The following is a 56,672-nucleotide window of genomic DNA, read 5'->3' as shown; positions in this document are numbered from 1 at the left end:
CGCCACCTGCTCAACACCCCTGAACAACCGCGCCAGCTTGCTGTGGTAACCCAGGTGGCGGTTACCGACGATATACAGCGCCCCGCCCACCACCAGCGCCTCGCGGGCCTGCTGGAACATGCGCCAGGCGAGGAAGTCGCCGACCACCTGCTGCTGGTGGAACGGCGGGTTGCACAGCACCACATCCAGCGACTGCTTGTCGATGCCGGCCAGGCCATCGGCGGCGTGGATGTTGGCTTCACGAGCGCCCAGCGCCGCCTGCCAGTTATCCCGCGCCGACTGCACCGCCATGTACGACTCGTCCACCAGGGTGTAGTGGGCATCGGGGTTGGCCAGGGCGCTGGCGATGGCCAGCACGCCGTTGCCGCAGCCAAGGTCTGCCACCCGGGCGTTGCCCAGGCCCTGGGGCAGGTGCGGCAGGAAGGCACGGGTGCCGATGTCCAGGCCTTCGCGGCAAAACACGTTGGCGTGGTTGACCAGCTCCAGTGCCGGCTTGTCCAGGCGGTAGCGGCTGGGGTAGGGCGACTTCACCTGCGCGCGCTCGGCCACAGTCGCCGTGAGCAGGCGGGCCTTCTTTTGCGCAAGCGAGGCCTGCACCGGGCCGATGTATTTCTCCAGCAGGTCGCCGGCGGCCCGTGGCAGATGCTTGATCATAGCCCCGGCAATCACCTCGGCGCCGGGCGCCAGCTGGCCCTGCAGGCGAATCAGTTGCTCTTCGAGCAGGGCCAGGGTCTTGGGTACGCGCACCAGCACGCGGTCGAACGGGCCCTGCCAGGTTTCGTTGGCGGGCACGAACGGCACGGCGTCGAAGGCCTTGCCGTTGCGCGCCAGGTTTTTTTCCAGGGCCATGCGTGCCAGGTGCGAGTCGCCGCTGCTGGTGACCTCCAGCGTGCCGGCCAGGCTGGCGGCCAGGGCGCCGAAGCTGTCGTTGAGCACCAGCACCCGCCAGCCCGGCTGCGGCGCCTGGGTGGCCAGGTGCTCCAGCAGGTACTGGTCGGCGGCGTCGAAGGCCAGCAGCGGGTCATTGGCCTGCTCCGGCTGGCGGATCAGGTCGAGGTCGGCGAAGGGGCTGTTGAACGAGGGCATGGCGTGGCTCTGTTGCGAATCTGCCCGGCGCGCGGTGCGGCGGGCTTGAGGCGGGCGATTCTACAGGGGTTTGCCGGTTGCCGGGGCGCGGGCTGTCAGAGCAGGCCGCGCAAGGCGGCAATGGCGATGGCACCGGCCTTGTTGGCGGCGTTGGTCTTGCTGATCACGCTGCGGATGTGGAAGTTCACGGTGCTGGTGGACAGCGACAGGATGGTCGCCACATCCGAGGCGGTCTTGCCGGCGGCAGACCATTTGAGCACTTCCAGTTCGCGGTGGCTCAGGTGCGGGGCGGGGCTGAGCCTGGCCAGGTGATGTTCGCTGAGCACGGCGTGCAGGGTGTGGCACAGCCACATCACCTGGGCGCCTTTGGCGTAGAGCTCGCCCGAATCGACTGCGCCGTGCCGGCGGCTGACGCTGAGCTGGCTCTCGTTGTGCCGCAGGTCGAGCACCGACTGGGTCCAGCCATGGGTCATGCCATGGGCGCAGGCTGCCTCGCGCAGGTGGGGCACTTCCTCGAACAGTGCATCGCTCCACAGCAGCGGCAGCGTGCTTTGGTGGCACTTTGATACTGTCGGGTCTATCTTGATGAAATGGTCCTGGCGGTAGCGATCATTCCACTCACGCGGGTAGTTGTTATAGCTGATGATCTGTGGCGCATGGACGGCGGCGTGCAGGTGCAAAGTCAGGCCGACGAACTCCATGTCCAAGGCTTGCACCAGTTCAACAGCGCGGGCAAAAAGCTGCTGCGGCTCGGCGTGCTGTGCAAATTGCTCGAGCTGCTCACAAGTCCACTGTGTCATCGATGAAACTCCGTCTGCTTCCTTGGATCCGATTTCCTGAATGCACGGGCGAAGTGTAGGAAATGTCCTCACCCTGCGCTCGGTTTTTTTGCTATAGCGCGTAGGTTTTTTTAGCTGCCTGTCGTCTGAGTCTGGCGATGCCCTACAAACCGGCGGTTTTTATCCGCGGCGCTTTGCGCGACACTTGGCGCATCTGATTCCAGGAGCCCGAGATGACCGCCAGCGCCGACAAGTTCACCCGCCAGACCCTGCTCGATGTCCAGCCGCTGACGCCGAACCTGTTCAGCCTGCGGGTTACCCGCGACCCGGGCTTTCGCTTTCGCTCCGGGCAGTTCGCCCGCCTGGGGGTGACCAAGGCCGACGGCAGCGTGGTGTGGCGCGCCTACTCGATGGTCAGCGCCCCCCATGACGAGTACCTGGACTTCTTCTCCATCGTGGTGCCTGGGGGCGAGTTCACCAGTGAGCTGAGCCGCCTGGGGCAGGGCGACACTTTGTTGATCGACCGTCAGGCATTCGGCTTCCTGACCCTGGACCGTTTCGTCGGCGGGCGTGACCTTTGGTTGCTGGCCACCGGCACGGGCATTGCGCCGTTCATGTCGATTCTGCAGGACTTCGAGGCCTGGGAGCGTTTCGACAACATCAAGCTGGTGTACTCGGTGCGCGAAGCCAGGGAGCTGGCCTACGTGAAGGAAATCGCCGAACTGGAACAGCGCGAGTACCTGGCCGAGTTCGCCGGCAAGTTGCAGTTCATTCCGGTGGTCACCCGCGAGCAGCACCCGGGGGCGTTGAATCAGCGCATTACCACGCTGATCGAGAATGGCGGGCTGGAGAAAGCCGCAGGGCTTGAGCTGTCGCCGGAGCATTCACGCATCATGCTGTGCGGCAACCCCGAGATGATCGACGAGACCCGCAAGGTGCTCAAGGCCCGTGACCTGCAACTGAGCCTGAGCAAGCGGCCCGGGCAGGTGGCGGTGGAGAACTACTGGTAAACCCCAATGCTCACGCAAACCCTGTAGGAGCCGGCCGGCGATAGGGCCGTAACAGGCATTGCGCGTGTGATGGCCTGCACTGGCCCCATCGCCGGCAAGCCGGCTCCTACAGGCGATGAGAGCGATACCTTTCAATCAGGGCAAGCGGTCCTGATTCTGCGCCTTGAGCAAGTCGCGAATCTCGGTCAGCAGGGTTTCCTGCGGGGTAGGCGCTGGCGGCACGCTGGGCGCCACGGCCTCTTCGCGCTTGAGGCGGTTGATGGCCTTGACGCCCATGAAGATGGCGAAAGCGATGATCACGAAGTCGATCACGGTCTGGATGAACTTGCCGTAGGCCAGTACCACCGCCGGTACATCGCCTTCGGCCGCCTTGAGCACGATGGCCAGGTCGCTGAAGTCGACGCCGCCGATGATCAGGCCCAGTGGCGGCATCACCACGTCGCCCACGAACGACGAGACGATCTTGCCGAAGGCCGCGCCGATGATGATACCGACGGCCATGTCGACGACATTCCCCTTGACCGCAAAGGCCTTGAATTCATTGAGCATGCCCATGTTCGATTTCCTTGTAACAAATGGTGAGGTAGAGGCAGTGTAAGCCACTGTAACGCTTCATGCGCTGGGTACAGGGCTGTTGACTTCGGTTAGATCGAATAGTTTTGTCGCATCCCAGGGCGTCCGGGGCACGTGCCAGTTCGGCTATCATGGCGGTTTTTCCTGGAGACCCCGCCCATGGCCAAGGCCAAGCGCTTGTATGGCTGCACCGAGTGCGGCGCGACCTTCCCCAAATGGGCTGGCCAGTGCGGCGACTGCGGTGCCTGGAACACCCTGGTCGAGAGCATGATCGAAAGCGGCGGCGCTGCGGCCCCCAGCGGGCGTGCCGGCTGGGCCGGGCAGCAGGCGCAGATCAAGACCCTGGCCGAGGTCAGCGTCGAAGAGATCCCGCGCTTCACCACCAGCAGCACCGAGCTCGACCGGGTGCTCGGCGGCGGCCTGGTGGATGGCTCGGTGGTGCTGATCGGCGGCGACCCTGGCATCGGCAAGTCGACCATCTTGCTGCAGACCCTGTGCAACATTGCCACCCATATGCCGGCGCTGTATGTCACCGGCGAAGAGTCGCAGCAGCAGGTGGCCATGCGTTCGCGGCGCCTGGGCCTGCCCCAGGACCAGCTCAAGGTCATGACCGAAACCTGCATCGAGGCGATCATCGCCACCGCCCGCCAGGAAAAGCCCCGGGTGATGGTGATCGACTCGATCCAGACCATCTTCACCGAGCAGTTGCAGTCGGCCCCGGGCGGCGTGGCCCAGGTGCGCGAGAGCACCGCGCTGCTGGTGCGCTACGCCAAGCAAAGCGGCACGGCGATCTTCCTGGTCGGCCACGTCACCAAGGAAGGCTCGCTGGCAGGCCCGCGGGTGCTGGAGCACATGGTCGACACCGTGCTGTATTTCGAAGGTGAATCGGACGGGCGCCTGCGCCTGCTGCGCGCGGTGAAGAACCGCTTCGGTGCGGTCAACGAACTGGGCGTGTTCGGCATGACCGACCGCGGCCTGAAAGAGGTCTCCAACCCCTCGGCAATCTTCCTCAATCGCACCCAGGAAGAAGTACCCGGCAGCGTGGTCATGGCCACCTGGGAGGGCACCCGGCCAATGCTGGTGGAGGTGCAGGCGCTGGTCGACGACAGCCACCTGGCCAACCCCCGGCGGGTCACCCTGGGCCTGGACCAGAACCGCCTGGCCATGCTGCTGGCGGTGCTGCACCGGCATGGCGGCATCCCCACCCACGACCAGGATGTATTCCTCAACGTGGTTGGCGGGGTCAAGGTGCTGGAGACTGCCTCCGACCTGGCGCTGCTGGCGGCAGTGATGTCGAGCCTGCGCAACCGCCCGCTGGCCCACGACCTGCTGGTGTTCGGCGAGATCGGCCTGTCGGGCGAAGTACGCCCGGTACCCAGTGGCCAGGAGCGCCTTAAAGAAGCAGCCAAGCACGGCTTCAAGCGCGCCATCGTGCCCAAGGGCAACGCGCCAAAAGAGCCGCCCGCCGGGCTGCAAGTGATTGCCGTGACGCGCCTGGAGCAGGCCCTGGATGCGCTGTTCGAGTGACCCTGCCGAGCCACCCCGCTTGAGGGGGACCTGATATTTTTGCCAGTTTTGCGCATGCAGGCCGCATGCGACGCTTGGGCCTCATTATCGGGTGCAAAGGCGGGTGGCCAAGATGCGTATGCTCTGGGGAGTTTTGCTTTCGCTGTTGCTGGTAGCGGGTGGGGTACAGGCCGAAGCGTTGCCGCAGGAGCCGGTGTTCACCCTCGACCAGGCCCAAGGCGGTGAGCTGGATATCGACCAGCTTGCCGGCGATGCGACCTTGACCTTGTTCTACCCGACGATGGCGGCGGGGGACACGGTGGGGGCCAGGCTCGCCGGGGTGGTCATCCGCGATACCCAGATCAAGACCGTCACCTCGCCCGGCATGCTCCGCTTCAGCCTGGCGCGGCCATGGTTGCGCGAGAACCTGGGGCGCTCGATCGCGCTGACCTACAGCCGCAAGGTCAAGGGCGCTGGCAGCCTGCTGACGTCTGCGGTGTTGCCGATCAAGGTGGTCAGCTCCCGTGGGGAACAGTTCGCGGTGAACGAGGCGGCCCAGGGCAGGCTGCAGGTCGATGCTCTAGGTAGCGATGCCAAGGTCAGCGTGCTGTTCCCTGGCATGTCTGTGGCGGATACCGTTGGCCTGCGCCTGGTAGGTGTGGCCACCAGGGACGCCCCGATCCAGACCGTGTCCGGCGCCGCGCCACTGACCTTCAGCACGCCGCTGGCCTGGTGGCTGGAGAACATCGGCCGCTCGGTCAGCCTGTCCTACAGCTACAAGGTTGCCGGCCAGGGCGCGGTGGTGCTGTCCAAACCCTTGGTGATTGAAGTGGTGTCCGCCGTCGTCAGTGCCTCGCCGCCCGCAGCAGCGGTAGCCGAGCGCTTGAATGCGCGCTTCAGGAACACCGACCCCTGCCCGGGCGAGCAGGCTGATTACCAGTGCAACGGCGTGTTCATCCGGGTGGTCGATTATTCGCCGTCCTTCCGGGCCTGGAACCCAAGCCCCGGGGCACAGAAGCTCGGTGGTGTGTCGTTCAGCTACATTCGCCGCGACCTGAAGATGTCCAAGCTGCAGGAAAACCGCAGCCATGGCTTGATCCTTTCCGAGGGTAGCCGCTGGGCGCCGCCGTTCTACCCCTTGCAGGTATTGTGTGCCTTCCCTTATGACGCCGGTACGGCGACACGCGTCGGCAGCGGTTGTGGCGAAAACAAAGGCTATGCCGGTACCGGCAGGTGTACCACTGCCAGCCTCGAGGACTGGCACAACAGGTTCGTCCAGTACCCGCCAGAGGAAGCGCGCTACGACCACCAATGCAGCTTCGACCCCGACAAGGCGGGCTTCGACCTTAGCCTGAAGGCACGGGAAAACCCGGACCAGGAAAACGTTCGCTGGCGGCAGAACGAGGTGGTGATCAAGACCTGGGACCAGAACCTGCGCAACCTGCCGGTAGAGGCGTTCTTCTACACCAGTGCGGCTGGCCTTGAGCCTGCGAAGAGCATCCAGCGGGATTTCTACAAGGAAACCGGGCGGGTTGTGCCAGTGGTGGGTGTGTCGTTGTCGGCAGAGCAGGTGTTCACCTACAAGGCGACTGATCAGGCGGTGCAACAGCGCTGAAAGCAACAGGGGTTGCGGTGGAGTTGCAAGTGATTCTCAATAGCCAGTAGCATAGCCGCCACCTTGCGACCACCCCATGGAGTGCGTGTGGCGGAGTTCGACCTCAAGCGGCTGTTTCTCAAGCACGCGAAAAACCTGCAGGCCATGCTCTCGCGCAAGGTGCGCGACCCGCAACTGGCCGCCGACCTGGTGCAGGACAGCTTCCTGCGCCTGGCCGAGCAGCAGCACCTCGACCAGATCGACAATGCCCAGGCCTACCTGTACCGCACGGCTCACAACCTGATGGTCGACCACGTGCGCCAGCAGCAGCGGCGCAAGACCGACCTGGTGCCCCACGAAGCGCTGGAAGGCATTGTCGAAGAGCGCCCAGGGCTCGACGAGCAGGCCGCCCGCGAACAACACCTGCGCCGCCTGCAGGCGATTCTGGGTGAGCTGCCCGAGCGCACCCGCCAGGTGTTTCGCCTCAACCGCCTGGAAGGCATGACCCACGCCGAGGTCGCCCGCTACCTGGGTATTTCCGACAGCTCCGTGCAGAAGCATCTGGCCAAGGCCCTGGCCTATGTGATGCAGTGCCTGCAGGAAACCGAATGACCAACGGTTTACTGAAAAACCCTGCCTCAGACGTCAGCCCAGACATAACCAGATCACGAGAGAACCGTGTGAGCAGCCAGAACGAGCAAGCCATCCGCGAGCAGGCCGCCGAATGGGTGGTGCTGCAGGGCGCCGGCCCCTTTAGCAGTGCCCAGCAGCAGGCGCTGGAGCAGTGGTGCGTAGAGGACCCGCGCCACGCCCAGGCCTATGCGTTCGCCCAGGCGACCTGGGCCGACCTCGGCCAGCTGGCGAGCCTGCCGATGCCTGCGCCCGCCCGGCGCGGGCCGGTGGCGCAGATGGCGCCGCCCGTCACCCGCCGGCGCAGGTCGCGGCTGCGCCAGGCCGTGGCCTGTTGTGCGCTGGTGCTGGTGGCAGTGCTGGGGGGCGAGCAGGGCCCGCAGCTGTTGTTGAGCTGGCGTGCCGACTACCTCACTGCGGCGGGCGAAGTGCGGCGGGTCACGCTGCCAGACGGCAGCCAGGTCGACCTCGACAGCCGCAGCGCGCTGCAACTGGCCTTCGATGGCCAGCAGCGGCGGGTGCGCCTGCTGGCTGGTGACGCGGTGTTCAGCGCCGCCCCGGTCACGGCGGCAGAGCCAAGGCCGTTCGTGGTGGAGTATGCCGGTGCCAGCAGCCAGGCCCTGGGCACGCGTTTCGTGGTCGGCGCGGCGGGCGAGGGCGGTTGGGTCGGCATGCTCGAGCACAGTGTCGAGGTGACGTTGCAGACACCGCCCGATCAAGGCAGCGCCCGCCAGTTGCTGCGTGAAGGCCAGGCGCTGCGTTATGACCAGGCCCAGGGTATTCGCCTGTGGCCTGGCCGCGACCTGCAGCGGGCCACCGACTGGCAGCGCGGCGTGCTGGTGTTCGAACGCCAGCCGCTGGCTGAGGTGGTCGAGCGCCTGAACCGTTACCGCGCCGGCCGCCTGCTGGTGATCGATGGTGCGTTGGCCCGGCGCGAGGTCAGTGGCGTGTTTCGCCTCGACACCCTCACCGCAGCCCCAGCGGTACTGGCCGCCGAGCTCAAGGCCGAGCGCCTGGAATTGCCGGGCCTGACGCTGATTTACTGATCGAGCGAAAAAATCTGCAATTTGCGTTACTGACTTTGTGTGGCTTGCTCGTCTGATTGTTGAGATTGATTTTCATTACTAGAAATCGCCAACAAAAGACGAGACGCGCAGTGAGCACGCAAACCCTTCAACCTCGCAGGCCCCTGGGCCGCATCGCCCTGGCCGGCAGCCTGGCCTTGGGCGCCTTGGCCCTGCCGATGGGGATCGGCATGGCCCAGGCCGCCACCCCCGGCAACACCGCCAGCCAGCAACTGGTGCAGTTCGACATTCCCGCGCAGCCGCTGGACCGCGCCGTGCTGGCCTACGCCGAGCAGTCCGGGGTGCAGGTGTTCTTCGACAGCCGCAAGCTGGCCGGGCTGCACAGCGAAGGCCTGCGCGGCAGCTACAGCGCTGAGGGCGGCTTGCGCCAGCTGCTGCTGGGCATGCCGGTACGCTACCACTTCAGCGCCCCCGGGCAGGTAGGCCTGGAGCGCCTGGAAGCGTCCGGCGAGGCCATGGAGCTGGGGGCCACCCATGTCGAGTCCAGCCGCGGCGCCGACTGGGTGTACCAGACGCCACGTTCCACCAGCGTGATCACCCGCGAGCAGATCGACAAGCGCCCGCCGCGCCACGCCGCCGACATGCTCGAGGAAACCGCCGGCGTGTACACCGCGGTGGACCAGCGCGACCCGGGCCTGTCGGTGAACATCCGCGGCGTGCAGGACTACGGGCGGGTCAACATGAACATCGATGGCATGCGCCAGAACTTCAACGTCAATGGCCACCAGCAGCGCAACGGCGTGATGTTCATCGACCCCGAGTTCATCAGCAACGTCGAGATCGAAAAGGGCAGCCAGTCGGGCATGGGCGGTGCTGGTGTGCTTGGCGGCATCGCCAGCTTCAACACCGTGCAGGCCAGCGAGTTTCTGGGGCCGGGCAAGGAGTTCGGCGGGCGCATCCGTGCAGGCCACGGCATCGGCGAGCTGGGCAACGGCACCTACTTCAACGGCAGCGGCGTGTTTGCCTTCGGCAACGAGGTGGGCGACGTGCTGCTGGGCATGAGCGAACGGCACTTTGGTGACTACCGTGCCGGCACCAACGATGCCGACAACCTGGGCACCAACATCCGCAACAAGAACTTGTTCCCCGAGGCGTGGAAGGACTGGCTGGAGTCCGAGGTGGGCGACATGAGCAGCGTCACCCGCTCGCAGATGATCAAGCTTGGCCTCAACCTGCCCCAGGACCAGCGCGTGCAGCTGAGCTACATGGCCACCGACACGGACAGCAAGGACGCCTGGACCTACCAGGACGAGAACAACCGCTACTACTACATGCGCTCGGCCAGCAATGACATTACCGCGAAGAATGTCGCGCTCGACTACAGCTACACACCCGACGACGATCTGATCGATTTCAAGGCCAAGCTCTATTACGTCACCACTCGCCAGGACCGCTGGAACGCCGGCAGCACCGCAAGCCTGGCCAGCGGCAACTACTACGGCCCCTACCAGGACCGCTTCCAGACCGACACCTGGGGCCTGCAGTTGCAGAACACCTCGCGCTTCTACTTCGGGCAGCACGATACCCTGAGCTTCAACTACGGCACCGAGCTGTTCCAGGACACCTTCAAGCCTTCGAGCGAGCGGATTCCGGCGCGCAACGAGCACACCAACCCCTATGCCAGCGGCGCGACCCCGGAAGGCAAGCGGGTCATGGCCAGTGTGTTCGGCGAGTTGAAATTCGAGCACGGCGACTGGCTCACCCTGGACGCCGGCTTGCGCTACGACCGTTACCGCCTCAGCGGGCAGACCGGTTTCACCGCCTTCATGCTGCCCACCGGCGGCCCTGCGGTGGACCCGGAGTACGTGAGCACCGACCTGTTGTTCGACGTGAACCAGGAGGCGGGGCGCTTCTCGCCGACCTTCGGCATTGGCGTGAAGCCGGGCCTGGACTGGCTGCAGTTGTATACCCGCTGGGGCCGCGGCTGGCGCCCGCCGTCGGTGACCGAGGCGTTCATGAGCGGCAAGCCCCACGGCGGTGGCAACGAGATGGTCTACCCCAACCCGTTCCTCAAGCCGGAGACCTCGCACAACTGGGAGGCGGGCTTCAACATCTTCAAGGAGTCGCTGTTTCGCGACGGCGATCGGCTAGGCGCCAAGGTGGCGTACTTCGACACCCGCATCGACAACTTCTCGTTCCTCGACATCAACGTCGATCTGCCCGGCACCGCTGGCGTGATCGGTACCTCGCTGGGCCGCAATGCCTACCAGAACAACCTTGAAACCACGCGTTTTCGCGGGGTCGAGTACTCGCTGGATTACGACGCCGGCGGCTTCTACAGCCAGCTCAGCTACACCCACATGATCGGCAGCAACGACTTCTGCTCCAAGCAGCTGTACATGGGCGGTGCACAGTCGCGCACCCAGGTCGGCACCGAGTTGCGCCCGGTGGACTTCGGCGGCGTGATCATCATGCTGCCGTTCCCGGTGTACCAGGTCGGCGGCGACCCGGCCCTCGATGCCCGGGTGATGTGTGGCCACGTCATGGGCAACGCCAGCTACATGCCGGCCGACCGCGGGGCGCTGACGGCCGGCCTGCGCTTCTTCGACAACACCCTGGATGTCGGCATGCGCCTGCGTTTCAGCAAGGGCAATGGCGAGAACCTCAACGCCCAGGGCTACAACCAGATCGATCAGGCGCTGTGGCCCCGGTACGAGGTGTACGACCTGTATGCAAGCTACTGGATGACCGAAAACCTGAACATCGGCCTGTCCATGGAAAACGTCACCGACCAGGCCTACTTCGTCGCCATGGGCGACGCCAACAACCTTTCGCTGGCCCGTGGCCGCACGCTCACCGGCATGTTCGAGTACCGCTTCTGATGCACCCCGGGTTCGCCCTTTCCGGGCAACACGAAGGCAGGGAATACGCCTTCGTCCAATGCTGTAACGTCAACGAGGAATTGAAATGACTCTGTCCGTCAACTATGCCGCCACCTTCGCCAACGTCTCTGTCGACAGCTACCTGGCCTTCTGGTCCACCAGCTTCAAGACTGCCGACCACGGCTCGAGCAACACCGGCGGCTTCAGCAACGGCACCTTCTCCGGTGACCAGTACGCCATCAGCGGCTCCGGCTCCAGCTACGCCTTCATCGCCGACAGCGATACCAGCAACGGCCTGAACTACGTGTTCAACCCGGCCCTGCCGGCCAGCAGCACCCAGAACCACTACCTGTGGGGCGAGCTGGACAACGTCTCGCTGGGTCAGCAACTGGGTGGCGGCGGTGGCAGCGACTACAGCCTGAGCAACTTCGTGGTCACCTTCGGCGGCCTGGACCTGAGCTCGGCCCTGGGTGATGGCCGCGTGGCCGGTGCCAACGACGTGCACGACGTGATCTACGGCCTGATGCAGGGCAACACCAGCGCGCTGGAGTCGGTACTGGACAACCTGCTGGCCGACTACGGCGTGTCCACCAACAACACCTTCGCCGACATCAGCGCCGCCCTGGCCGCAGGCCCGGTCAGCACTGTTTCGGCCGACGCCGTTGGCGTGCAGGCGCTGCCTGAGGACCTGGCCCTGGCGGCCTGAGCCCAGGCATGAAAAAGCGAATGGCAGGTCACCCTGACATTCGCTGATCTGCTGCATTACCCCGCAGCCCGTGTCTTTGCCGGGCCCAGGCTGCGGTGGTGCGAATTTTGTGGCGTAGGTGGCGCGAACGCAATCGCCCGCCTGCGCCTTGTGCGAGGTTTCCAACAAATGCGAACCGCTCCCGCCGCAGTCAACGAAGTGCTGCTGGCGCTCAAGGCCTGCCGTGCAGGCCTGGGTAACGTCGCCCTGTTCACCGCCGTGATCAATCTGCTGATGCTGGCGCCGGCGCTGTACATGCTGCAGGTCTACGACCGGGTGTTGTCCTCGCGCAACGAGATGACCCTGCTGATGCTCAGCCTGATGATCATCGGGCTGTTCGCCTTCATGGGGCTGTTGGAGTGGCTGCGCAGCCAGGTGGTGATCCGCCTGGGCACGCACATGGACATGCGCCTGAACCCGCGGGTGTTCGAGGCCGCCTTCGAAGCCAGCCTGGCCGGGCACAAGGGCGCGGCCGGGCAGATGCTCGCCGACTTGACCAGCCTGCGCCAGTTCGCCACCGGCCAGGCGCTGTTCGCCTTCTTCGATGCGCCGTGGTTTCCGGTGTACCTGCTGGTGATGTTCCTGTTCAGCCCCTGGTTGGGGCTGATGGCGGTGGTCGGCGCGGTGCTGCTGATCGTGCTGGCCTGGGCCAACGAGCGCCTGACCCAGGCGCCGTTCGCCGAAGCCGGGCAGCTGTCGCAGCAGGCCGGCCAGCAGGCCAGCGGCAACCTGCGCAATGCCGAGGTGATCGAGGCCATGGGCATGCTGGGCGCGGTGCGCCAGCGCTGGGCGCAGTTGCACCATGGCTTTCTTGCCCGGCAGAGCCTGGGCAGCGAGCGCACCGCAGCGGTGACTGCGGTGTCGAAGAGCGTGCGCCTGGCCTTGCAATCGTTGGTGCTGGGCCTGGGGGCGTGGCTGGCCATCGAGCAGCTGATTACCCCGGGCATGATGATCGCAGGCTCTATTTTGATGGCCCGGGTATTGGCGCCGATCGACCAGTTGATCGGCGCCTGGCGCCAGTGGGGCGCGGCGCGCCAGGCCTACCAGCGGCTCAACGAGCTGCTGCGGGCGCAGCCGCCGCGTCCGGCGGGCATGCCGCTGCCGGCGCCCAGCGGGCGGCTGAGTGTCGAGGCGCTGGTGGCGCTGCAGCCGGGCAGCAACCGCCCGTGCCTGAGCAACCTGGGCTTCGAGCTGGCGGCCGGCGAGTCGCTGGGCATGCTCGGGCCGTCCGGCTCGGGCAAGTCGACCCTGGCCCGGGTGCTGGTGGGGGCGCAGCGTGCCGCCAGCGGCAAGGTGCGCCTGGATGGCGCCGAAATGAGCCAGTGGGACCGCCAGGCGCTGGGCGTGCACATCGGCTACCTGCCGCAGGACGTGCAGTTGTTCGCCGGCAGCATCGCCGAGAACATCGCCCGCCTGGGGCCGGTGGACGCCCAGCAGGTGGTGGCCGCCGCGCAACTGGCCGGGGTGCATGACATGGTGCTCAAGCTGCCGGCCGGCTACGACACCCAGTTGGGCGAGGGCGGCATGGGGTTGTCTGGCGGCCAGCGTCAGCGCATCGGCCTGGCCCGGGCGCTGTACGGGCTGCCGGCGCTGATCGTGCTGGACGAACCCAACTCCAACCTCGACGAGGCCGGCGAGCGGGCCCTGGTCGAGGCCATCGCCAAGGTGCGCGAACTCAAGCGCACCTTGATCCTGATTACCCACAAGCCGGCACTGCTGGCCGGGCTGGACAACCTGCTGATGCTGCAGGCCGGCCAGTTGCAGGCCTTCGGCCCGACCGCGCGGGTGCTGCAGGACGTGCAGCGCAGCGCCCGCCCGGCAGCACCGGCACCGGCCCGGGCGCCGGTGGGGCTGAGCATGACCTTTGGCCAGCCGAGAGCGTGAAACCATGACCGTACACCCCGTAATTCCCCAGGCCGCGCCTGGCAATGTGCTGCGCCTGGACGCCCATCGCCCGGCGCGCGTTGGCCGCTGGCTGGTGCTGGCAGGCTTCGGCGGCTTTCTGCTGTGGGGCGCCCTGGCGCCGCTGGACAAAGGCGTGCCGGTCAGCGGCACGGTGATGGTCGCTGGCAGCCGCCAGGCGGTGCAGCACCCCACCGGTGGGGTGATCGAGCAACTGCTGGTGCGTGATGGCGACCGGGTTACCGCCGGCCAGGTGCTGGTGCGCCTGGACTCGACCCAGGCCCAGGCCCAGGTCGGTTCGCTCGAGGTGCAGTACCTCAATGCCCGGGCCGGTGAGGCGCGCCTGCTGGCTGAGCGCGACGCTGCCAGCAACCTGATGTTCCCCGAGGACCTGCTGGCCCAGGCCGGTACCCCCTGGGTCGCCACGGCCCTCGACGCGCAACGCCAGTTGCGCACCAGCCGCGCCCAGGCCCTGCGCATGGAGCTCGACGGCCTGCGCGAAAACATCGCTGGCGCCGAGGCATCGCTGGCCGGGCTGCAAGGCTCGATGGCCAGCAAGCAGGCCCAGCGCGATGCCCTCGACGAGCAACTGCACGGGCTGCGCGAACTGGCCCGGGATGGCTACATCCCGCGCAACCGTCTGCTCGACAACGAACGGCTGCTGGCCCAGGTCAACGGCTCGATCGCCGAGGACCTGGGCTCCATCGGCCGCACCCGGCGCCAGGTGCTGGAGCTGAAACTGCGCATCGGCCAGCGCCAGCAAGAGTTCCAGAACGAGGTGCGTCAGCAGCTCGCCGAACTGCAAGCCAACGCCGAAGACCTGGGCAACCGCCTGCGCAGCGCCCGCTTCGAACTGGCCCACAACCAGGTACGCGCCCCCGCCGATGGCACCGTGGTCAACCTGAGCGTGTTCACCAACGGCGGGGTGATCGCTCGCGGCCAGCAATTGATGGAGATCGTGCCCAGCGAGGCGCCACTGCTGGTGGATGCCCGGGCGCCGGTGGAGATGGTCGACCGCTTGCACCCGGGGCTGCCGGTAGAGCTGATGTTCTCGGCCTTCAACCAGAGCACCACGCCGCGGGTGGATGGCGAGGTGACCCTGGTGTCGGCTGACCGCCTGCTGGATGAAAAGACCCAGCAGCCGTACTACCAGCTGCGCATCAAGGTCAGCCCCCAGGGGCTGGAACAGCTGGCTGGGCTGGACATTCGCCCGGGCATGCCGGTGGAGGCCTTTGTGCGCACCGGCGAACGCTCGCTGCTCAACTACCTGTTCAAGCCGTTGGCCGACCGGGTGCACATCGCCCTGGCGGAGGAATGAATGCAATGCTGATTGCCCGCCTGACCCTTGCCGCGCTGCTGTGTGGCAGCGCCTCGGCACACGCCCTGGACCTGGGTGACGCCTACGCCCTGGCCCTGCGCAACGACCCCACCTGGCAGGGCGCGATCGCCGAGCGCGCCGCCGGCATCGAAAACCTGGCCATCGGCCGCGCCGGCTTGCTGCCCAAGCTTTCGTACCGCTACAACCGCGCCCGCAATGATTCTGAGGTGACCCAGTACAGCCAGTTCGGCGATGTCACCACCCAGCGCGACTACCGCAGCTACACCTCGACCCTGACCGTCGAGCAGCCGCTGTTCGACTATGCCGCCTGGGCCCAATACCGCAGCGGCGTGGCCCAGGCGGCGCTGGCCGACGAGCGCTTGCGCGGGCGTGGCCAGGAGCTGGTGGTGCGGTTGTTCCAGGCTTACAGCGAGGCGCTGTTCGCCCACGAGCAGATCAGCCTGGCCCAGGCCCAGCGGCGCACCTACGCCGAGCAACTGACCCTCAACGAGCGCCTGCTCAAGGGCGGCGAGGGTACCCGCACCGATGTGCTGGAAACCCGTGCCCGCCTTGAGCTGGCCCAGGCCCAGGAGATCGAGGCCGGCGACAACCTGGATGCCGCACTGCGCACCTTGCAGGCCATCGTCGGCGAGGCGGTGGGGGTCGAAGACCTGGCGCCGCTGGCTACGGGCTTCAAGGTGCAGCAGTTGAGCCCGGCGCGTTTCGAACCCTGGCGTGACCTGGCGGTGGCGCACAACGCCGAGCTTGCCAGCCAGCGTCACGGCCTGGATGTGGCCGAACAGAACATCGAGCGCCAGCGCGCCGGGCACCTGCCGTCGCTCAGCGCCTACGCCAGCAAGGGCATTTCCAGCTCAAGCTCCGAGAGCACCTACAACCAGCGCTACGACACCGACAGCATCGGCCTGCAGCTGAGCCTGCCGTTGTTCGCCGGTGGCGGGGTGTCGGCAGCGGTACGCCAGGCCCGGGCCCAGCGTGATGCGGCAGGCTTCGAGCTGGACGCGCAGCTGCGCGACACGGTCAACCAGCTGCGCCGGCAGTTCAATTTGTGCGCCAGCAGTACGGCGAAGATCCGCGCCTACGACCTGGCGGTGAACTCGGCGGGGGCCTTGGTTGAGGCCACGCGCAAGAGCGTGGCCGGGGGCGAGCGGGTCAACCTGGATGTGCTGGATGCCGAGCAGCAGCTTTACAGCGCCCGGCGCGACCTGGCCCAGGCGCGCTATGACTACCTGCGGGCGTGGTTGCAGTTGCGCTATCTGGCGGGGGTGCTGGATGCGCGGGACTTGCAGGTGTTGAACGCCTATTTCGAGGGCCCTATCGCCGGCAAGCCGGCTCCTACAGGCTGATGCGATTGCTGTAGAAGATCGCATCGCCATCAACACTGCGCTGTACCTGTAGGAGCCGGCTTGCCGGCGATAGGGCCCTTGCAGGAGAACGAAAAAGGGGAGCCGACGATGCGCGTCGGCTCCCCTGCGTGATCACTCAGTCAGCGATCAATGCTCGGCCACGGCCTTGCGCCTGGGCGCTTCGTTGCCATGTTCGTCCAGTTCCAGCACCGGTACCTCGTTACCCTCGGCGTCGAACAGCTTGCCATCCTTGAAGTAGTCGCCATCGCGCAGGGCCGAGATGTCCGAGTACTGAATGGTGCGCTCGTAGGCGGCGGCGAACACCGACTGGTTTTCCGAGTTGCCAGTGGTGAAGTGGTTGAACATCAGGTTCAGCAGGATGGCCATGATCGCCGCCGAGCTGATGCCGGAGTGGAAGATGGTTTCGAACCAGGTGGGGAAGTTGTGGTAGAAGGTCGGCGCGGCGATCGGGATCATGCCGAAGCCCAGCGAGGCGGCGACGATGATCAGGTTGACGTTGTTCTTGTAGCTGACCTTGCTCAGGGTGCGGATGCCGCTGGCGGCCACGGTGCCGAACAGCACGATGCCGGCGCCGCCCAGTACCGGGGTGGGTACCGCAGCAATCACCCGGCCCATGATCGGCAGCAGGCCCAGCACCACCAGGATCACACCGCCGGTGGCCACCACGTAGCGGCTCTTGACCCCGGTCACGGCCACCAGGCCGACGTTCTGGGCGAATGCGCTCTGGGTGAACGAGCCGAATACCGGGGCCAGGATGCTCGACGCCATGTCGGCGCGCAGGCCGTTGCCCAAGCGCTTGGAGTCGACCTTGGTGTCGATGATTTCACCGACCGCGAGGATGTCCGCCGAGGTTTCCACCAAGGTCACCATGATCACGATGCACATCGACAGGATGGCGGCGATGTGGAAGGTCGGCATGCCGAAGTGGAACGGCGTGGGGAAGGCGAACATCGGGCCTTCGCTGACCTTGCTGAAATCGGCCATGCCCAGCGACCAGGCGATCAGGGTGCCGATCACCATGGCCAGCAGGATCGACAGGCGCGAGATGGCCGCGTTACCCAGCTTGCTCAGCACCAGCACGATGGCGAAGGTCAGCCCGGCCAGGCCAATGTTGGCCACGCTGCCGAATTCCGGTGAGGCACTGTTGCCGCCCATCACCCAGCGTGCGGCCACCGGCATCAGGGTCAGGCCGATGGTGGTGATGACGATACCGGTCACCAGCGGCGGGAAGAACTTGGTGATGCGCGAGAACACCGGGGTGATCAAAAAGCCGATCAGCGACGCGGCCATGACCGCGCCCAATACCCCTTGCAGGCCACCGCCGCCTTCGCTGCTGATGATCGCGCCCATGGTTGCCACACCGGCAAACGACACGCCCTGTACCAACGGCAGCTGGCAGCCGAAGAACGGCAGGCCGAGGGTTTGCAGCAGCGTGGCCAGGCCCCCGGCGAACAGCGAGGCGGCGATCAGCAGGCCGATCTCGGCCCCGTTGAGGCCGGCGGCCTGGCCGAGGATCAGCGGCACCGCGACGATCCCGCCATACATGGTCAGGACGTGTTGCAGCCCGTAGGCCAGGTTGGCGCCAAGCCCGAGGTTTTCGTCTTCGGGGCGTTGGGTGGGAGACGTGCTGGTGGACGTAGTCATGGAGCAGGCTCTCGGTTTTATTGTTGTCTGGCTACTGTAGGCAAAGAGTGCATTCGATTGCCATCAGAATTGTATACAAGTTTTTGATCCTAACGCCCACGGCGCTGCCTCCAAAGGGCTCCTAATCTGGATGCAGGATACGTTCCAGCTAGCTGGGATCGGTTTTAGATGGGTGTATACAACCCGCCAGACAGCTGGCTATAAGCTGTCTGAGTAGTCAGGAAACACTTTGAGGGGAGAGTTCTTAGCAAGCTAAGAGATATCAATCTTCGATCAATTCCCGCAGCTCACGCATCATTTCGGTGCTGTCAGCCAGGTTCAATTCCACCAGACGGTGCAAATGCGACATCGAGTCGATATCTATATAGAGGCAGTTGAACCCCAGGCGATCGGGCTCTTCGTGGCGCAGTTCCACCTGCATCTTCACTTGGGTGGTCTTGTCGTTGAGGTGAATGACCGCATCGAAATCCTGGGTCAGGTCGGCATCCCAGGGCTCGGGCCGCTCGACCAGCAGGCCCTTGAGTGACAGGTCGAGCAAGGTGACCGGCCAGCGTCGCTCGCCCTGACGCAACTCGGTAGGGGCATCAAAGGCGATGCGCTGGAAACGGCGGCGTTCGTTGGCAGAAGTCGTCATGGCGGGTCCTCATCAGTAACACTGACTATAGACCAGCCATGAGCATCCCGATTGCGGCCGGGCCGGCCGGTGCGCCTGCCAGCCTGCCCGGTGTTGCTGCGGCCTCAACGGGCCGGGTTATAGGCTTCCCACAGGGTGAAACCATCCACGGCTCCCGGGGCCCAATCCGGTGTGTAGGCCGTGTGGCCCGCCAGGCAGCGCCACAGCCGCGATTGATGGCTGACGATGTCACCGGTCTGGTAGCTCGCGTTCAGTTCCCAGGCCGGGTACTGGCCACCTTCGGCCTGGGTGCGGGCGACATGGGTGTTGCTCGGTGCAGACGGATGCCCGCTGCTAGCCATTGCGGTTACCAGGTAGCGGTAGGCCGTGTCGGGCGCCAGGCCTTGGTCCTGATAGGTCGTTTGCGAGGCCGCTACGCGGGCGATTTCATGGCCATCGCGGTAAACGATGTAGTTTGCCAGCGGTACCGAGCTTGCCGGTGCCGTCCACATCAGGCTCACCGACGAAGCTGTGGTGCCCATGTCATGCAGCCCGGTGGGCGGAGCCGGCTGTGGGTTACCGGGTTCGGCAGGGGTGGTGACACTGATCGCTGCGCTGGGCAGGGACTCGTTGCCCTGCTGGTCGACAGCGGTGATGGTGTAGCTATAGAGCGTCAACGGCTGGACATCCTCGTCCCGATAATGGCTCAGCGCGGCATCCACACTGACCAATGGCTTGCCATTGCGGTTGATGATGTATCGGTCGATCCGGTAAGGACCAGAGGATGGGTTCCATTTCAATCCGACCGACTCGAAGGTGGCCGCGCCGTCGAATGTGAAGTTCCCCGGTGTTTCGGGCCGTTGTGGCCCGCCGCCGTCCTCTTGGAAGTCGAGGTCCACCACCTGGTAGAAGGCCTTGTCCGTCTCGGCGATTTCCCAGATCGCCAGAAGCACGTGATAACCCTGGCGCTGGGGTAGCACGAGGGTATGGGTGGTGGGTTGCGCCGGCCACATTTCGTTGTCCGGGTATGACCAGTATGGCTGACGGGTGTTGAGGAATACGGCAAACGGGGCGGCTTCGAACTGGGCGCGTGACAAAGGCTGGCTCGGGTCCCAGCCTTCTTGCGTGATGAAGTACTTGAAGCGCCGGTACTTGTGCCGTGCGCTGAACTCCCAGACGAAGTCGAGGGCCTCGCCGCCATAGACCTCGTGCTTGAACCAGTCGATGTCTGTCCTGTCGAGGTAGGCGGCTCTGGGCTCGTTGCCGCTGGCGATCTTGCCGTCAGGTGGTGGGGCGAGGCTTCTCTCATCGGTGGGGGCATCCGTGTCCGCCAAGTTCCCTGCTGTTTCCGGGAAGAACTTGCCGCCTTCTATGCCGTAGCGCAGGTAACCCTCGATCATGCCGGCTTCCTCGGCGAAGCCCGCACGGGACTTGGGTGAGGCAACGGTGCCGTGGCGTGGGGAGATTTTCCAGCTGATGGCATTCGGGTTACGCACAGTGCTGAGCTTTCTTGAAGTCATGACGTTACCTGCCGTTCATTTGGCAAACGATGTGGGGGGGCGTGGAGCACGGCCACGAAGGCGCTGGCGAGACGGTTTCAGCCAAGTGGCTGGCTGTTGGCGGCCCAGTTGGGCAAGGGCGCCAGCGGATAACCCTGCCTGGCGTGACCGCATCAGGTGGGTAGTGGCGGCCTGATGATCCAACGGCGGGCGCAGGGGAACAACTGGCAAAAATGACAGGTGTCGCAGGCGCAAGGCTGGCCGTGCCAGGTGAACGTTGAAGGTACCGCTCTAGGGCGCCCGCTGGGGCCTGGCCGCCAGGTGCAATTGGAGATGGTAATGATGGCAGGCAGGCCCTAGACTCAAGGGGCAATCCTTTCCAACCACTTAGCTGGAAGCATGCCATGAACAACAATAACAGCCTGCTGCGCCACATACCGTGGCTGGCACTGGCGATCATAGGAGCCTGCGCGCTGGGTGTGGTCGCCCTGCGTCGTGGTGAGGCGATCAACGCCTTGTGGATCGTGGTCGCGTCTGTGGCCATCTACCTGGTCGCTTACCGCTACTACAGCCTGTTCATCGCCAACAAGGTGATGCAACTCGACCCCCGTCGGGCCACGCCCGCGGTACTCAACAACGATGGCCTGGACTACGTCCCGACCAACAAGCACATTCTGTTCGGCCACCACTTCGCTGCCATCGCCGGTGCCGGCCCGCTCGTGGGCCCGGTACTTGCCGCGCAGATGGGCTACCTGCCCGGCACACTATGGCTGATTGCCGGTGTGGTGCTGGCCGGTGCGGTGCAGGACTTCATGGTCCTGTTCCTGTCCACTCGCCGCAACGGCCGCTCCCTGGGCGACATGGTGCGCGAGGAGATGGGCCGAATCCCGGGCACCATCGCCCTGTTCGGCTGCTTCCTGATCATGATCATCATCCTCGCGGTGCTGGCGCTGATCGTGGTCAAGGCCCTGGCCGAGAGCCCGTGGGGCATGTTCACGGTGATGGCGACCATCCCGATCGCGATGTTCATGGGCATCTACATGCGCTACATCCGCCCGGGCCGCATCGGTGAGATCTCGATCATCGGCGTGGTACTGCTGCTGCTGTCGATCTGGCTGGGGGGCCAGATTGCCGCAGATCCGGTGTGGGGGCCTGCCTTCACCTTCACCGGCGTGCAGATCACCTGGATGCTGGTCGGCTACGGCTTCGTCGCCGCGGTACTGCCGGTGTGGCTGGTGCTGGCGCCGCGTGACTACCTGTCGACCTTCCTCAAGATCGGCACCATCGTCGGCCTTGCCATCGGCATCCTGGTCATCGCGCCCGAGCTGAAAATGCCGGCACTGACCCAGTTCACCGACGGCACCGGCCCGGTATGGAAGGGCACCCTGTTCCCGTTCCTGTTCATCACCATTGCCTGTGGTGCGGTGTCCGGCTTCCACGCGCTGATCTCCTCGGGGACCACGCCCAAGCTGCTGGACAACGAAACCAACGCCCGCTACATCGGCTACGGCGGCATGCTGATGGAGTCGTTCGTCGCCATCATGGCCATGGTCGCCGCCTCGGTGATCGAGCCAGGCGTGTACTTCGCCATGAACAGCCCGGCCGCCGTGGTCGGCGCCGACGTTGCATCGGTGGCGCAGACGGTCAGCAGCTGGGGCTTCCTGATCACCCCTGAGCAGCTGGAAGCCGTGGCCCGCGACATCGGCGAGCACACCATTCTGGCCCGTGCTGGCGGCGCACCGACCCTGGCGGTGGGTATCGCGCAGATCCTGCATCAGGTGCTGCCGGGCGAGAACACCATGGCGTTCTGGTACCACTTCGCCATTCTGTTCGAAGCCCTGTTCATCCTCACCGCCGTGGACGCCGGTACCCGTGCCGGGCGCTTCATGCTGCAGGACCTGCTGGGCAGCTTCGTGCCTGCGCTCAAGCGCACCGAGTCGTGGGGCGCCAACCTGCTGGCCACCGCCGGTTGCGTGGCGATGTGGGGCTACCTGCTGTATCAAGGCGTGATCGACCCGCTGGGCGGCATCAACACCTTGTGGCCGCTGTTCGGTATCTCCAACCAGATGCTGGCCGGTATCGCGCTGATGCTGGGCACCGTGGTGCTGATCAAGATGAAGCGCCAGCGCTACATCTGGGTCACCCTGGTACCGGCAGTGTGGCTGCTGATCTGCACCACCGCCGCTGGCCTGATCAAGCTGTTCGACCCCAACCCTGCGGTTGGCTTCCTGGCCCTGGCCAAGAAGTACAGCACCGCGCTGGACGCAGGCCAGGTACTGGCCCCGGCCAAGGATATCGGGCAGATGCAGCACGTGATCTTCAACGCCTACACCAACGCCGGGCTGACCATCCTGTTCCTGGTGGTGGTGTTCAGCATCCTGTTCTTCGCGCTCAAGGTCGGCTACGCCGCCTGGGGCCGCAAAGAACGGACCGACAAGGAAACCCCGTTCCAGGCCTTGCCTGACGCTTGAGAGGAATGCCGCGATGTTCAACGACCTGGGTCGACTGGGTAAGTACCTGGGGCAGGCAGCCCGCCTGATGGTCGGCATGCCCGACTACGACAACTATGTCGAGCACATGCAGAAGACGCACCCGGACAAGCCGGTGATGAGCTACGAGGCGTTCTTCCGCGAACGCCAGGAAGCCCGTTACGGTGGCAAGTCCGGGCCCAAGTGCTGCTGAACCCGCGTCATGTGTAAAGCTGTGGGAGGCCGGGCAACCGGCCTCCCACAGTCATTTTCGGCTTGAGGAGATTTTGCGTGCACACGCCCATACCCGTTACCGTGCTGACCGGCTTTCTTGGTGCCGGCAAGACCACCCTGCTCAAACACATGCTCAAGGCCGAACACGGCCTGAAGCTGGCCGTGATCGAGAACGAGTTCAGCGAGGCCGGTATCGACAGCCAGTTGCTCGGCGACGAGCCGGTGCAGGTCATGACCCTGGCCAACGGCTGCGTCTGCTGCAGCATCCATGGCGACCTGACCCGCGCCCTGTACCTGCTGCTGGAGCGCCTGGACGCCGGCGAGATCGCCTTCGACCGCCTGGTGATCGAGTGCACGGGCCTTGCCGACCCTGCGCCGGTGGCGCAGACCTTCTTCATCGACGAAGAACTGCGCGAGCGCTACATCCTCGACGGCATCATCACCCTGGTCGATGCCGTGCACGCCGAGCTGCACCTGACCCAGGCCATCGCCCAGGCTCAAGTCGGTTTTGCCGACCGCCTGCTGCTGAGCAAGACCGACCTGGCCGAGCCCGAGGCCGTCGAGGCGTTGCGCGAGCGCCTGGCGCGCATCAACGGCCGCGCGGCCATCCGCGTGGTCGAGCATGGCCGCATCGACCTGGCCGAACTGCTCGACGTGCGTGGTTTCAACCTCAACCCGGAGCTGGGCATCAGCCTCAAGCCCACCCTGCGCCCGGTACTCAAGCCGGCCACCCCGGACCGCATTCGCACACTGGTGCTGCGCACCGACACACCGCTGGACATCGATCGCCTCAGCGACTTCATGAACGAGCTACTCGAAGAACACGGCAAGCAGCTGCTGCGCTACAAGGGCGTGCTGAACATCGCCGGCGAAGACCGCCGCCTGGTGTTCCAGGGCGTGCTCAAGCTGTACGGGTTCGACTGGGATGCCGAGTGGAAAGACGGCGAGGTGCGGGAGAGCGTGATGGTGTTCATTGCCGATGAACTGCCGGAGGAAAAGATACGGGCAGGGTTCGACGCATTGACCCACGCCTGATTGGGACGCAGCTGACTGTTAGATGCCGCCGAAAGGCGGCATTTTTCATGGCCATGTTCAATTGCTCGGCCGGCAGTCACGGCCCCCTTGATGGGAGTACCTTTTTTGGTACACTTGGCCTCGTCAGATCAGCAAGTCCGTGTTTTGTTCTTTCGCAGTGCGCTTGGCAACGAGCCCGTACGCGAGTGGTTGAAAGCCTTGTCGCGCCATGAACGCCAGGTAATCGGGACCGAGATCAAGGCGGTACAGATCGGTTGGCCGCTCGGCATGCCGCTGGTGCGCAAGCTGGAAAGCGGGCTTTGGGAGATCCGCATCGATTTGGCAGATACCGTGGGGCGTGTGCTGTTCACCATCAGCGATGGCGTGATGGTGCTGCTTCACGGCTTCATCAAGAAAAGCCAGAAAACACCCGCAGTTGACTTGGCAGTGGCCAGGCAACGCAAGGCAAGCCTCAGGAGGCAAACGACATGAACCCGCATATCGGTTCGGATTTTGACGATTTTCTCGCCGAAGAAGCCCTGCTGGAGGAGGTTACGGCAGCAGCCCTCAAGCGGGTGATCGCCTGGCAACTGACGCAAGCCATGAAGCAGCAGAAGGTCAGCAAAAAGGCGTTGGCCGAGCGTATGCATACCAGCCGCACAGCCGTGGACCGGGCGCTAGACCAGAATGATCCGGGCATGACCCTGGCAACCCTGGCCAGCGCTGCACGGGCCTTGGGGCAGCGTGTGGAAATACGCTTGGTGCCGGAGCTTGCACCGGCCCGGTGAACGAGAGCTCACAAAAAAGCCCGGCACATGGCCGGGCTTTTTCACATCAGGCGTCTGCCGATCAGTTGCCGTAAACCGGCAGCTTCTTGCAGATGGCCTTGACCTTCTCACGCACGGCGTCGATCACCGCTTCGTTGTTCAGGTCGGCCAGGATGTCGCAGATCCAGCCAGCCAGCTCGCGGCACTCGGCCTCTTTGAAGCCGCGGGTGGTCACGGCCGGGGTGCCGAAACGCAGGCCCGAGGTGACGAACGGCGAACGTGGGTCGTTCGGTACCGAGTTCTTGTTGACGGTGATGAAGGCCTTGCCCAGAGCGGCGTCGGCGTCCTTACCGGAGATTTCCTGCTTGATCAGCGACAGCAGGAACAGGTGGTTCTGGGTGCCGCCGGAGACGACGTCAAAACCACGCTCGATGAACACTTCGGCCATGGCCTGGGCGTTCTTCACCACTTGCTGCTGGTAAGCCTTGAACTCAGGCTGCAGGGCCTCTTTGAAGCAGATGGCCTTGGCGGCGATGACGTGCTCCAGCGGGCCGCCCTGGGCGCCCGGGAAGACCGCGGAGTTCAGCTTCTTCTCGATGTCGGCGTTGGCACGGGCCAGGATCAGGCCGCCGCGCGGGCCGCGCAGGGTCTTGTGGGTGGTGGTGGTGACCACGTCGGCGAACGGCACCGGGTTCGGGTACACGCCAGCGGCTACCAGGCCGGCCACGTGGGCCATGTCGACGAACAGGTAGGCACCGACCTTGTCGGCGATGGCGCGGAAGCGTGCGAAGTCCAGCACCTGCGAGTAGGCCGAGAAGCCGGCGACGATCATTTTCGGCTTGTGCTCGACCGCCAGGCGCTCGACTTCGTCGTAGTCGATCAGGCCGTTGCCGTCGATGCCGTACTGGATGGCGTTGTACAGCTTGCCCGAGGACGAAACGCTGGCGCCGTGGGTCAGGTGGCCGCCATGGGCCAGGCTCATGCCCAGGATGGTGTCACCGGCCGACAGCAGGGCCAGGTAGACCGCGGCGTTGGCCTGCGAGCCGGCGTGCGGCTGGACGTTGGCGTAGTCGGCGCCGAACAGCTCCTTGGCACGGTCGATGGCCAGTTGCTCGACCACGTCGACGTACTCGCAACCACCGTAGTAGCGCTTGCCCGGGTAGCCTTCGGCGTACTTGTTGGTCAGGACCGAGCCCTGGGCTTCCATGACTGCCGGGCTGGTGTAGTTTTCCGAAGCGATCAGCTCGATATGCTCTTCCTGGCGCAGGGCTTCTTGCTGCATGGCTTCGAAGAGCTCGGCGTCGTACTTGGCAATGGTCAAATCACGGCTGAACATGGCGGTCCTCAAGGATCGGGGGTGAGTTAGGGGGGCATTCTAACTGATTGATTCGCGGCTGGCATATGAACTGGCATCAAGTCGCGGACCAATGGGGCTCATGTTGCAGGCCGCATGGGGACTGGGCTGGAGTTGACCTTCGGGTCCGTTTTTCGGTGCTGCGCTGTGCCTTCGCGGGGCGCCTGCATTGATCAACATCTCAGCGTTGATTCAACCCCTGTGGGAGCAACTGTCTTGTGCTGCCTGTTGCGGCCTCATCGCCGGCAAGCCGGCTCCTACCTGAAGCTCATGCAATCCCTGTGGGAAGCGGCCTTGTGTCGCGATTGGGCTGCGTAGCAGCCCCTGAAATTTGGCAGGGGTGCGCAAATCATGGGGCCGTGTGGCGCCACAGTCACTGAAACATGAACAACGTCTCGTTGCTGAACTGCGCCTCGAACTGGTTGGCTGGCATCGGCCGGCCGAACAGGTAGCCCTGCACCTCGTCGCAGCCGTGCTCGCGCAAGAACTCCAGCTGCTCGTGGGTCTCCACACCCTCGGCGATGACCGCAAGGTTCAGGCTGTGGGCCATGGCGATGATCGCCCGGGCGATCTGCGCGTCCTGCTCACCTTCAGGCAGGCCGTCGACGAAGGTGCGGTCGATCTTCAGCACGTCGATGGGGAACTGCTTGAGGTAGTTGAGCGACGAGTAGCCGGTGCCGAAGTCGTCGACCGCGATGCTCAGGCCGAGGTTCTTCAGGCTGGCGAGAATCTGCATCGCTTCGTTGACCTCGCGCATCAGGATACTTTCGGTCAGCTCCAGCTCCAGGCACGCCGGCGGCAGCCCGGTTTCCTCGAGAATGTCGGCGATGCGCGTGCCCAACTGGCCATCGGAGAACTGCCGCGCCGAGATGTTCACCGACACCTTCGGTACCCGCACCTTCTGCTGGTGCCAGGCCTTGAGCTGGCGGCTGGCCTCGCGCAGCACCCAGTCGCCGATATCCACCACCAGGCCCAGTTCCTCGATCACCGGGATGAACTCGCCTGGCGGTACCAGGCCGCGGGTCGGGTGGCGCCAGCGCAGCAGCGCTTCGGCGCCGGTCAGGCGCTTGCCGTCGCCGCTGAACTGCGGCTGGTAGTAGAGGATGAACTCGTTCTGCTCCAGGGCGTGGCGCAGGTCGCTCTCCAGCTCCAGGCGCTCCAGGGCACTGGCGTTCATGTCGGCCTGGTAGAACTGGAAGTTGTTCTTGCCACGCTCCTTGGCGTGGTACATGGCGGTGTCGGCGTTTTTCATCAGCTGGCTCAGCTCGCTGCCATCCTGCGGGCTGAGGGCGATGCCGATACTGGCAGTGACGAAGAACTCGCGGTTCTCCAGCACGAACGGCGTCACCAGACCAGCGAGAATATGCTCGGCCACATGAATGGCGCGGTTCAGTGCCTGCTCGCGGGTGGCCCGCGGTTGCAGCAGCAGGGTGAACTCGTCGCCGCCCATGCGCGCCACGGTGTCGCCGTTGTCGACGCAGGCCAGCAGGCGCTCGGCCATGTCCTTGAGCATGCGGTCGCCCGCGGCGTGGCCGAGGGAGTCGTTGATCGGCTTGAAGCGGTCCAGGTCGAGGAACATCAGCACCACCCAGGCCTTTTGCCGCTCGGCCTGCTGCAGGGCGTTGTACAGGCGGTCCTGGAACAGCGTGCGGTTGGGCAGGTGGGTGAGGGCGTCGTAGTAGGCCAGGCGGTGAATGCGCTGTTCGCTGGCCTTGCGCTCGCTGATGTCGGTGAAGAAGCACACGTAGCTGGCCAGGTCGCCTTCATCGTCCAGCACCGCGGTGATGCCCACCCAGGCCGGGTAGTGCTCGCCGTTGCGGCGCTTGAGAAACACCTCGCCCTCCCAGCTGCCGCGCTGGTTGAGCTGCTTGAGCACGTAGCCCAGGTGCGCATCCTGCTGGTGCTCGACGGTGAGCATGCCTGGCAACTGGTCGAGTACTTCGGCCACCTCGTAGCCGCTGACCCGGCTGAACGCCTCGTTGGCCTGCACGATATAGCCGGCCGGGTCGGTGATGAGGATGGCCGAGGTGGAGTGCTCGAATACCGTGGCGGCCATGCGCAGGTCTTTCTCGGCGCGGCGCTGCTGGCTGATGTCGCGGCCCACGCCCAGCACGCCCTCGAAGCGCTCGTGCTCGTCCCACACCAGCACCAGGCGCAATTCGATGGGGATCTTGCGGCCATCGGCGCGCAGGCAGTCGAACAGGAACAGTTGGGTCGGCAGGGTGCTGCGCAGGCGGGCCAGCTGCGCGCTGTCGCCCAACGCCTTGCTGACCCGCTCCATCAGCCCGTACACGCCGGTGAGCTGGGCCGGGTTGGCGACGATCGACTGCCAGCCGTTGGCGAAGATCCAGTCGGCCTGATAGCCCAGCACCGCCTGCACCGACGGGCTGACGTAGTTCAGGTGCAGCTGGTTGTCGGTACTGAAGATCACGTCGCTGATGCTTTCGGCGAGCATGCGGTAACGCTGCTCGCTGTCGCGCAGCGATTCGCTGGCCTCGATCTGCACGGTGACGTCCTTGCCCACCCCGATGATGCGGGTCACCTGACCGTCGCCGTCGCGGGTCAGCACCTGCTCGCGGATTTCATAGCAGCGCCAGCCGCCATCACGGTGGCGGAAGCGCAATTGGCAGTGCAGCGACTGGCCGTAACTGCTGTCCAGCTGCTGCTGGCGCAGGGCGTTGTAGTGGGCGGCGTCCTCGGGGTGCAGCAGCAGCTCCCAGAAGCGCTCGCCCATCTGCGCAAGCTCGGCGCGGTCGTAACCCAGGGTCTGGCCGAGGTGGCGGTTGCTGAAGATCATCCGCTGGCTGTGCACGTCCTGCACGTACAGCTGGTCGGGCACGGTACGCACCACGTCCGACCAGAAGCTCTCGCGCTCCAGCAGCGACAGCTCGACCTGCTTGCGGCTGGTGATGTCGCTGATGCTCAGGATCACCGCCTGGTAATCGCGCCGCTGCTGGGGCAGGCGCACCATCAGCCACAGGTGCAGCTCGCCGCCCAGCGGCGCTGGCAGGCGCACTTCCAGCTCCAGTTGCGAGCGCTCTTCAAGCAGCGCGTCTATCAGCTGCATACCAACGCTTTCGCGGCCGTTGCCGCTGCCGTCGATCAGGCGCTGCCAGGCGCCTTCGTGGCAGTCGACGTTGAGCAACTGGCGGGCTACCTGGTTGATCTCGGTGATTTTCAGCTCCAGCAGCAGCGAGCGGCGCAGGTTGCCGTCCAGCGCCAGGCTTTGTTTGAGCGCGGCGAGGTTGCGCAGGTGGTAGCGGTCGAGCTGGCCGGGCAGGCTGGAGAGGTCGAGCACGCACAGGGCGACGCCGGTGCCCTCGAAGATTTCGTGGTAGCGCCGGCGGTCCTCCTGCAAGGCGCGCTGGCGGCGGCGCATGTTGATCAGCGCCAGCACCGGCAGCAGGGCGCAGAACAGTGCCAGCACGCACTTGCCGATCAGCGCCGGGAGCAGCTTGCTGCGCGCCAGGCCCTCGTCGAACAGGCCGCGCAATTGCCAGGTGCTGTTGTCGATGAACGCCAGCATGACGCTTTGCAGGGGCTCGTCGCTGGTCAGGGTGGGGCCGTGGCGCTCGATCACCTCGCCGTTGCGGCTGTTTTCCAGCAGCCACAGCGGGTGGCTGGGGCCGTCCAGGTGCTGGGTGAGTTCGTGGTAGTAGGCCGGGCCCAAGCGTAGCAGCCAGTAGCCGCGGTCCTGCTCGGCGGTTTGGCGCAGCAGCAGGTAGACCTGCTGGTTGTCGGGTGTGTTGCTGTAGAAGTAGCTGCTGCCCTGGTTCAGTTGCAGCAGTTCGTCAATCAACTGGCGGTCGCTGCTGTTTGTCTGGGAGTCGGCCAGTACCTGCCCGCTGGCATCCAGCCAGGCCAGTTGCTGCAGGCTTGGCAGGCGCGCCTGCAGGGTGTCGAGCAGGTTCGGCAGGGCGCTGGGCGCCGGAGCCTTGACGTAGGGTTGGACCAGGTTGAGCGCCTGTTGGGCCTTGAGCGCCATGTTCAGGCTCAGGTGGTCGGCCAGTTCCGCGCTGGTGGCCAGGCTCTGCTGGCGCAGGTCGGCCTGGGTATGGCGAAACTGGGTGACCAGCTGCCACAGCAGCAACCCCAGCAACACCAGGGCCAGCAAGGCCAGCGCGCCTTTGAGCGAGCCACGCAGGTGTGAGCCGGCCGTGGGTACGGCAGGGCGCAGAGGGGGCGTTTGCTTCAAGTTGGTCAAGCGTCGGTCCTGCGATTGGGCTGGCGATGGCAGGGGTTTGCATGCACGGCGCATGCCGTGGCCTGGCCTGTAGCCGGCGCACTATATAGCCGCACGTATGAAGCCGCCTAGCATGCCTTCAATTGTGGCAAAGTGCCAGCCTGCTGGCCATGATGGCGGTCGCATCCTGTCATGCCGGTTCGGCAAGCCCCTGCAACCTGTGCGAGAATGCCGCCCGCTTCAAATAGTCAACGCATCGGAGAAGTACGGTTTTGGTTACCCACTATTCCACCAATGGCCTCGATTCCGCCTGCGGGCGTAGCAGTCAGACCCTGGTCAGCACTGCCACTGCCGAGGGCGTATCCTGCAAGACCTGCCAGCGCTCGCTGGCCAAGCCCGACGCCGCTGCCGGCGGCAACAAGTCGCCCTCGCTGGCCGAGTTGCGCAAGTCGGCCAAGGCCGCCAAGGCGGTTGCCGAGCCGGCAGGCGAAGTGGCCGCACAGCCGGCCACCAAGCCCGCTGCTGCACCGGCCAAGGCCGTCAGCAAGCCGGCCAGTAAAAAAGCCGACAAGCCTGCCCGCAGCGGCGGCTTCAGCGTCAAGTCGGCCTGGGCCGCGCGCCTGGCCGAGCAATCGGACCGTTGCCGTCTGCCGCGGGGCAAGGCCAGGCAGTCGCACGTCTGAATCCTGGCAGACCCCACTGGCCTTTTCGCGGGCAAGCCCGCTCCCACATGGTTCTATAGAGCGGCGCGAACCTTGTGGGAGCGGGCTTGTCCGCGAAGAGGCCCTGACAGGCCAGCACTGTCACCCCAGCACCGCCACCACAGCCTCAAGGGCTCGGCCAACGCTGCGACCACTCTGTGCAATGCCTCAGCTTGGCGTAGAATGGCCCACTTTGTTCAATGACACCCCGTAAACACATCCCCCGGGCAACCGCCACGGGCGTACGTCGATGTCTTTACCTATCTGATAGAGGGCTTGGTTTTGGCTCAATACGTCTACACCATGCATCGGCTGAGCAAGGTCGTGCCGCCGAAGCGGGAAATTCTCAAGAACATTTCCCTGTCGTTCTTCCCGGGCGCCAAGATCGGCGTGCTCGGCCTGAACGGCGCCGGTAAATCGACCCTGCTGCGCATCATGGCGGGCGTCGACAAGGAATTCGACGGCGAAGCCCGGCCGATGCCCGACATCAACGTCGGCTACCTGCCCCAGGAGCCGCAACTGGACCCGACCAAGACCGTGCGTGAAGTGGTCGAGGAAGCGGTCAGCGTGATCAAGGACGCCCAGGCCCGCCTGGACGAGGTGTATGCCGCCTACGCCGACCCGGACGCCGACTTCGACAAGCTGGCCGCCGAACAGGCCAAGCTCGAAGCCATCCTGCAGGCCGCCGACGGCCACAACCTGGAGCGCCAGCTGGACGTCGCCGCCGACGCCCTGCGCCTGCCGGCCTGGGAAGCGAAAATCGAACACCTGTCCGGTGGTGAAAAGCGCCGTGTAGCGCTGTGCCGCCTGCTGCTGTCGGCCCCCGACATGCTGCTGCTGGACGAACCGACCAACCACCTGGACGCCGACTCGGTGGCTTGGCTTGAGCGCTTCCTGCACGACTTCCCGGGCACCGTGGTGGCCATTACCCACGACCGTTACTTCCTCGACAATGTCGCCGGCTGGATCCTCGAGCTGGACCGCGGTGCGGGCATCCCGTACGAAGGCAACTACTCGGGCTGGCTGGAAGCCAAGTCGGACCGCCTGGCGCAGGAATCCAAGCAGCAGAGCGCCCACGAAAAAGCCATGAAAGAGGAACTGGAGTGGGTGCGCAAAGGCGCCAAGGCCCGCCAGTCCAAGTCCAAGGCCCGTCTGCAGCGCTTCGAAGAGATGCAGTCGCAGGAATTCCAGAAGCGTTCCGAAACCAACGAGATCTACATCCCGGCCGGCCCGCGCCTGGGTGACAAGGTCATCGAGTTCAAGAACGTCACCAAGGGCTACGGCGACCGCGTACTTATCGACAACCTGTCGTTCGCCATGCCAAAAGGCGCCATCGTCGGCGTGATCGGTGGTAACGGTGCCGGTAAGTCGACCCTGTTCCGCATGCTGATGGGCAAGGAGCAGCCGGACTCGGGCAGCATCGAGATCGGTGAAACCGTGCAACTGGCCTGCGTCGACCAGAGCCGCGAGGACCTGGACGGTGGCAAGACCGTGTTCCAGCAGGTGTCCGATGGCTCCGACATGATCAAGATCGGCAACTACGAGATCCCGTCGCGCACCTATGTCGGTCGCTTCAACTTCAAGGGCGGCGACCAGCAGAAGTTCGTCAAGGACCTGTCCGGTGGTGAGCGTGGCCGCCTGCACCTGGCCCTGACGCTGAAAGAGGGCGGCAACGTCCTGCTGCTCGACGAACCGTCCAACGACCTCGACGTCGAAACCCTGCGTTCGCTCGAGGAAGCCCTGCTGGACTTCCCTGGCGCCGCCATCGTGATCTCCCACGACCGTTGGTTCCTGGACCGTGTCGCCACCCACATCCTGGCGTACGAAGACGACTCCAACGTGACCTTCTTCGAAGGCAACTACACCGAGTACGAAGCCGATCGCAAGAAGCGCCTGGGCGATGCCGCTGCCCAGCCGCACCGTGTGCGTCACAAGAAGCTGGCCCAGTAAGGTCGCTTCGGTTGCACAAAAATGGGGCCCTCAGGGGCCCCATTTTTGTGCCAGGCAAGAAAGCGGTGCTGGCTTCATTCGCGGGCAAGCCCGCTCCCACAGGTACAGCGCTGCCCTTGGATTTCCCCCTCTCCTGTGGGAGCGGGCTTGCCCGCGAAGCAGGCGCCGCAGGGCGTGACTTTGTATACATTTATATAAAACGCACCAAAAAATTTCATAAAAACGACATTGCGCCCTGTTCCAGTGCGATTGCTTCTTGGTACATTCGCAAAAAAACCAATAAACAATCCCTCTTGGTGAGACGTCTACCCATGATCGAATCCGTCGACAATTTCCTCGCACGCCTGCAACAACGCGACCCGGGCCAACCGGAATTCCACCAGGCGGTGGAAGAGGTGCTGCGCACCCTCTGGCCGTTCCTCGAAGCCAACCCCCACTACCTGCAGTCCGGTATTCTCGAGCGCATCGTCGAGCCCGAGCGCGCCGTGCTGTTCCGCGTGTCGTGGGTCGATGACCAGGGCAAGGTCCAGGTCAACCGCGGCTACCGCATCCAGATGAACAGCGCCATCGGCCCCTACAAGGGCGGCCTGCGCTTCCACCCGTCGGTCACCCTGAGCGTGCTCAAGTTCCTGGCCTTCGAGCAAACCTTCAAGAACTCCCTGACCTCGCTGCCCATGGGCGGCGGCAAGGGCGGCTCGGACTTCGACCCCAAGGGCAAGAGCGACGCCGAAGTGATGCGCTTCTGCCAGGCGTTCATGAGCGAGCTGTACCGCCACATCGGCGCCGACTGCGACGTGCCGGCCGGTGACATCGGCGTGGGTGCCCGAGAAATCGGCTTCATGTTCGGCCAGTACAAGCGCCTGGCCAACCAGTTCACTTCGGTGCTGACCGGCAAGGGCATGACCTACGGCGGCAGCCTGATCCGCCCTGAAGCCACCGGCTACGGCTGCGTGTACTTCGCCGAAGAAATGCTCAAGCGCCAGGACAAGCGCATCGACGGCCGCCGCGTGGCCATCTCGGGCTCGGGCAACGTAGCCCAGTACGCCGCGCGCAAGGTCATGGACCTGGGCGGCAAGGTGATCTCGCTGTCCGACTCCGAAGGCACGCTGTTCTGCGAAGCCGGCCTGAACGACGCCCAGTGGGACGCGCTGATGGAGCTGAAGAACGTCAAGCGCGGCCGCCTGAGCGAGCTGGCCACGCAGTTCGGCCTGGAGTTCCGCAAGGGCCAGACGCCGTGGAGCCTGGCGTGCGACATCGCCCTGCCATGCGCCACCCAGAACGAGCTGAACGCCGAAGACGCCCGCACCCTGCTGCGCAATGGCTGCATCTGCGTGGCCGAAGGCGCCAACATGCCGACCACCCTGGACGCTGTGGATATCTTCATCGAGGCCGGCATCCTGTATGCCCCGGGCAAGGCGTCCAACGCCGGCGGCGTGGCCGTGTCGGGCCTGGAAATGTCGCAGAACGCCATGCGCCTGCTGTGGACCGCCGGTGAAGTTGACAGCAAGCTGCACCACATCATGCAGTCGATCCACCACGCCTGCGTGCACTACGGTGAAGAGGCCGATGGCACGGTGAACTACGTCAAGGGCGCCAACATCGCCGGCTTCGTCAAAGTGGCCGATGCCATGCTGGCGCAGGGCGTGGTCTGATCCGGAACTGCTGGGGCCGCTTTGCGGCCCTTTCGCGGCACAAGGCCGCTCCTACAGGGAACACGATAGCCTGAGCCATCGCGTATCCCTGTAGGAGCGGCCTTGTGCCGCGAAAGGGCTGCAAAGCAGCCCCATGGCCCTCAAGTCTCAACCCTGATTTCAAGCACCTCGATCATCTGATCCCCCGCCGGCCTGCGCCACAGCACTTCATCCCCAGGCCCCGCGCCCAACAGCGCGCGCCCCAGCGGCGAGCCCCAGTTGATCAGCCCGTGCACGGCATCCGCTTCATCCTCACCCACCAGCCGTACCTCCTGCTCCTGGCCGTCCTCGTCGACGAAGCGCACCCGGCTGCCAATCTGCACCTTTTCGGTGGACGTCGGCGCTGGCACCACCTGGGCACTCTGTACCCGCGCATTGAAATAACGCAGGTCGCGCTCGGCATCGGCCAGGCGCTGCTTGTCGGCCCGTTCGCCCTGGGCCTGCAGTTCGCTGCGCAGGGCATTGAGCGCCGCCACCCGTTGCTGCAGCTGGGCCAGGCCGCTGGCGGTGACGTAGTTGGGCTGGTCGCTGACGCGCCGCTCCACCGGCTGGCTGGCTTGGGCGGCGGCCTGGTCTTCGTTGACGAATGCTCGGCTCATGCGCGGGCCTCCTTGTGCTGGAGACCATGGTGGCAGTTGTGGGGTTTCAACGGTTGTCCGTTTGCGACATCAGTTGCGCCGGTAGGCGCGGGCGGCGTCCTGATCCTTCTCGCGCTGCCAGTCGCGGTCGCGCTCGTCCCAGTAACGCTCGCGGTACTGGCGGGTGTCCTGGTTGCTCTGCATGGCGTGGCACTGGCGAAAGCCGTCGTCCCAGCCGGTTTCGTACTGAGGTTCGTGCAGGTAACGCGGCACGTTCTTGCGAAACTCGCCGACCATCAGCCCGGCGGCCTGGCGGCCGCTGCTGCAACCGTCGTCGAAGCCATCGGCGTAGGCGGGCGGGTAGCCCTGCTGGACCATCTGTTGGTGGGTGGTTTCGCACCCGGCCAGCAACAACGTGACGCACAAGCCCAGCCAATACCGCGACATGACCACAAGACCTCGAGAGTAATGCAGCAAAGTCTAGGTGGCGGTTTGTCGGGGAGGTGTCAAAACAGTGTCAAAGAGTCGGTTGGTTCACAGATGCAGCTCTGTAGGAGCGGCCTTGTGTCGCGATGGGGCGCAACGCGGCCCCAGGATCTCTGCATCATGCGAAATTGCCGGGGCCGCTCTGCGGCCCTTTCGCGACACAAGGCCGCTCCTACAGGAATCGCGCTGGAGCCGGGCTCAGTAGTGATACCACCTCAACTCCAGCATCACCTCGTTCTGCGCCGTGGCCAGGTGGCTGAACTGGCGCGATGCACTCAAGCGCAGCCCAAGGTTCTGGCTCACTTCCCACTGCTGGTTCAGGCTCACACTGCGGCGCACCTCGCCATTGGTGAAGAAATCGCCCTTGGCCTCCAGCGTCAGGTTGCCCAGCGGGTTGCGCCACAACAACCCGCCATTGAACCCCGCCGCCGGCGAAACGAACTCGGCGAAGTCGTTGTGGTGTTCTACCCGCACCGTGCCCAGGGCAAAGCCCAGCAGGTCGTCGTTCAACTGCCAGGTACCCCCGGCACCGCCGTTGACATGGCTGACCAGCACCTCGTCGTCATGTTTGCCCGGCACCCGCTCCAGCCCGCCGGCAACCTGCCACGACCAGGGCTTGAGCAGCTCGTTGCGTGGCGTCAGCGAGCGGATGGTGGCCAGGTCCAGGCGCTGCACCTGCCAGTCGTTGCCCTCGTACTGGCGCAACTTGAGCTGCAGGATCTCGATCTGCGCGCCGAGCGGGAAGCCGAACAGGTTGTCGTTGAGGTCGTGGTAGGCCATGCGCAGGCCGTACTCGGCGAACGCGCGGTCCTCGCGGGTACCCACGCCCAACTGCCAGGTGCGTGACTGGTGGCCGTCCTCGGGCAGCCCGGGGCGTTCGATCTCAAGCGGCGGCGGCGGGTTGCGGTTGATCGCCCGCAACAGCTCGAAACTGCGTGCGGCCTGGGCCGGGTCGCGCTCCTGGCCGTTGGCGCGGTAGCGCTCCAGGCGGTAGGCGGCGTCCTGCACCAGGGCCTGGCGCTCGCGGGGCAGCGCGGTGAATTCGGGGCTTTGCAGGTGCTTGGTGTCGGCGCTGATGGCCAGCACCTGTTGCTTTTCTGTGTGCTCAAGCGGCTCGGCGCGGGCCAGCAGTTCGCGCTCGCGGGACGGCCGGTAGCGTACATCGGTGACCAGCCCGGACTGCTTCACCGCCTTGACCGTGTCGGTGGGGATGGCAGTGAGCGGGAACTGCGAGGTCAGGTCCAGGCCCGGGCGCGCCACCTGCAGCAGTTCGAGCAGGCGGTACGAGCAGTTCTCGTCGAAGAAGAAGTAGTCGAACTTGATCTGCTTGAGCTCCCACACATGCTCGACCATGCGCCCGGTCTCTTCGGGGGTGAGGTCCAGCTGGTATTCCCACAGGTCGCGGTTTTCCAGGCTGCGGTATTCGGACAGTTTTTCCTGGTAGGGCATCATCGCGAACAGCCCCGGGTAGCCGCCCATCAGGCCCTTCCAGGCGTACAGGATGCTGTTGTCGCTGCCTTCGATGTAGGCGCCGAAGTTGATCGCGTAGCTCAAGAGCGTGGTGTCGTCGCGGCGGGTGTTGGACTGGTCGATGCGCAGCAGGGTGTGGCCGAACATCGATGACGGGCTGTTCAGGTACGCCGCCGGGAAAATCAGCGCCGCGCTGTGCGGGTCGATCGACTTGTACCAGGTATTGAATTCGGGGCACTCGGGCTGTGGCAGGCCGGTGAGGTTCAGCTGTTCGCGCAACCAGCGGGTGCGCGCCGGGAACACGCACTGGGCGTGTTTGTCAGCGAGATTTGCCGGGGCATACAGCGCCTGCACCGTGGCCGCCAGTTCCTGGTCGGGGTGGTGCGCGCCGTCGGCGGCGAGGAAGAACCGCGGGTCGTCGACATAGCTGCGCCAACCGCCGAGCTTGGCGGTTTCGTAATGGCCCAGGGCAATCCAGTAGGGCGTGGCTGCCAGCTGTTGCAGGCGGGCCGGGTCGACTTGCGGTGCGGCGTGCAGCGGTGCGCTGGCGAGCAGCGCCAGGGGAGCGAGGCGTTTGAGCATGTCGGGCAACTACATCCTGATGATGCCGAAAGTTAACCGCCAAACCCGCCCCGGTGCCGGGGCGGGCGGCGCAGGGCTCAAGCCTCGGTGGCGTACTTGGCCAGTTGCGGGTCGCTCTTGAGCACCGCCAGGGTGTTGCTGTGCACAGATTCGGCAGTCACGTCGGCGCTGCTGAAGATCTGCTGGAAGTGCTCGTGGGTGACAGCGGCGAAGTGCGCGCGGTCTTCAGGTGCTACACCGAGCACCACGGCGTAGGTGGTCAGGGCTTCGCCCTGGCCCTTGGCCATGTCTTCGGAGAGCTCGTTCATCATGCCGTTCATGGCGAACCAGGACTTGCCGCCGTAGGTGAGGGCCGCCTTGGTCGAGCAACCGTTGGTGCCCGAGGTCATGCCGAAGGTCGCGTTGCCGGAGGTGCCGTTGGTGGTGGAGGCCAGGAAGTGCGCCGGAGTGCCGCGCTGGCCATCGAACAGCATGTTGCCCCAGCCGCAGTTCGGGCCACCTGGCGATTCGGCCATGGCGTTGATCGAGACAGCGGCGAACAGAGTACCCAGAAGAATCCGTTTCATAGCGTTGTTCTCATTCTGTAGTGACGTACCAAGGGTCAGGGTTCTGGCAACGCGGTTGCCAGTACAGGGAAGCTTTCCACCCCCCCGCGCAGCTTGGAGTTTAGGCACGATCCAAAGGTTGCGTTGTTTATTGCGAAAAATTGCATTGGCGTGGCTGCGACATAAAGTCCCGCACAGCCTTGCAAGCTGCTCGCAGGCAGCGCCAGAATGCTTTCCATCTGCCCCGCCGAAGTAAGGAAACCCAATGCCCGATCCTGTCGCCTCGCGCCTGCGTCTCGCGCCCGAAGCCCTGACCCGGCGTTTCTGCGCTGAACAGTTTGCCTTCTCCAACACTGACGATCTGGAGCCGTTTCGAGGTGTGCTGGGCCAGGAACGTGCCGTCGAGGCCCTGCAATTCGGCGTGGCGATGCCGCGCCCCGGTTACAACGTGTACGTAATGGGTGAGCCCGGCACTGGCCGCTTCTCGTTCGTCAAGCGCTACCTCAAGGCCGAGGGCAAGCGCCAGGCGACCCCGGCCGACTGGCTGTACGTCAACAACTTCGAAGACACCCGCGAGCCCCGCGCACTGGAGCTGCCAGCCGGCAGCGCCCATGCATTCATCAGCGACATGAACGGGCTGATCGACAACCTGCTGGCCACCTTCCCGGCGGTGTTCGAACATCCCTCCTACCAGCAGAAGAAAAGCGCCATCGACCGCGCCTTCAACCAGCGCTACGACCGCGCCCTGGACGTGATCGAGCGCGCCTCGCTGGAAAAGGACGTGGCTCTGTACCGCGACAGCAGCAACGTCGCCTTCACCCCCATGGCCGATGGCAAGGCGCTGGATGAGGCCGAGTTCGCCCAGTTGCCTGAAGCGGTGCGCGAGCGCTTCCACGAGGATATCGCCGAGCTTGAGGACCGCCTCAACGAAGAGCTCGCCAGCCTGCCGCAATGGAAGCGCGAGTCGAACAACCAGCTGCGCCAGCTCAACGAAGAAACCATCACGCTCGCCCTGCAGCCGCTGCTGGCCCCGCTGTCGGAGAAGTACGCCGAAAACGCCGCGGTGTGCGCCTACCTGCAGTCGGTGCAGCTCAACCTGCTGCGCACCGTGGTCGAGCAACTGGTGGACGACAGCAAGACCGACGCCGTGGCGCGCAAGATGCTCGAAGAGCAGTACGCCCCAAGCCTTGTGGTCGGCCAGCCCGGCAACGGCGGCGCCCCGGTGGTGTTCGAGCCGCACCCCACCTACGACAACCTGTTCGGCCGTATCGAATACAGCACCGACCAGGGCGCGCTGTACACCTCGTACCGCCAGCTGCGCCCAGGTGCGCTGCACCGCGCCAACGGCGGTTTCTTGATTCTCGAGGCCGAGAAGATGCTCGGCGAGCCGTTCGTGTGGGATGCGCTCAAGCGCGCCCTGCAGTCGCGCAAGCTGAAGATGGAGTCGCCGCTGGGCGAGCTGGGCCGGGTCGCCACCGTGAGCGTGACGCCGCAGGTGATCCCGCTCGGCATCAAGCTGGTGATCATCGGTTCGCGCCAGCTGTACTACGCGTTGCAGGACCACGACTCGGACTTCCAGGAGATGTTCCGGGTGCTGGTGGACTTCGACGAAGACATGCCCATGGTCGACGAAAACCTGGAGCAGTTCGCCCAGTTGCTGCGCACCCGCACCAACGAAGAAGGCATGGCGCCGCTGACCAGTGACGCGGTGGCGCGCCTGGCCACCTACAGCGCGCGCCTGGCCGAGAACCAGTCGCGCCTGTCGGCGCGCATCGGCGACCTGTTCCAGCTGGTCAGCGAAGCCGATTTCATCCGCCAGCTGGCCAGCGAAGAAATGACCGACGCCGGGCACATCGAACGGGCGCTCAAGGCCAAGGCCACGCGCACAGGGCGGGTGTCGCAGCGGGTGCTGGACGACATGCTCGCCGGGATCATCCTGATCGACACCGAAGGCGCGGCCATCGGCAAGTGCAACGGCCTGACCGTGCTGGAAGTCGGCGACTCGGCGTTCGGCATGCCGGCGCGGATCTCGGCCACGGTGTACCCGGGTGGTAGCGGCATCGTCGACATCGAGCGTGAGGTCAACCTCGGCCAGCCGATCCACTCCAAGGGGGTGATGATCCTCACCGGTTACCTGGGCAGCCGCTATGCCCAGGAATTCCCCTTGGCGATTTCGGCGAGCATCGCGCTCGAGCAGTCCTACGGCTACGTCGACGGCGATAGCGCCTCGCTTGGCGAGGCTTGCACGCTGATCTCTGCACTGTCACGCACCCCGCTCAAGCAGTGCTTCGCCATCACCGGCTCGATCAACCAGTTCGGCGAGGTGCAGGCGGTGGGTGGCGTGAACGAGAAGATCGAAGGCTTCTTCCGCCTGTGCGAGGCCCGTGGCCTGACTGGCGAGCAGGGGGTGATCATCCCGCGGGCCAACGTCGCCACGCTGATGCTCGACGAGCGTGTGCTGCAAGCCGTCGAGGCCGGGCGCTTCCATGTGTATGCCGTGAGCCAGGCCGACGAGGCCCTGAGCCTGCTGGTGGGCGAGGAGGCCGGGGCGCTGGATGACAAGGGCGAGTTCGCCGAGGGCAGCGTCAACGCCCGCGTTGTCGAGCGCCTGCGGGTGATTGCCGAAATGATCAGCGAAGAAGAAATCAAGGAGGCCGAGAAGGAGCGGTTGGAGGACGTGATCGCCCAGGCCAAACCCGCGTAAGTCAATAAACCGGCGCTGACGGCACATTGCTACCGTTCGGCGCCGGTTTTCTAACTTCTCCCACTGATCGGCTAAAGTGGAACCAAGGGACAGTATCAGGGTTCAGGATGGAAACAGCCCGAACGTATCGGGCTGAACAGGGCATCTCAGAGGGGACGCCGCCATGCGCAACCTCAGCCTCACCCGCCAGTGCCTGGGCCTGGTGACCCGCATCGAATGCAGCATTCGCCCGCTGGCCGGCGACAACGGCATGTGGACCTTGCTGTTCGCCGCCGGCATGGCCGGCGAACAACCCTCGGCAATCAAGGCCCAGGGGCCGTTCCACGGCCCGATGGTGGCCGAGTCGGTGATGAACGCCATCGTCGACAGCCTGACCCTGCATGGCTACCAGGTGGCCGAAGACCCGCAGATCTGGTGCCTGCACCTGCAGGCGCAGCTGCGGCGAATCAACGGCGAGCGCTGTCGCAACCTTGGCGATTACCAGTTCCATCCCGAGACCTGAAGGCTGGGGCGGCGCGGTCCTTGTAGGAGCGGCCTTGTGTCGCGAAAGGGGTGCGTAGCAGCCCCAAGATATCTGCACCACGCAAAATCGTCGGGGCTGCTCTGCAGCCCTTTCGCGACACAAGGCCGCTCCTACCAGGGAACGCATCGCCTGCAGATCAGTGCTGAGCCTGCGGCAACCCGCCGCAGGCTTTTGCTGTCACAGGTGGCTGGCTATACTCGCGCACGCTTTTCCAGTCACTTACCGAGTCCCCCTTGTCCATGGAACGTATCCTCGAAAATGCGATGTATGCCTCGCGCTGGCTGCTCGCCCCGATCTATTTCGGCCTCTCCCTGGGCCTGCTGGCGCTGGCCCTGAAGTTCTTCCAGGAAATCTTCCATGTACTGCCCAACGTCTTCGCCCTGAGCGAAGCCGACCTGGTACTGGTGATCCTGTCGCTGATCGACATGTCGCTGGTCGGCGGCCTGCTGGTGATGGTGATGTTCTCGGGCTACGAGAACTTCGTCTCGCAACTGGACATCGACGACAGCAAGGAAAAACTCAACTGGCTGGGCAAGATGGACTCCTCGTCGCTGAAGATGAAAGTCGCCGCGTCCATCGTCGCCATTTCCTCGATTCACCTGCTGCGGGTGTTCATGGATGCCCAGAACATCTCCACCGACTACCTGATGTGGTACGTGATCATCCACATGACCTTCGTCATCTCGGCGTTCGTCATGGGCTACCTGGACCGCATTACCAAGCACTGAGCCGCATGCACCGAACCCGCACCCACAAGGTCTGCACAGGGCCTGTGGGAGCGGGCTTGCCCGCGAAGGGCTCGACACCGTGCAACTGACGAGCGGTGCCTTGCCTAATCCCAGGTTCTGTACAAAAAATGACCTCTCATGCGTGGTTCCCGCAGCGAGGTGCGCCTATGAACCTGCATCAGCTCAACACCGAGGCCAGGGCCGGCCATGTCGACGAACTCAACCTGATCGCCATTGAAGGCGGTGACTACCTGCTCGAAGCCCGGGTCAAGGGCCGCGCCCACCCTCTGGCCGACCCGCGTGGCGAACGCCTGCGCGTGCATTCGGTAGAGGATGCGCGGCAACTGCTGCAAGCCCTTCCGCTGCTGTCGATGAACCTGGTGCACTGGTCCGTGCAGGACGAGATGTGCGGCATGGGCGTGCACCCGGAAGAAGACCTCAAGGTCCCGATTTCCCAGCGTTCGGCCTGGTAGCTGCTGCGCCCCGCGCCGGTGTGCTAGTCTGCTCGCCCTTTTCATCAGGGCGCTGATGTCGTGCGCCCTCAAGCGGAGCAAGCGAATGTCCGAACTCAAACTGTCCACCGACGAAACCCGCGTCAGCTACGGCATCGGCCGCCAGCTGGGTGGCCAGCTGCGTGACAACCCGCCACCGGGCGTCAGCCTGGAAGCCATCGTGGCCGGCCTGACCGACGCCTTCAACGGCGCCGACAGCCGCGTCAGCGAAGAAGACCTGTCGTCTGCTTTCAAGGCCATCCGCGAAATCATGCAGGCCGAAGCCGCTGCCAAGGCTGAAGCCGCCGCTGCTGCCGGCAAGGAATTCCTGGTCGAGAACGCCAAGCGCGAAGGCATCGTCACTCTGGCTTCGGGCCTGCAGTACGAAGTGCTGACCGCAGGTGAAGGCGCCAAGCCGAGCCGCGAAGACAACGTGCGTACCCACTACCACGGCACCCTGATCGACGGCACCGTGTTCGACAGTTCCTACGACCGTGGCCAGCCTGCCGAATTCCCGGTGGGCGGCGTGATCGCCGGCTGGACCGAAGCCCTGCAACTGATGAATGCCGGCAGCAAATGGCGCCTGTACGTGCCGAGCGAGCTGGCTTACGGCGCCCAAGGCGTTGGCAGCATCCCGCCGCACAGCACCCTGGTGTTCGACGTCGAGCTGCTCGACGTTCTGTAATAGCGGCTCACCTGTAGGAGCCGGCTTGCCGGCGATGGCGTCGGGCCTGATAACGGCTTTGCCTGTTCGGGCCTCATCGCCGGCAAGCCGGCTCCTACAGTGTTCAGTTCCAGTCTGTACCCCCTGGGCGCAATGCCCGCGCATAGCAGAACAGAAACAAATTCCTCACCAGCTCCTTGAGCACCCCCGGTTCACTGGAATTCAACCCCATCAGGTCCAGGTCGCCCTGGTCGCGCAGTTCGTCGAGCGCGTCTTCCTCGAGCACGGCACAGACTTCGCCAGTCTCGCGGTGCAGGATGCGCAGGTAGGGGTGGGGGCGGTCGAGCCAGGCGTCGATCAGGTAGGTCATGGCTATTCTCCTTGGATAGCAGTTCCAATGAGAATAATTCTTATTATCAAAATAGCAAGTGACTATTGGAAGAAATCTTCCAGATGGTGCAGGCGATCCTGTTGCAGGATCTGTCAGGGCTGCCAGGGCGGCAGCCCCTGAAGGGTGATCAGACCTTGCGCACGAACTCGGACTTGAGCTTCATGGCGCCGATGCCGTCGATCTTGCAGTCGATGTCGTGGTCACCGTCGCACAGGCGGATGTTCTTGACCTTGGTGCCGACCTTGACCACCAGCGACGAGCCCTTGACCTTGAGGTCCTTGATCACGGTGACGGTGTCGCCGTCCTGCAGCACGTTGCCCACCGAGTCCTTCTTCACCTCGTTGTCGCTGGCCTCCTGCGCATCGCCGCTGGCCGACCACTCGTGGGCGCATTCGGGGCAGATCAGCTGGGTGCCATCCTCATAGGTGTATTCGGAGGCGCATTTGGGGCAGGGTGGCAGAGTGCTCACTTCGGATCCTTAAACTGACGGGCGGTTAAAAGCCCACATTGTATAAGGTTTTGCTTGCGAAGTGTTTTTGTCCGTACAAATGCATTCGCGGGTAAACCCGCTCCCACAGGGGCTGCGCAGCCTTCGAGGCTTGCAGGGTCCCTGTGGGAGCGGGTTTACCCGCGAATGAAGGCGACTCGGTGTATCAGTGAGTGCGCGCTACCGCAAACTCGCTCAGCTCGACCAGTGCATCACGGTATTCGCTGGCTGGCAGCACTTCCAGGCAGGCGATGGCGCGGGCGACGTAGTCGCGGGCCATCTGCGCGGTGTAGGCCAGGGCGCCGGAGGCCTCGACCGCCACGCGGATCTGCTCGAGGTCTTCCAGGCCGCCTTTCTGGATGGCCTGGCGCACCAGTGCCGCCTGCTCCGGGGTGCCTTCGCGCATGGTGTAGATCAGCGGCAGGGTCGGCTTGCCTTCGGCCAGGTCGTCGCCGACGTTCTTGCCGAGGGTTTCCGAGTCGCCCTTGTAGTCCAGCAGGTCGTCGACCAGCTGGAAGGCCACACCCAGGTGGTCGCCGAAGGTGCGCAGGGCCTCGCGCTGTTCGTCGGATGCTTCGGCCAGCGCTGCGGCGCTGTGGGTCGAGGCCTCGAACAGCATGGCGGTCTTGCCGCGGATCACCTCCATGTACACCTCTTCGGTGGTGCTGGCGTCGCGTACCCGCGACAGCTGCAGCACTTCGCCTTCGGCGATTACGCGGGTGGCCTTGGAGAGGATCTGCATGACCGGCATCGAGCCCAGTTCGACCATCATTTCGAACGAGCGCGAATAAAGGAAGTCGCCCACCAGCACGCTCGGCGCGTTGCCCCACAGGGCATTGGCGGTGGAGCGGCCACGGCGCATGCCGGACATGTCGACCACGTCGTCGTGCAGCAGGGTGGCGGTGTGCAGGAACTCGATGGTCGCGGCCAGCAGGCGCAGGTCGTCGCCTTCGCGGCCCAGGGCCTTGCCGCACAGCAGCACCAGCAGCGGGCGCAGGCGCTTGCCGCCGGCAGAAGTGATATAGTCGCCGATCTTCGATACCAGCGGCACGCGCGAGGTCAGCTGCTTCTTGATGATCTCGTCGACGGCGCTGAAATCGTCAGCTACCGCGCGGTAGAAGGATTGGGGTTGCATCGGCTGCTCCATTGGGGTTGCGCGGCATGCTAGGTCGCAGGCCCCAGCGTGTCAAGGCGCGCCGGGCGCGGGGCCTGGCGGGTACTTGCAAGCATTTGTGGCGTTGCGTACAATCGCGCACCCTAACTTTCCTGGGCAGCACCTGCCTTACGCAATTGCACCGGGCCGTTCCAGCCTTGTGCAGCCATGCCAGCCAATACCCATCATATAAAGCGCTGGGTGAGCAGGATTATCGGAGATTCAAAATGTCTTACGCAGTAATCGTTACCGGCGGCAAGCAGTACAAAGTCGCTGAAGGTGAATTCCTCAAGATCGAAAAACTCGAAGTCGCCACTGGCGAATCCGTGACCTTCGATCGCGTTCTGCTGGTCGCCAACGGTGAAGAAGTCACCATCGGTGCTCCAGTCGTCGCCGGCGCCAAGGTTGTCGCCGAAGTCGTTTCGCAAGGTCGCCACGACAAGGTTCGTATCATCAAGTTCCGTCGTCGTAAGCACCACATGAAGCGCATGGGCCACCGCCAGTGGTTCACCGAGATCAAAATCACCGGTATCCAGGCTTAAGCCTCGGTCCCCTGAATTTATTAGGAGAATTGAACCATGGCTCACAAGAAGGCTGGTGGTAGTACTCGTAACGGTCGCGACTCAGAATCGAAACGCCTTGGCGTGAAGATGTATGGCGGCCAGGTTATCAAGCCGGGCAACATCATCGTCCGTCAGCGCGGTACCGAATTCCACGCAGGCTACGGCGTTGGCATGGGCAAGGATCACACCTTGTTCGCCAAGATCGAAGGCGTGATCAAGTTCGAGAAGAAAGGCGAGTTCATGCGCCGTTACGTGAGCATCGTCGCCGCTTAATCGCGACGTCGCTCCAGAAGCCCCGTCATGCGACGGGGCTTTTTCGTTTGTGGTTGAGCCTCTTGCAAAGCTGTTTGTCTGGGCTGCCGGCGTTGGTTTCTGATGGTACGGGGCCGCCGCGCTCATTTTTGCAAGAGCCTCAAGGTTTTCTGGTTTTCGACTCGTCGTTCGGCGAGAGGCGGTTTTGAATGAAGTTTGTAGACGAAGTATCGATCCGGGTTAAGGCCGGTGACGGCGGCAACGGTTGCATGAGCTTCCGCCGCGAGAAATTCATCGAGAACGGCGGCCCCAACGGCGGCGACGGTGGCGATGGCGGCTCGGTGTACATGGTGGCCGACGAGAACCTCAACACCCTCGTTGACTACCGTTACACCCGTCACCACGAAGCCCAGCGCGGCTCCAACGGCGGCAGCACCGACTGCACCGGCAAGAAGGGCGACGACCTGTTCCTGCGCGTGCCGGTGGGCACCACGGTGATCGACGCCGCCACCCAGGAAGTCATCGGTGACCTGGTCACCCCGGGCCAGAAGCTGATGGTCGCCCAGGGCGGCTGGCACGGCCTGGGCAACACCCGCTTCAAGTCCAGCACCAACCGTGCGCCGCGCCAGACCACCCCGGGCAAGCCCGGTGACCAGCGCGACCTGAAGATGGAAATGAAGGTGTTGGCCGACGTTGGCCTGCTGGGCCTGCCGAACGCCGGCAAGAGCACCTTCATCCGCTCGGTTTCGGCGGCCAAGCCGAAGGTTGCCGACTACCCGTTCACCACCCTGGTGCCAAACCTGGGCGTGGTCAGCGTCGACCGCTGGAAGAGCTTCGTCATCGCCGACATCCCCGGCCTGATCGAAGGCGCCTCCGAAGGTGCAGGCCTGGGCATTCGCTTCCTCAAGCACCTGGCGCGTACCCGCGTGCTGCTGCACCTGGTCGACCTGGCGCCGCTGGACGAAAGCAGCCCGGCCGATGCCGCCGAGATCATCATCAACGAGCTGGCGCAGTTCAGCCCGGCGCTGGTTGACCGTGAGCGCTGGCTGGTGCTGAACAAGGCCGACATGATCATGGACGACGAAAAAGACGCCCGGGTCAAGGAAGTGGTCGAGCGCCTGAACTGGGACGGCCCGGTGTACGTGATCTCGGCCATCGCCAAGCAAGGCACCGAGAAGCTCAGCCACGACCTGATGCGCTACCTCGAAGACCGCGCCGACCGCCTGGCCAACGACCCGGCCTACGCCGCAGAACTGGCCGACCTCGACCAGCGCATCGAAGACGAAGCCCGCGCCCAGCTGCAGGCCCTGGACGACGCCCGCACCCTGCGCCGCACCGGCGTCAAGAGCGTGCACGACATCGGCGACGACGATGACTGGGATGATTTCGAGGACGACGAAGACGGCCCGGAAATCATTTACGTGCGCGACTGACCGGTTGCAGTACACTAATCGCCGCTCTTTGGAGCGGCGTTTTTGTATCTACGGTATCTACAGATTCGACACAGGTTGGAAGAGAAGATGCGAAGCAAGGTGACGGGCGCCAAGCGCTGGGTCGTGAAGATCGGCAGTGCGCTGCTGACCGCAGATGGCAAGGGCCTCGACCGTGGCGCCATGGCGGTGTGGGTCGAGCAGATGGTGGCCCTGCGTGAAGCAGGCGTGGAGCTGGTGCTGGTGTCCTCCGGGGCCGTGGCTGCCGGCATGAGCCAGCTGGGCTGGACCTCGCGACCGAGCGCGATGAACGAGCTGCAGGCCGCCGCCTCGATCGGCCAGATGCGCCTGGTGCAGGCCTGGGAGTCGAGCTTCGGCGAGCACGGCAAGCACACCGCGCAAATTCTGCTGACCCACGACGACCTCTCCGACCGCAAGCGTTACCTCAACGCGCGCAGCACCCTGCGCACCCTGGTCGACCTGGGCGTGGTGCCGGTGATCAACGAGAACGACACCGTGGTCACCGACGAAATCCGCTTCGGCGACAACGACACCCTGGCTGCGCTGGTGGCCAACCTGGTGGAAGCCGACCTGCTGGTGATCCTCACCGACCGCGACGGTATGTTCGACGCCGACCCGCGCAACAACCCCGAAGCCCAGCTCATCTATGAAGCCCGCGCCGATGACCCGGCGCTGGACGCCGTGGCTGGCGGCACCGGCGGCGCCCTGGGCCGTGGCGGCATGCAGACCAAGCTGCGTGCTGCGCGCCTGGCCGCCCGCTCCGGTGCCCACACCATCATCATCGGTGGCCGTATCGAGCGCGTGCTCGACCGCCTGAAAACCGGCGAGCGCCTGGGTACCTTGCTGTCGCCCGAGCGCGGCATGCTCGCCGCGCGCAAGCAGTGGCTGGCTGGCCACCTGCAGACCCGTGGCACCCTGGTGCTCGACGCCGGTGCCGTGCAGGCCCTGCGCCAGGCCAACAAGAGCCTGTTGCCGGTGGGTGTGAAGACCGTGCAGGGCAGTTTCCGCCGCGGCGAGATGGTGGTGTGCGTCGGCCCGGACGGTGTGGAAGTGGCCCGGGGCCTGGCCAACTACAGCGCCCTGGAAGCGCAGAAGATCATCGGCCAGCCGTCCGACGCCATCGAGCAACTGCTCGGTTACAGCGCCGAGCCCGAGCTGGTGCACCGCGACAACCTGGTACTGGTATGAAGGCGTTCAGCATGCTGAAAAGGATGATGGCCGTGGCCGCCCTGGCGCTGCCGATGCTGGCCGGTGCCGAGGAAATCGGCCAGGTGTCCACCGTGTTCAAGTTTGTCGGGCCCAATGACCGCATCGTCGTCGAAGCCTTCGACGACCCCAAGGTGGACGGCGTGACCTGCTACCTGTCGCGGGCCAAGACCGGCGGCATCAAGGGTGGGTTGGGGTTGGCCGAGGACCGCGCTGAAGCGTCGATCGCCTGCCGTCAGGTGGGGCCGATCAACTTCAAGGGTGAGTTGAAGGACGGCGAGGAGGTGTTCAAGGAGCGCACTTCGCTGGTGTTCAAGACCATGCAGGTGGTGCGTTTTCTCGACAAGAAGCGCAATACCCTGGTGTACCTGGTGTACAGCGACCGGTTGATCGAAGGCAGCCCGCAGAATGCGGTGACGGCGATTCCGATCGTGCCTTGGGCGCAGTGATAACCGGCTAGAAGCGGGAGGCCTTCGGCCTCCTTTCGCGACACAAGGCCGCTCCTACAGGGTGATGCAAATCCCTGTAGGAGCGGCCTTGTGTCGCGAAAGGGCCGCAACGCGGCCCCGGCTATCTCAGGCCAGTTCCTCGGCCGCATCCTCACGCACGATCGCCCGCTCCACATCGCGCCGGCTGATGTACTTCCAGTCCGCCTCGTCGATGTAGATGCCGTTCGGCCCGCTGCCACCTTCCAGGTCGATGGCCACGTGCGCCGACACCTGCGGCTTCACACTCGCCAGAATCGGTACGAAGCCCAGCTGCTGGCTGGTCTCCAGCAGCGCCGCCTGGTTGCGTTCGTCGATGTCGGCCGCCTCGTCCAGGTAGTACGGCAGGCGAATGCGCCCGGCCAGGTCGCGGTCCATCAGGTGCAGCAACAGGTACATGTTGGTCAGCGCCTTGATGGTCATGGTGGTGCCGTTGGACGCCGCGCCGTCGATGTCGGCGTGGATGATCGGCTGGCCATTGACCTTGGTGATCTCGAACGCCAGCTCGAACAGGTCCTTGAGGCCCAGCTGGTTGTGGTTGGCCGCCACCAGCCGCGCCAGGTACTCCTTGGCCTCTTCGTTCTTGTTGTCCTGCTCGGCGCTTTGCGTCAGGTCGAACACCGACAGCGTCTCGCCTTCTTCGTACTGGCCGGCGCTGTGGATAATCTGGTCGATGTGCTTGAGCGCTTCCTTGTTCGGTGCCAGCACCACGCGGAAGCTCTCCAGGTTCGACACCTGGCGTTTGTTGATCTCGCGGTTGAACAGCGCCAGCTGGTGCTCGAGGCTGTCGTAGTCGCTGCGGATGTTGCGCAGGGTCCGGGCGATGTCGGTGACCGCGGCGCGGCGCGCCTTGGCCAGGGTCAGCGCTTCTTCGGTGCGGTGCGAGTAGGCGTTGATCAACAGCTGCAGACGGCGTTCCATGTCGTCTTCGCTGTCGAACTTGGCCACGCCCTTGAGACGCACCTGGGCGTACAGCGCCTCGATCTGGTTGTCCACGCGCTGCAGCGCCTGCCAGCTGTCCTGGTAGTCGTTGAGCAGCGGCAGCAGGTTGTCCATGGAGTCGTCCACGGCTTCCATGAACGGCGTGCCGAACGGCAGGTCGGCCGGCAGCAGTTGGCGACGGCGCAGGGCATCGTCGAGGGTGCGCTGCTTGGCTTCCAGGTCGGCGATCTGCCGGCCTACCAGTTGCAACTTGGCCGACAACTGCTGGACGCGTTCGGTGAAGGCGTCGCTGGAGCGCTTGAGCTCGTCCTGGGCCGCTTCGAACTGGGCCAGTTGCTCGAGTTTTTCCGGCTCTTCGGCGCTCAGGGTCTCGGCGCGGCGGTAGTCTTCCAGGGCTTTTTGCGCATCCAGCACCTGCTGGTACAGGGCCTCGGTCTGGGCCTTGCTGGCGGCGCGGTCGAGGGCTACCGACTGCTGGGTCTTGAGCTGTTTCAGCTCTTTTTCCAGGCGTTCCTTCTGGTCGCGCAGGGCGGCGCGGTCGGCCAGGGCCTGCAGCGCCGGCGGGTCGATGTGCGAGATGTCGATGGACAGCCCCGGCACTTCGAAGCGCTCGCCTTTGAACTGGTCGAGCACGCCTTCCAGGGTTTTCACCCACAGGTCGCTGTCGTCCAGCTCGATGCCCCGGTCGCCCAGCGGCAGGCTGAACAGCGCGCCGTTGAACAGGCGCATCAGGCGGTCGACGTCCTGCTGCGAGAATTCCTCGCGCAGGCGGGCGTAGCTGTTGTTGTCGGCGTGGTCGAGCTGCAGCTTGACTGCCTTGACCCGTTTTTCGAGGTCGCGCACGCGCTCGTCGAGGTCTTCGGCGGAGAACTGGCGCGACTGCGCCAGGGCGCCGGCCAGTTCGTCGTGGGCGTCCTTGGCGGCCAGCAGTTGCTGCTCCAGCACCTTGACGTCATCGACCAGGGCGAAGCGGTGCTTGAGCACGGCCAGCTCGCCGAGCCAGCGCTGCACGCCGGTGATTTCACGCTCCAGGCGCATCAGCTCCTGGGTGCCGCCGCGCTGGTCGTTCTGCAGGCGGTCCTGCTCGGCACGGTAGTGCTCGGCCTGGATCACCAGCTCTTCCTTGCGCGCCATGCCGTATTCCTGCCAGGTGCCCAGCAGGTTGTCGAGCACCGGCGAGATGCGGTGCAGCTTGCCACGCAGGATTTCACGCTGGGCCACGCCGCCGGCCAGGGCCTCGACCAGCGGGCCGGCCGCCACCAGGGCGTTGTAGTCGCCCTCCATACGGCGCACGTCGCGGAACGCCTCTTCGCAGGCGGCGATGTAGTCGACGCTGCCCGAGCGCAGGCTGTGCTCGAAGGCGTCGAGGAACAGCTGCTTGAGCTTGGCGGCAGTGATTTCGCGCATGTGCAGCAGGTTGATGAACAGCGCGCGGAAGGTTTTCAGGCTTTGCTCGCTGGTGGAGCGCAGCGGGATCAGGGTGAGGTCCAGCGGCACCGAGGTGTGGCCGCCGACCAGCAACCGGCGCAGTTCGTCCGGCTTGAGCTCGTAGGCTTTCAGGCCGTTGCGCTCAAGGTTGGTGAACAGCTCTTTCTGGCGCAGGCAGGTGTCGTCTTTCTGGTAGTGGGCCAGGTCCAGTTCGCCCTGGTAGGCGAAGAACTGGTGGCCGAAACCGCCACCCGGGCCACGGCCGACCACGCCGATCACGTGGGGGCCGTGGGGCAGGTTGAGCTCGCAGAGGATGTAGCTGGTGTCGCTGGCGAAGTAGAAGCGCCGTGACTGCTCCAGGCTGTACTTGCCGAAGCTCATGTCCGACATGCGCGCCAGGATGGGGAACTGCAGCGCGTTGATCGACGCCGATTTACCCAGGTTGTTCGCGCCGTAGACCGACAGCGGGTGTTCCAGGGGGAACAGGCCCAGGCTGTAGCCGGCGGTGTTGAGCAGTGCGAAGCGGCGAATGCCGTAGCGTTCCTGGCTCATGCGTCAATCTCCTGTTGCTCTTCGCGAATGGCCCGGGCCAGTGCGTCTTCTTCGCTCTCTTCACCATCGAAGACAGTGAGGTCGAGCGGGTCGTCGGTGCGGTTGAGTTCTTCGGGGGTTTCTTCCACCACCAGCACCGGTACCGGCAGCGGCAGGTCGCTGTGCAGGGTGGCGGCCAGGTCGCGGTCCTGCTGCACCGACAGGCATACGTCGAGGAAGCGGTGCATCGGCGGCAGGAAGCGGTAGATACCGCCTTCTTCATGGGCAAAGCCGAGCTGGGTCATGCGCCGCAGGATCTTCTCTTCGAGCTCCTCGACGGTTTGCACTTCGGCCTGCAGGAACAGGTCGCGGTACTTCTCCAGCAGCGACGGCAGCTCGTCACGGCCGATGCTGCCGCCGTCGAGCACGGCCATCGGGTCGCGGCCCTGGTCGGCCAGGTGCTCGACCAGGATGAAGGTGAACAGCGACAGGCGCTGGGCGGTCTTGTTGACCTGCGCGGCAGCCTGCTCGGGGACGAAGTAGTAGAAGCCGCGGGTGTCGCAGACCAGCTCGAAACCGAGGGCCTTGAACAGGGTGCGGTACTGGTCCTGGAAGTTCGACAGCTGGGCGTACAGCTCGGGGTCGCGGCGGCTGACGTGAAAGCCCTTGAACAGCTCGCGGAAGATCGGCGCGAGCTGGGACAGTTCGGAAAGATCAAGATGCATTGGCAGGGCTCGCGGTGGATTCGGTGGCAGCCGGTGCTTGTTCACGGCTGGAGGTCAGCGCGTAGGAGCGCAGGCTGACCAGGTGTTCGCGGGTGAAGTATTCCTGGCGCTCGAGGCGCTGGCGGCTGAAGCGCTTTTCGCGGGACAGGCGCGAGAACCAGTACAAGAGCTCGTCAGTGGCGCCTTCGGGCTCCTGCTCCAGCAGCCAGACCATCAGGTCCGGCAGCGGCAGGGCGTCTTCGCAGCGTTCGAGCATCTCTTTGACCGTGCGCGGCGCGCGGGGCAGCGGGCCTTTTTGCGTCTTGTGCGCCTTGGGGAAGCGCGCAGGCTTGGGCTCGAAGCGGGCCAGGGCATAAACGTAGGCCTCGACCTGGCTGGCGCTGCCGAGGAAGGTGCTCTGCGGGCGGGTGAACATCGGCATGGCCGCTTGCGGCACGGCGTCGATACCCTTTTTGCGGATCACCGACAGGGCCAGCGCGGCGCCACGGGTCACGGCGTTGTGCCGGCGCGCTTCTTCACGCAGCGGCAGCAGCAGTTCGCGGGCGTGGCGCAGCGTCAGCTGGGCGCTGGTTTGCATCTCGAGAATGCGCGCGTGGGTGCGCAGCAGCATGTCGTCGTCGACCAGATGGCCCAGGCGCGCCTGCTCGCCCAGCAGGCGCAACAGCACGGTCTCGACCTTGCGCACGCCCTGTTCGAAGGCGCCGTCGGCGTTGACCAGCTGGATCATCGGCTCGACGTATTCGTCCCAGGTGGCCAGTACTTCGGCGTAACGCTGGCGCAGGGGGATCTGCCGGTTGCTGGTCTTGGCCCGTTCGGCCACGGCAATCAGCGCCTGCTCGTCGTTGTCGAGTTTTTTCAGCACGTCGCGCACGCGCATGTCGAGCAGGCGCAGCTGGCGCGCCAGGTCGTCGCTGTCGCGGTTGTCGAAGGCATCCTGGATATGCCCGGCCAGGCGCTCCAGGTGGCGCAGGTAGGCTTCGATCTCCAGGCACAGGCCCAGGCGGTGCTCACGGCGCAGGTAGGCGAGGAAGTCGTGGATCTGCGCGTTGAGCTCGAAACGATTCGGGCTTTTCGCTACCGGGACCAGGATGTCCAGGCGGATCCACACGTCGAGCAGCTGGGTGATGTCCTGCGGGGTGCTTTCCACCTGCTGGCGGGCCAACTGCTGACGCAGCTCGACCAGGCTCAGGGTGCCCTGGTCGAAACGCTCGCACAGCGGCTCGATCAAGGCCCAGTGTTCGGCTAGGGCGCGCAGGACGCGCTTGGGTTCGATCATTGGCGGGTCGACTCGTTGCCAAATAAAAGGGGCGATTGTACTGCATACGGGGGGGAGGATTTCACCCCTTGGTCCGGGTTTTACGTTGTCTGTGCCGGCCTCATCGCGGGCAAGCCCGCTGCTACAGGCTGATCACGGCCTGTGCAGCGGGTGCTGTACCTGTGGGAGCGGGCTTGCCCGCGATGACGCCGGCACTGGCGATAAATTTCCGTCACCGCGTTGCAGCCAACGGCGTTAGAATGCCCGCCTGATTTCGCCCACCGGAAAACCGCCCCTTGCTGATCGAGTCCCGCCGCCGCGCCTACCTGTCCGCCATGCAAGTGGTGCACTGGCTGCCGCGTGCCGAACTGCCGTTCGCCGCGCCGTCACGGCCCGAACTGCTGTTGCCGGTGGCGCCGGTCGACGAGGTTGATTTCGAGGTGCGCCCGGCAGCCCCGGCGCCTGCGCCCGGGGAAGCGCCGCCAGCGCCCCAGGCACGCAGCGAGCGGCCGAAAATCGAAATCCCGCGCCCGGGCAGCGCGCCAAAGCCCGTCGCAAAAGCGGTGCAAGCCGAAGAAGAGGCCCCGGCACCACGCCCTGTGCCAGTGCCGCCGCCGCGCTTCGCCCTGCAACTGCTGCGTGCCGGCAGCTGCCTGCTGCTGGTGGAACTGGCCACCGGCCAGCCCTTCCAGAGCCGCGACCCTTCGTACCTGCTGCTCAAGGACATGCTGCGCGCCGCCGGCCTGCCGGATGCCCCGCAGATCATCGGCGAGCCGGTGCGCTGGCCGTTGCTGGTGCGCGGCAACATGGACCAGGGCCCGGAGGCGGCGCGCGACTTCGTCCAGGGCTTTATCGCCGCGCGTCTCGAAGAGGCCCCCTGCACCTGCCTGTGGCTGGTCGGCCTGCCCGCCGTGCGCTTTGCCGGCCAAGCCGACGCCGAGGCGTATTACCAGCCGCTCGAGGTCGAGCTGCTGGGCGCTGCCTGGGCCTTGCCTGGCCTTGAACTGTTGATGGACGAGCCGCAGCGCAAGGCGGATGTCTGGAAAGCCATGCGCCAGCTGATGGCGCGCTGGAAGCCTGTTGAATGAGTGACTCGATCAGTTTCCGCCCGGCCACCGAGGCGGACCTGGATGCCCTGCTTAAAATCGAATATGCCGCGTTCAGCCACCCCTGGACCCGTGGCATCTTCACCGATGCGCTGAAATCCTACGAGGTGTGGTTGATGTTCGATGGCCAGCAGCAGGTTGGCCACGGGGTGATCAACGTGATCATCGACGAGGCGCACCTGCTCAACATCACCGTCAAGCCGGAAAACCAGGGCCGCGGGCTGGGCCTGCGGTTGCTCGAGCACCTGATGGCGCGGGCCTACCAGCTCAATGGCCGCGAGTGCTTCCTGGAGGTGCGCGCCAGCAACCAGTCGGCGTACCGGTTGTACGAGCGTTATGGCTTCAACGAGATCGGCCGACGCCGGGATTACTACCCGCTGGCCGGTGGGCGGGAAGATGCGTTGGTGATGGCCTGTACGCTGCTTGAGGATTGAGCTACAGGTACAGCGCAGGCTCGAGGCAAACGCTGTACCTGTGGGAGCGGCTTTAGCCGCGAAGCAAGCGACGCGGTGTATGGCACCGGCTGCGCCGGTGTTCGCGGCTGAAGCCGCTCCCACAGGGATTGCATGAGCTTCATGTAGGAGCCGGCTTGCCGGCGATGAGGCCGCAACAGGCAGCACAAGACAGTTGCTCCCACAGGGGTTGCCCAGCCGGAAGACCTTGAGTTGCCCTGATCAACCCTGCTTGTGCTTCAGCGCATGTTCGGCCAGCGCCCGGCTCATCTGGGCGTTGTGCGCGGCATTGACCAGCATGCCAAGCCCGGGCTCGCCGGCCATGGCGCAGCAGTATTCATCGATGGTGTCTTCGATGCCGCGCATCAGCTGGATGGCATGCACCAGTGCGTCGGTGCCCGCCAGGTCGTCGTTGATGGTGAAGAAACTGCGGGTGGATTTGCTGGGTGGTGGATCGGGTACGAGCTTTTTCATGATGCATCTCCTGTTCCGTTGAGAAAGGCCACCTTTCCTTGATCCCTCTCACAGAATGAAGGGTGGCAACCGCACGCGGGGTGAGAGACCGGCGAACAGACAATTCCGGCAGGCATAAGCCTCCCGCGCGCGGCAGCCATTGAGCAGCGCTTCTGTTGCAGGCGGGCTCTCACACCCCCATCGCCATTTTTGGCGACCCGGGAACGTTAGCCCTCATACCTGTCCACAACAACGCAGAAGCGGCTGTAACGCGCGTAGGGTATTTCCCAAGGCATGCCGTTTTGAAGCATTTGGTTTCAGGTTGGGAAAAATCCTACGGCGTACTGCAGTTTGTCGATCAGCGCGGACCTGTAGGAGCGGCCTTGTGTCGCGAAAGGGCTGCGCAGCAGCCCCAGGATCTCGGCATCATGCAAAATCGCCGGGGCTGCTGCGCAGCCCTTTCGCGAC

The 56,672-nt window shown here is 64.8% G+C and carries 49 protein-coding genes (1 of these 49 running past the window's edge); 30 read left to right on the top strand and 19 right to left on the bottom strand.

Annotation, left to right across the window (positions count from 1 at the left end; all coding sequences use genetic code 11):
- Positions 1-1,086 carry the 5' portion of a methyltransferase gene (locus ACI2KK_RS16215; protein ID WP_404669629.1) on the bottom strand. Its footprint begins 39 nt before the window's first position, so 1,086 of the gene's 1,125 nt are visible here — the first part of the coding sequence; its start codon is at positions 1,084-1,086; the stop codon falls past the left edge of the window.
- 95 nt (positions 1,087-1,181) lie between these two features.
- The gene (locus ACI2KK_RS16210) at positions 1,182-1,886 is read right to left on the bottom strand and encodes an autoinducer binding domain-containing protein (RefSeq protein ID WP_404669628.1); all 705 of its coding nucleotides are present in this window, start codon (positions 1,884-1,886) and stop codon (positions 1,182-1,184) included.
- A 212-nt stretch (positions 1,887-2,098) separates the two neighbouring features.
- Between ACI2KK_RS16210 and ACI2KK_RS16205 the strand changes: the two genes are divergently transcribed.
- Positions 2,099-2,875 carry a ferredoxin--NADP reductase gene (locus tag ACI2KK_RS16205; RefSeq protein WP_404669627.1) on the top strand — a complete coding sequence of 259 codons (777 nt, stop codon included), beginning with the start codon at positions 2,099-2,101 and terminating at the stop codon, positions 2,873-2,875.
- 135 nt (positions 2,876-3,010) lie between these two features.
- On the opposite strand, the gene mscL is transcribed toward ACI2KK_RS16205, so the two are convergent.
- Entirely contained in the window at positions 3,011-3,430 is a 420-nt protein-coding gene (gene mscL / locus ACI2KK_RS16200) for a large-conductance mechanosensitive channel protein MscL (protein ID WP_217840411.1), read from the bottom strand.
- Positions 3,431-3,607: 177 nt separating this feature from the next.
- Between mscL and radA the strand changes: the two genes are divergently transcribed.
- The 9 genes from radA (at position 3,608) to ACI2KK_RS16155 (ending at position 16,414) form a co-directional block, all read left to right on the top strand.
- The gene (gene radA / locus ACI2KK_RS16195; RefSeq protein WP_217840410.1) at positions 3,608-4,975 is read left to right on the top strand and encodes a DNA repair protein RadA; all 1,368 of its coding nucleotides are present in this window, start codon (positions 3,608-3,610) and stop codon (positions 4,973-4,975) included.
- Between the two features lie 112 nt (positions 4,976-5,087).
- Positions 5,088-6,569: a hypothetical protein gene (locus ACI2KK_RS16190; RefSeq protein WP_404669626.1), complete on the top strand. Its 1,482-nt coding sequence runs from the start codon at positions 5,088-5,090 to the stop codon at positions 6,567-6,569.
- Positions 6,570-6,656: 87 nt separating this feature from the next.
- A complete protein-coding gene (locus tag ACI2KK_RS16185) occupies positions 6,657-7,160 on the top strand; it encodes an RNA polymerase sigma factor (RefSeq protein ID WP_404669625.1) in 504 nt (167 codons plus the stop codon).
- A 68-nt stretch (positions 7,161-7,228) separates the two neighbouring features.
- Complete coding sequence (locus tag ACI2KK_RS16180; RefSeq protein WP_404669624.1) at positions 7,229-8,224, top strand: FecR family protein; 996 nt, start codon at positions 7,229-7,231, stop codon at positions 8,222-8,224.
- A 197-nt stretch (positions 8,225-8,421) separates the two neighbouring features.
- Positions 8,422-11,085: a TonB-dependent hemoglobin/transferrin/lactoferrin family receptor gene (locus tag ACI2KK_RS16175; RefSeq protein WP_404669669.1), complete on the top strand. Its 2,664-nt coding sequence runs from the start codon at positions 8,422-8,424 to the stop codon at positions 11,083-11,085.
- Positions 11,086-11,170: 85 nt separating this feature from the next.
- Positions 11,171-11,791: a heme acquisition protein HasA gene (locus tag ACI2KK_RS16170; protein ID WP_217840407.1), complete on the top strand. Its 621-nt coding sequence runs from the start codon at positions 11,171-11,173 to the stop codon at positions 11,789-11,791.
- Between the two features lie 168 nt (positions 11,792-11,959).
- Positions 11,960-13,714, top strand: coding sequence for a type I secretion system permease/ATPase (locus tag ACI2KK_RS16165; RefSeq protein ID WP_404669623.1), 1,755 nt, complete (start codon positions 11,960-11,962; stop codon positions 13,712-13,714).
- 4 nt (positions 13,715-13,718) lie between these two features.
- Entirely contained in the window at positions 13,719-15,050 is a 1,332-nt protein-coding gene (locus tag ACI2KK_RS16160; RefSeq protein ID WP_404669622.1) for an HlyD family type I secretion periplasmic adaptor subunit, read from the top strand.
- 5 nt (positions 15,051-15,055) lie between these two features.
- Complete coding sequence (locus ACI2KK_RS16155) at positions 15,056-16,414, top strand: TolC family outer membrane protein (RefSeq protein ID WP_404669621.1); 1,359 nt, start codon at positions 15,056-15,058, stop codon at positions 16,412-16,414.
- Positions 16,415-16,561: 147 nt separating this feature from the next.
- On the opposite strand, the gene ACI2KK_RS16150 is transcribed toward ACI2KK_RS16155, so the two are convergent.
- From ACI2KK_RS16150 to ACI2KK_RS16140, 3 genes are all read right to left on the bottom strand, one after another.
- Positions 16,562-18,079, bottom strand: a complete 1,518-nt coding sequence (locus ACI2KK_RS16150; RefSeq protein ID WP_217840403.1) for a nucleobase:cation symporter-2 family protein — start codon at positions 18,077-18,079, stop codon at positions 16,562-16,564.
- Between the two features lie 262 nt (positions 18,080-18,341).
- The gene (locus ACI2KK_RS16145) at positions 18,342-18,713 is read right to left on the bottom strand and encodes a PilZ domain-containing protein (RefSeq protein WP_404669620.1); all 372 of its coding nucleotides are present in this window, start codon (positions 18,711-18,713) and stop codon (positions 18,342-18,344) included.
- Between the two features lie 104 nt (positions 18,714-18,817).
- Positions 18,818-20,212 (bottom strand): lytic polysaccharide monooxygenase, encoded by a 1,395-nt coding sequence (locus tag ACI2KK_RS16140; protein ID WP_404669619.1) that lies wholly within the window; start codon positions 20,210-20,212, stop codon positions 18,818-18,820.
- 383 nt (positions 20,213-20,595) lie between these two features.
- Here ACI2KK_RS16140 and ACI2KK_RS16135 point away from each other — a divergent pair, with 383 nt between their 5' ends.
- The 5 genes from ACI2KK_RS16135 to ACI2KK_RS16115 all read left to right on the top strand — a co-directional run bounded on the left by ACI2KK_RS16135 (position 20,596) and on the right by ACI2KK_RS16115 (position 24,695).
- Positions 20,596-22,662 (top strand): carbon starvation CstA family protein, encoded by a 2,067-nt coding sequence (locus ACI2KK_RS16135; RefSeq protein WP_404669618.1) that lies wholly within the window; start codon positions 20,596-20,598, stop codon positions 22,660-22,662.
- A gap of 13 nt (positions 22,663-22,675) precedes the next feature.
- Positions 22,676-22,873 carry a YbdD/YjiX family protein gene (locus ACI2KK_RS16130; RefSeq protein ID WP_003251633.1) on the top strand — a complete coding sequence of 66 codons (198 nt, stop codon included), beginning with the start codon at positions 22,676-22,678 and terminating at the stop codon, positions 22,871-22,873.
- Between the two features lie 77 nt (positions 22,874-22,950).
- Entirely contained in the window at positions 22,951-23,928 is a 978-nt protein-coding gene (gene yjiA, locus ACI2KK_RS16125) for a GTPase (RefSeq protein WP_404669617.1), read from the top strand.
- A gap of 90 nt (positions 23,929-24,018) precedes the next feature.
- Positions 24,019-24,399, top strand: coding sequence for a type II toxin-antitoxin system RelE/ParE family toxin (locus ACI2KK_RS16120; protein WP_404669616.1), 381 nt, complete (start codon positions 24,019-24,021; stop codon positions 24,397-24,399).
- Positions 24,396-24,695, top strand: coding sequence for a Fis family transcriptional regulator (locus ACI2KK_RS16115; protein ID WP_369988175.1), 300 nt, complete (start codon positions 24,396-24,398; stop codon positions 24,693-24,695). Before ACI2KK_RS16120 ends, ACI2KK_RS16115 begins: the two co-directional genes overlap by 4 nt.
- Before the next feature lie 61 nt (positions 24,696-24,756).
- Here ACI2KK_RS16115 and glyA read toward each other — a convergent pair whose 3' ends face one another.
- On the bottom strand, positions 24,757-26,010 hold the full coding sequence (glyA, locus tag ACI2KK_RS16110; RefSeq protein ID WP_369988173.1) for a serine hydroxymethyltransferase: 1,254 nt from the start codon (positions 26,008-26,010) through the stop codon (positions 24,757-24,759).
- A 391-nt stretch (positions 26,011-26,401) separates the two neighbouring features.
- Positions 26,402-30,232: an EAL domain-containing protein gene (locus tag ACI2KK_RS16105; RefSeq protein WP_404669615.1), complete on the bottom strand. Its 3,831-nt coding sequence runs from the start codon at positions 30,230-30,232 to the stop codon at positions 26,402-26,404.
- A 251-nt stretch (positions 30,233-30,483) separates the two neighbouring features.
- Between ACI2KK_RS16105 and ACI2KK_RS16100 the strand changes: the two genes are divergently transcribed.
- The 3 genes from ACI2KK_RS16100 to gdhA all read left to right on the top strand — a co-directional run bounded on the left by ACI2KK_RS16100 (position 30,484) and on the right by gdhA (position 34,514).
- Positions 30,484-30,894: a hypothetical protein gene (locus ACI2KK_RS16100; RefSeq protein ID WP_404669614.1), complete on the top strand. Its 411-nt coding sequence runs from the start codon at positions 30,484-30,486 to the stop codon at positions 30,892-30,894.
- Positions 30,895-31,194: 300 nt separating this feature from the next.
- Positions 31,195-32,862, top strand: a complete 1,668-nt coding sequence (ettA, locus tag ACI2KK_RS16095) for an energy-dependent translational throttle protein EttA (RefSeq protein WP_217840396.1) — start codon at positions 31,195-31,197, stop codon at positions 32,860-32,862.
- A 311-nt stretch (positions 32,863-33,173) separates the two neighbouring features.
- A complete protein-coding gene (gene gdhA / locus ACI2KK_RS16090) occupies positions 33,174-34,514 on the top strand; it encodes an NADP-specific glutamate dehydrogenase (protein ID WP_404669613.1) in 1,341 nt (446 codons plus the stop codon).
- Positions 34,515-34,654: 140 nt separating this feature from the next.
- Here gdhA and ACI2KK_RS16085 read toward each other — a convergent pair whose 3' ends face one another.
- From ACI2KK_RS16085 to ACI2KK_RS16070, 4 genes are all read right to left on the bottom strand, one after another.
- Positions 34,655-35,152, bottom strand: a complete 498-nt coding sequence (locus tag ACI2KK_RS16085) for a GreA/GreB family elongation factor (protein ID WP_404669612.1) — start codon at positions 35,150-35,152, stop codon at positions 34,655-34,657.
- Between the two features lie 69 nt (positions 35,153-35,221).
- Complete coding sequence (locus tag ACI2KK_RS16080) at positions 35,222-35,578, bottom strand: hypothetical protein (RefSeq protein ID WP_404669611.1); 357 nt, start codon at positions 35,576-35,578, stop codon at positions 35,222-35,224.
- Positions 35,579-35,815: 237 nt separating this feature from the next.
- Positions 35,816-37,669: a DUF4105 domain-containing protein gene (locus tag ACI2KK_RS16075; RefSeq protein WP_404669610.1), complete on the bottom strand. Its 1,854-nt coding sequence runs from the start codon at positions 37,667-37,669 to the stop codon at positions 35,816-35,818.
- A 77-nt stretch (positions 37,670-37,746) separates the two neighbouring features.
- The gene (locus ACI2KK_RS16070) at positions 37,747-38,235 is read right to left on the bottom strand and encodes a DUF3015 domain-containing protein (RefSeq protein WP_369988164.1); all 489 of its coding nucleotides are present in this window, start codon (positions 38,233-38,235) and stop codon (positions 37,747-37,749) included.
- Positions 38,236-38,479: 244 nt separating this feature from the next.
- On the opposite strand from ACI2KK_RS16070, the gene ACI2KK_RS16065 reads away from it, so the two are divergent.
- From ACI2KK_RS16065 to ACI2KK_RS16045, 5 genes are all read left to right on the top strand, one after another.
- A complete protein-coding gene (locus ACI2KK_RS16065; protein ID WP_404669609.1) occupies positions 38,480-40,918 on the top strand; it encodes a Lon protease family protein in 2,439 nt (812 codons plus the stop codon).
- A gap of 163 nt (positions 40,919-41,081) precedes the next feature.
- Complete coding sequence (locus tag ACI2KK_RS16060; protein WP_023631147.1) at positions 41,082-41,420, top strand: hypothetical protein; 339 nt, start codon at positions 41,082-41,084, stop codon at positions 41,418-41,420.
- 260 nt (positions 41,421-41,680) lie between these two features.
- Entirely contained in the window at positions 41,681-42,169 is a 489-nt protein-coding gene (locus ACI2KK_RS16055; protein WP_369992286.1) for a TIGR00645 family protein, read from the top strand.
- Between the two features lie 167 nt (positions 42,170-42,336).
- Entirely contained in the window at positions 42,337-42,642 is a 306-nt protein-coding gene (locus ACI2KK_RS16050; RefSeq protein ID WP_217840389.1) for a DUF6482 family protein, read from the top strand.
- Positions 42,643-42,727: 85 nt separating this feature from the next.
- Positions 42,728-43,345, top strand: coding sequence for an FKBP-type peptidyl-prolyl cis-trans isomerase (locus tag ACI2KK_RS16045; protein WP_217886546.1), 618 nt, complete (start codon positions 42,728-42,730; stop codon positions 43,343-43,345).
- A 103-nt stretch (positions 43,346-43,448) separates the two neighbouring features.
- On the opposite strand, the gene ACI2KK_RS16040 is transcribed toward ACI2KK_RS16045, so the two are convergent.
- From ACI2KK_RS16040 to ACI2KK_RS16030, 3 genes are all read right to left on the bottom strand, one after another.
- Positions 43,449-43,694: a hypothetical protein gene (locus tag ACI2KK_RS16040; protein WP_038707330.1), complete on the bottom strand. Its 246-nt coding sequence runs from the start codon at positions 43,692-43,694 to the stop codon at positions 43,449-43,451.
- 148 nt (positions 43,695-43,842) lie between these two features.
- Complete coding sequence (locus tag ACI2KK_RS16035) at positions 43,843-44,184, bottom strand: zinc ribbon domain-containing protein YjdM (protein WP_404669608.1); 342 nt, start codon at positions 44,182-44,184, stop codon at positions 43,843-43,845.
- Positions 44,185-44,368: 184 nt separating this feature from the next.
- Positions 44,369-45,337 carry a polyprenyl synthetase family protein gene (locus ACI2KK_RS16030; protein ID WP_404669607.1) on the bottom strand — a complete coding sequence of 323 codons (969 nt, stop codon included), beginning with the start codon at positions 45,335-45,337 and terminating at the stop codon, positions 44,369-44,371.
- A 245-nt stretch (positions 45,338-45,582) separates the two neighbouring features.
- Here ACI2KK_RS16030 and rplU point away from each other — a divergent pair, with 245 nt between their 5' ends.
- The 5 genes from rplU to ACI2KK_RS16005 all read left to right on the top strand — a co-directional run bounded on the left by rplU (position 45,583) and on the right by ACI2KK_RS16005 (position 49,276).
- Positions 45,583-45,897 (top strand): 50S ribosomal protein L21, encoded by a 315-nt coding sequence (gene rplU, locus ACI2KK_RS16025; protein ID WP_003247466.1) that lies wholly within the window; start codon positions 45,583-45,585, stop codon positions 45,895-45,897.
- Positions 45,898-45,933: 36 nt separating this feature from the next.
- The gene (gene rpmA / locus ACI2KK_RS16020; RefSeq protein WP_003247464.1) at positions 45,934-46,191 is read left to right on the top strand and encodes a 50S ribosomal protein L27; all 258 of its coding nucleotides are present in this window, start codon (positions 45,934-45,936) and stop codon (positions 46,189-46,191) included.
- Positions 46,192-46,379: 188 nt separating this feature from the next.
- On the top strand, positions 46,380-47,603 hold the full coding sequence (cgtA, locus tag ACI2KK_RS16015) for an Obg family GTPase CgtA (protein WP_404669606.1): 1,224 nt from the start codon (positions 46,380-46,382) through the stop codon (positions 47,601-47,603).
- Between the two features lie 87 nt (positions 47,604-47,690).
- Positions 47,691-48,809 carry a glutamate 5-kinase gene (gene proB / locus ACI2KK_RS16010; RefSeq protein ID WP_217840384.1) on the top strand — a complete coding sequence of 373 codons (1,119 nt, stop codon included), beginning with the start codon at positions 47,691-47,693 and terminating at the stop codon, positions 48,807-48,809.
- Between the two features lie 11 nt (positions 48,810-48,820).
- On the top strand, positions 48,821-49,276 hold the full coding sequence (locus ACI2KK_RS16005; protein ID WP_369988157.1) for a CreA family protein: 456 nt from the start codon (positions 48,821-48,823) through the stop codon (positions 49,274-49,276).
- Positions 49,277-49,402: 126 nt separating this feature from the next.
- On the opposite strand, the gene mksF is transcribed toward ACI2KK_RS16005, so the two are convergent.
- From mksF to mksB, 3 genes are read right to left on the bottom strand one after another with little or no spacing between them, the layout of a single operon-like run.
- Positions 49,403-52,234, bottom strand: coding sequence for an Mks condensin complex protein MksF (gene mksF / locus ACI2KK_RS16000; protein WP_404669605.1), 2,832 nt, complete (start codon positions 52,232-52,234; stop codon positions 49,403-49,405).
- Positions 52,231-52,938 (bottom strand): Mks condensin complex protein MksE, encoded by a 708-nt coding sequence (gene mksE, locus ACI2KK_RS15995; protein ID WP_404669604.1) that lies wholly within the window; start codon positions 52,936-52,938, stop codon positions 52,231-52,233. Before mksE ends, mksF begins: the two co-directional genes overlap by 4 nt.
- Positions 52,928-54,214: an Mks condensin complex protein MksB gene (gene mksB, locus ACI2KK_RS15990; RefSeq protein ID WP_404669603.1), complete on the bottom strand. Its 1,287-nt coding sequence runs from the start codon at positions 54,212-54,214 to the stop codon at positions 52,928-52,930. The genes mksE and mksB overlap by 11 nt, the downstream gene beginning before the upstream one ends.
- A gap of 275 nt (positions 54,215-54,489) precedes the next feature.
- On the opposite strand from mksB, the gene ACI2KK_RS15985 reads away from it, so the two are divergent.
- Both ACI2KK_RS15985 and rimI read left to right on the top strand, forming a co-directional pair.
- Positions 54,490-55,281 carry an energy transducer TonB gene (locus ACI2KK_RS15985; RefSeq protein ID WP_404669602.1) on the top strand — a complete coding sequence of 264 codons (792 nt, stop codon included), beginning with the start codon at positions 54,490-54,492 and terminating at the stop codon, positions 55,279-55,281.
- Positions 55,278-55,733, top strand: a complete 456-nt coding sequence (rimI, locus tag ACI2KK_RS15980) for a ribosomal protein S18-alanine N-acetyltransferase (RefSeq protein ID WP_217840379.1) — start codon at positions 55,278-55,280, stop codon at positions 55,731-55,733. Before ACI2KK_RS15985 ends, rimI begins: the two co-directional genes overlap by 4 nt.
- A 240-nt stretch (positions 55,734-55,973) precedes the next feature.
- Here the strand turns inward: rimI and ACI2KK_RS15975 are convergent, their stop codons facing one another.
- The gene (locus ACI2KK_RS15975; protein ID WP_217840378.1) at positions 55,974-56,225 is read right to left on the bottom strand and encodes a hypothetical protein; all 252 of its coding nucleotides are present in this window, start codon (positions 56,223-56,225) and stop codon (positions 55,974-55,976) included.
- Between the last annotated feature and the right edge of the window lie 447 nt (positions 56,226-56,672).

This window comes from Pseudomonas sp. NPDC089406 (genome assembly GCF_044900265.1).
Classification (GTDB): domain Bacteria; phylum Pseudomonadota; class Gammaproteobacteria; order Pseudomonadales; family Pseudomonadaceae; genus Aquipseudomonas; species Aquipseudomonas fakonensis.
The sequence above is the reverse complement of the archived record's forward strand: the minus strand, read 5'-3'. Positions and strand labels throughout refer to the sequence as shown.

Bases quoted from the DNA above. Each gene is read 5' to 3' on its own strand.
- ACI2KK_RS16170 (WP_217840407.1), top strand. From the start codon at position 11,171: ATGACTCTGTCCGTCAACTATGCCGCCACCTTCGCCAACGTCTCTGTC.
- ACI2KK_RS16075 (WP_404669610.1), bottom strand. From the start codon at position 37,669: ATGCTCAAACGCCTCGCTCCCCTGGCGCTGCTCGCCAGCGCACCGCTG.
- ACI2KK_RS16130 (WP_003251633.1), top strand. From the start codon at position 22,676: ATGTTCAACGACCTGGGTCGACTGGGTAAGTACCTGGGGCAGGCAGCC.
- ACI2KK_RS16135 (WP_404669618.1), top strand. From the start codon at position 20,596: ATGAACAACAATAACAGCCTGCTGCGCCACATACCGTGGCTGGCACTG.
- proB (WP_217840384.1), top strand. From the start codon at position 47,691: ATGCGAAGCAAGGTGACGGGCGCCAAGCGCTGGGTCGTGAAGATCGGC.
- ACI2KK_RS16210 (WP_404669628.1), bottom strand. From the start codon at position 1,886: ATGACACAGTGGACTTGTGAGCAGCTCGAGCAATTTGCACAGCACGCC.
- ACI2KK_RS16085 (WP_404669612.1), bottom strand. From the start codon at position 35,152: ATGAGCCGAGCATTCGTCAACGAAGACCAGGCCGCCGCCCAAGCCAGC.
- ACI2KK_RS16165 (WP_404669623.1), top strand. From the start codon at position 11,960: ATGCGAACCGCTCCCGCCGCAGTCAACGAAGTGCTGCTGGCGCTCAAG.
- ACI2KK_RS16065 (WP_404669609.1), top strand. From the start codon at position 38,480: ATGCCCGATCCTGTCGCCTCGCGCCTGCGTCTCGCGCCCGAAGCCCTG.
- ACI2KK_RS16150 (WP_217840403.1), bottom strand. From the start codon at position 18,079: ATGACTACGTCCACCAGCACGTCTCCCACCCAACGCCCCGAAGACGAA.
- mksF (WP_404669605.1), bottom strand. From the start codon at position 52,234: ATGAGCCAGGAACGCTACGGCATTCGCCGCTTCGCACTGCTCAACACC.
- ACI2KK_RS16050 (WP_217840389.1), top strand. From the start codon at position 42,337: ATGAACCTGCATCAGCTCAACACCGAGGCCAGGGCCGGCCATGTCGAC.
- ACI2KK_RS15975 (WP_217840378.1), bottom strand. From the start codon at position 56,225: ATGAAAAAGCTCGTACCCGATCCACCACCCAGCAAATCCACCCGCAGT.
- ACI2KK_RS16080 (WP_404669611.1), bottom strand. From the start codon at position 35,578: ATGTCGCGGTATTGGCTGGGCTTGTGCGTCACGTTGTTGCTGGCCGGG.
- mksE (WP_404669604.1), bottom strand. From the start codon at position 52,938: ATGCATCTTGATCTTTCCGAACTGTCCCAGCTCGCGCCGATCTTCCGC.
- ACI2KK_RS16145 (WP_404669620.1), bottom strand. From the start codon at position 18,713: ATGACGACTTCTGCCAACGAACGCCGCCGTTTCCAGCGCATCGCCTTT.
- rimI (WP_217840379.1), top strand. From the start codon at position 55,278: ATGAGTGACTCGATCAGTTTCCGCCCGGCCACCGAGGCGGACCTGGAT.
- glyA (WP_369988173.1), bottom strand. From the start codon at position 26,010: ATGTTCAGCCGTGATTTGACCATTGCCAAGTACGACGCCGAGCTCTTC.
- ACI2KK_RS16155 (WP_404669621.1), top strand. From the start codon at position 15,056: ATGCTGATTGCCCGCCTGACCCTTGCCGCGCTGCTGTGTGGCAGCGCC.
- mscL (WP_217840411.1), bottom strand. From the start codon at position 3,430: ATGGGCATGCTCAATGAATTCAAGGCCTTTGCGGTCAAGGGGAATGTC.
- ACI2KK_RS16045 (WP_217886546.1), top strand. From the start codon at position 42,728: ATGTCCGAACTCAAACTGTCCACCGACGAAACCCGCGTCAGCTACGGC.
- gdhA (WP_404669613.1), top strand. From the start codon at position 33,174: ATGATCGAATCCGTCGACAATTTCCTCGCACGCCTGCAACAACGCGAC.
- cgtA (WP_404669606.1), top strand. From the start codon at position 46,380: ATGAAGTTTGTAGACGAAGTATCGATCCGGGTTAAGGCCGGTGACGGC.
- ACI2KK_RS16190 (WP_404669626.1), top strand. From the start codon at position 5,088: ATGCGTATGCTCTGGGGAGTTTTGCTTTCGCTGTTGCTGGTAGCGGGT.
- ACI2KK_RS16175 (WP_404669669.1), top strand. From the start codon at position 8,422: ATGGGGATCGGCATGGCCCAGGCCGCCACCCCCGGCAACACCGCCAGC.
- ACI2KK_RS16205 (WP_404669627.1), top strand. From the start codon at position 2,099: ATGACCGCCAGCGCCGACAAGTTCACCCGCCAGACCCTGCTCGATGTC.
- rplU (WP_003247466.1), top strand. From the start codon at position 45,583: ATGTCTTACGCAGTAATCGTTACCGGCGGCAAGCAGTACAAAGTCGCT.
- ACI2KK_RS16120 (WP_404669616.1), top strand. From the start codon at position 24,019: ATGGGAGTACCTTTTTTGGTACACTTGGCCTCGTCAGATCAGCAAGTC.
- ACI2KK_RS16060 (WP_023631147.1), top strand. From the start codon at position 41,082: ATGCGCAACCTCAGCCTCACCCGCCAGTGCCTGGGCCTGGTGACCCGC.
- ACI2KK_RS16115 (WP_369988175.1), top strand. From the start codon at position 24,396: ATGAACCCGCATATCGGTTCGGATTTTGACGATTTTCTCGCCGAAGAA.
- radA (WP_217840410.1), top strand. From the start codon at position 3,608: ATGGCCAAGGCCAAGCGCTTGTATGGCTGCACCGAGTGCGGCGCGACC.
- ACI2KK_RS16160 (WP_404669622.1), top strand. From the start codon at position 13,719: ATGACCGTACACCCCGTAATTCCCCAGGCCGCGCCTGGCAATGTGCTG.
- ACI2KK_RS16040 (WP_038707330.1), bottom strand. From the start codon at position 43,694: ATGACCTACCTGATCGACGCCTGGCTCGACCGCCCCCACCCCTACCTG.
- ACI2KK_RS16140 (WP_404669619.1), bottom strand. From the start codon at position 20,212: ATGACTTCAAGAAAGCTCAGCACTGTGCGTAACCCGAATGCCATCAGC.
- rpmA (WP_003247464.1), top strand. From the start codon at position 45,934: ATGGCTCACAAGAAGGCTGGTGGTAGTACTCGTAACGGTCGCGACTCA.
- ACI2KK_RS16005 (WP_369988157.1), top strand. From the start codon at position 48,821: ATGCTGAAAAGGATGATGGCCGTGGCCGCCCTGGCGCTGCCGATGCTG.
- ACI2KK_RS16055 (WP_369992286.1), top strand. From the start codon at position 41,681: ATGGAACGTATCCTCGAAAATGCGATGTATGCCTCGCGCTGGCTGCTC.
- mksB (WP_404669603.1), bottom strand. From the start codon at position 54,214: ATGATCGAACCCAAGCGCGTCCTGCGCGCCCTAGCCGAACACTGGGCC.
- ACI2KK_RS16070 (WP_369988164.1), bottom strand. From the start codon at position 38,235: ATGAAACGGATTCTTCTGGGTACTCTGTTCGCCGCTGTCTCGATCAAC.
- ACI2KK_RS16030 (WP_404669607.1), bottom strand. From the start codon at position 45,337: ATGCAACCCCAATCCTTCTACCGCGCGGTAGCTGACGATTTCAGCGCC.